Here is a 56,391-nt window from a genome sequence, read left to right as displayed (position 1 = left end):
GAAGTTGCCGGGGTGCGGGTCGGCGTGCAACAGGCCGGTGCGGGCCGGCCCGGAGAAGAGGAAACGCGACAGCAGCTGGCCGGCACGGTTGCGCTGCTCGGGGGTGCCGGCGGAGATCACCTCGGACAGGGGGACGCCGTCGATCCACTCCGTGACCAGGACCTGGTCGCACTGGTGGACCACCGCCGGGACCACGACATCGGGATCGTCGACGAACTCCTCCGCGTGGGCCTGCTGGGCCTGGGCCTCCAGCCCGTAGTCCAGTTCCTCCGAGACGCGGTCCCGCAGTTCGGTGATCAGCGGCTTGATGTCCATGCCGGGGATGAGAGGCCCCAGCAGTTTGGCGAAACGACTCAGTTGATTCAGGTCCGAGAGCAGGGCCTCGCCCGCGCCGGGGTACTGGACCTTGACCGCCACCTCCCGCCCGTCGTGCCACACCGCACGGTGCACCTGGCCGATCGAGGCGGCCGCGGCAGGCTTGTCGTCGAACGTGAGGAACAGGTCGGACCAGTCCTCGCCGAGCCGCTCCGCGAGCACGGAGTGCACCGTGCGGGTCGGCATGGGTGGCGCCGCCTCCTGGAGCTTGGTGAGTGCCGCGCGGTAGGGACCGGCGACCTCCTCGGGCAGGGCGGACTCGAAGACGGACAGGGCCTGCCCGAACTTCATCGCACCACCCTTCAACTCGCCCAGGACCTTGAACAACTGCTCCGCGGTGCGCTGTTGCAGCTCACGGCCGACGATCTCCGCGGACTCGCCCACGATTCTTTTGCCCAGGCCCCAGGTGGCCCGGCCCGCGATGCCGAGCGGGAGCGCGGCGAGCTTGGCGGTCCGGGTGACCGCCTTCCGGGGAAGATCAGACATGCGCCCTCCAGGTCCCAGAAAGCCGCGCCGCGTCTGCCGTACGGCGTAACTCCTTCGAATGCCGTTGCTCCGCCATTGTCGCGCGCGACTCCGTGTCCTCGGAGAAGGTGTGTTCCTCATTACCTTTCTCCGCTGCCCCGCACGGGCATGCGGGGTGCGCCCATATCGGTCGCGCATGCCACTGGAGGGCCGGCACGGACACCTCCCAGCGGGCGCCCGCGCTGGACGGGAGCGTGCCGTCGAGAAAGGCCAGCGCATGCGCCGCCGCCAGCCCCGCGACCGTGGTGGCCAGCGTCAGGTCGCAGGCGCGGACGGCGCGCCGCGTCCCGGAGTGCCACTGTGCGACCAGCCGGGGCCAGGCCGGGTCCCGGTCGGTGCGCGCCTGGTGAAGGCACCCCGCGCAGGCCGTCTCACCGGGCAGGACGAGCGGGCCCACCACGCCGGTCGCCTCCACCACTCCGGCGTGGAGATGCGGTGTGCCCGAGGCGATCAAGGACTCCGTCTCGGACGGAGCCGGAGCGTGCACGGACACGTCGTCCCTCGGGGTGAGGACCACCAGGGAGAAACCGGGCACGTCCGTCCCGGCCGGTGAGCGGGTGCTCCTGCGGGGTGGTCTGTCCGGTGCGGCCCGGCGCACCGCACGACGGGCGGACTCGTCCCGGCGCTCACCGACGGCCTCGGCGGGCAGCCCGCCCGGGGCGACGTCCTCCGGCTCCACCACGCCGCCGTCGCGCACGTCCACCTCACCGACCCCGGCGCCCGAGAGCAGCGAGGCCACCACGGCGCCCACCCGGCCCGCGCCCCGTACCTGCACGCGCAGCCGACGCCTGGCGGCCAGGTGCTCGATCGCCTCGCCCGGTTCCGAGGTCGTCAGCGACAGCGACGCGAGGTCCGGGCGCAGCCGGTCCATGACGTCCTTCTTCTCCCGCAGGGCGGCTCCCTCCGCCCCGCCCCCGCGCGCGTCGTCGAGCAGACCGGCCCGCGCCAGCCGCCGCACCAACTGATCCACGTGCCCGTCCGGCAGGTCCATCCGGCGCCCCTCCTCACGCAGGAGAGGAAGCCCGCGGGTGCCGTCCAGCAGGTCCAGGAAACTGCCCGTCGCCGTGTCCACCGGGCCGAGCGTCAGCGCGTGCGCCGGGGCCAGCCCGAACTGCACGGTGTTCAGATCACGCCAGCCGCGCCGCAGCGCGGGTTTCACCATCGGATGCATCGAAGGCCCCCGTCAGCCGGAATCTCCCCGTAAGCCGACGGAGCGGGGCCATGGGACGGCCAGGCTCCGCCGACGACTGCCAGCATGCCCGGCGGCGCCGGAGGACGCCGAAAGTTGTCCACAGGGAGCGGGATTCATCGTACAAATCCGTCGTACGAGGCAAAAGTGAGGCGCGGGATCGAAACCGAACCGTCCCGGAGCCGGGACTTCCCCCGTGCGCAGCGGGTAACGTCGGGGCGTGCCCGCCGACCCACCGCACCGCGCCGGAACGCCACAGCGCAGCACGACGAGCCAGCCGCCGAGCGGCTCATGGGCGAGCGCGATCGAGGTGCGCAGGAGCGCCCGTCGACGCCGCACGGTCTCCGCCTACCGCGAGGGCGATCGCACCGTCGTGCTCATCCCCGCCAGGATGTCCGAGGCCGAGGAGCAACGCTGGGTGAGCGTCATGCTCGACAAGCTCGCCGCCCAGGAGAGCCGCCGGCGCGCTCCCGGCGACGCCGAACTGGCCGAACGCGCCGAGCGGCTGTCGGCCCAGTACTTCGCGGGCCGGGCCCGGGCCGCCACGGTGCGCTGGGTCACCAACCAGAACACCCGCTGGGGCTCGTGCACCCCCGCCGAGGGCAGCATCCGCCTGTCGCACCGCCTCAAGGGCATGCCGGAGTACGTCGTCGACTACGTGCTCCTCCACGAGCTGGCGCATCTGCTGGTGCCCGGCCACGGCCCCGACTTCTGGCGGCTGCTGGAGGCGTACCCGCGCACCGAGCGGGCCCGCGGCTACCTGGAAGGGGTGGTCGCGGCCGCGCGGCTGCCCCACCCGCCCGGAACCCGCGAGGAGTGAGCCTTCGCGCGCGGGGGGCCCGGGGGTGTCCCGCGCGGGTTGTGTACCGGGTCTGTACCGACATCGTCCGATGTCCGGTTTTGCCGTTAGCCTGACGCGACGCATTCGCAATCGGGATGGGGGACGGTCGTTACGCATGTCCAGGGAATTCCAACGCGGCCACAAGGCCAGGATCAGTGACCTCACCGCGGGCACGGATCTGTATGTAGGCGTGCAGATCTCCGGTCCCGGCCTGACCTTCGACATCAGCTGCTTCGGCCTCGACGCCGACGAGCGGCTCTCGGACGACCGGTACTTCGTCTTCTTCAACCAGCCGAAGACCCCCGAGGAGTCGGTCCAGCTCCTGGGCGCCCAGGCGGGCGACACGGAGTCCTTCCGCGTCACTCTGGACCGGATCCCCCCGCAGATCCGGAAGCTGTCCTTCACCGCGACCCTCGACGGCGCCGGCCAGATGTCGCAGATCGCCCCCGGCTACCTGCGGATCGTCGCGGGCGGCCAGGAGGTGGCCCGCTACTCCTTCGACGGCTCGGAGTTCTCCACCGAGCGCGCGGTGATGCTGGGCGACTTCTACCTCAAGGACGTGTGGCGCTTCGCGGCCGTCGGACAGGGCTTCGACGGCGGGCTGGACGCGCTGCTGAAGAACTTCGGCGGTGAGGTCGCCGAGGAAGAGGCGCCCGCCGCCGCACCTCAGCCGCAGCCCGGTGCCGCTCCCGGCTTCGCCCCGCCCGCCCAGGCGTCCGCGCCGCCCGCGTTCGGCGCCCCGCCCGCTCCGGCCCCCGCCCCGCAGCCCGCGGCACAGGGCTTCGCCCCGCCGGCCGGTCCGTCCCCGGCCCAACCGGTGCACGCCGCACCGACGATCGTCGCGCCCATGACCCCGCCCGGCGGAGTGCAGGTCCCGCCGCCCTCCCCCGCCCCCGCGCCGTACGGCCCGCCCGGCCAGCAGCCGCCGTACGGCCAGTTCGGCGCGCCCACCGCCCCGCCGCCGCCCGGTTACGGCCAGCCCCAGGCGCCGCAGGCCCCCACGCCGCCGCCCGGCTACGGGCAGCCGACCCCGCCGCCCGGCTACGGACAGCAGCCGGCGTTCGGCCAGGTGCCGGGCCAGCAGACCTACGGCGTCCCGCAGGGCGCGCCCCAGGGCGGCGCCGGTGTCGCCGCGGCCCTCCAGCAGTTCAAGGAGACGCCGGCCGGGCAGCGCTGGACACAGCAGAACCGGAAGCTGGTCCGCGTCGACCTCGGCGTCGGCGGCCAGCCCGTGCTGGCCCGGCAGGGCAGCATGGTGCTCTACCAGGGCAAGGTCGACTTCAGCTACAAGGGCGCCGGTTTCGCCGGCCGGATCGTCGGCAACGCGACCGGTCAGGAGATGCAGCTGATGCGCTGCACCGGCCAGGGACAGGTGTTCCTCGCCGAGGACTCCACGATGCTGCACCCCATCGAGCTCCAGGGCGACGGCATCTGCGTCTCCGCGGAGAACGTCCTCGCCTTCGACGAGAGCCTCCAGTACGAGGTGCGCCGCATCGAGGGACACGGCATCCCCGGCGGTGCCCTCTTCACCATGCAGTTCACGGGCACCGGCACGATCGTCGTGAAGACACACGGCACGCCCGTCGTCCTGCCGGTCACGCCGACGACCTTCGCCGACTGCAACGCCGTCGTCGCCTGGTCGGCCGCGGCCCAGGTCGTCGTCTCGAGCCAGGTGCGCATGCGCCGCAACGCCTATCCGGGCGACACGGGAGAGAGCGTCAACCTCCAGTTCCGGGCCGCTCCCGGCAACTTCATCGTCGTCCAGCCGTACGAGGTCTGAGGGAGCCCGTCATGAACCAGCCGCTCGCGGGCTACGCCCCCGCACCCGTCACCGCCCGCATGGAGAACCACGGCAACCACATGCTGAAGGTGGCCCTCCAGACCGGAAACGACCTCCTCGCGCGCGTGGGCTCGATGGTCGCCTACGAGGGCTTCATCCAGTACGAGCCCAACCCGCCGGCCGTGCGCCAGATCGCGCGCGACTGGATGACCGGCGAGGGCGCGCCCCTGATGAAGTGCTCCGGCGACGGCCTGCTCTACCTCGCCGACTACGGCGCGAACGTCGTCGTGATCAACCTCAACGGCGACGGCATCTCCGTCAACGCCACCAACCTGCTCGCCTTCGACGCCCACCTCACCTGGGGAGTCGAGCGGGTCAAGGGGATGGCGAAGTTCGCCGGACAGGGTCTGTGGAACACCAAGATCTCCGGGCAGGGATGGGTCGCGCTGACCTCCCGCGGCAAGCCGATCGTCGTCGACTGCGGCGGCGGCGAGAACGAGACCTACGTCGACCCGGACGCGCTCGTCGCCTGGTCCCCGAACCTCAAGGTCAAGGGCAAGCGCAGCTTCAAGGCACAGTCGCTGATCGGCCGGGGCAGCGGCGAGGCCTACCAGATGGCCTTCTCCGGAGAGGGCATCGTCGTCGTCCAGCCCAGCGAGGACAGCACCGACCGCCTTCGGGTCCGGGGCTGAGGGGGAGCCAGAGTCACCATGCAGAGCCCGCTTTTCGCCTACAACGACCAGCAGACCCAGGAACGCTGGAGCCTGCAGAACAAGCAGATGCTCCGCGTCGCCCTGGAGGGCCAGGACGACATCCTCGCCCGCAAGGGCACGATGGTTGCCTACCAGGGTCTCGTCGAGTTCGACGCCGAGTTCCAGAGCAACAGCCAGTCACGCGCGCGTGCGCGGACCGGCGAGGGCCTGGACCTGATGCGCTGCCACGGGCAGGGCATCGTCTACCTCGCCAACCTCGCCCAGCACATCCACGTCGTGGAGGTCGACCACGAGGGACTGACCGTCGACAGCAGCTACGTCCTCGCCATGGACTCCGGGCTGCACCACGAGGTCATCGCCGTCGACAGCCTCTACGGCATCTCCGGCTCCGGGAAGTACCAGCTCAACATCACCGGCCGCGGACGGGTCGCTCTGATGACCTCGGGCGCGCCCCTGATGCTGCAGGTCACGCCCGACAAGTACGTCAACTGCGACGCCGACGCCATCGTCGCCTGGTCCACCGGGCTGCGGGTGCAGATGCAGGCGCAGACGCACTCCTCCGGGGTGTGGCGGCGTCGCGGCAACACCGGTGAGGGCTGGGAGCTGAGCTTCATGGGGACCGGCTTCGCGCTCGTCCAGCCGAGTGAACTGCTGCCGCCGCAGAACGCCCAGATCGGCTCCGGCCTCGCCGCGCAGTACGGCATGGGCCAGCAGGGGGTGCGGACGCAGAACCAGGGCAACGCCTGGAGCTGACCGTCCGGAAAGCAGACGTAAGGGGCGACCGCCTGGCCGGCCGCCCCTTACGCGTACCGCCTCACAGGCGCGCCCGGGCCGCCTCCAGCAGACGGACGACCGACTCGTCCGCCACCTCCGCGACCGCGTCGTAGGGGAACCAGCGCAGGTCGAGGGACTCGTCGCTGATGGCCTGGGTGGCGCCGGGCGGGGCCAGGGCCGCGTACTGGACGTCGAAGTGCCAGTGGCACGGGGCCGGGATCGGATGGCGGTCCAGCCGGACCGGACCGCCCGGCAGCAGTGTCAGACCCGGGATGCCGGACTCCTCGGTGGCCTCGCGCAGGGCGGCCGCCGTCAGGGAGGCGTCCTGCGGCTCGCAGTGGCCGCCCATCTGGAGCCACATCCGCAACTTCCTGTGCAGGGTCAGCAGCACCTGCCCCCGCTCGGGGTCGATCACCAGGGCGCTGGCCGTCAGATGCCCGGCCCCGCAGGCCTTCCACAGGGCGTCCGGGTGCGCCGCCAGGTGGTCGAGGTACTCCTGGCGCAACTCGTCCTGGTCCCCGTACGCCTTCAGTACGAGAACCGCGTCGTCGTGCAGGCTCACTCGGTGCTGTCGCCCTTGCCGTCGTCGGTGTCGTCGTCCTTCTTCAGGTCCGGCTTCCCACCGGAACCGGAACCCGCGCCCGAGCCGGAACCCGCGCCGCCGCTCGCCGCCTCGCCGAGCATCTTGTCCCACTCGGAGAAGTCCATCTGCTCGCGGTGCACGAAGCCGTCCGGGTCGTCCAGGTCGGCGGCCGTCGGCAACATGTCCGGGTGCGCCCAGAGCGCGTCACGGCCGTCCACACCGCGCGCGTCCGTCAGCGAGGCCCACAGCCGGGACGCGTCCCGCAGGCGCCGCGGGCGCAGCTCCAGTCCGATCAGCGTCGCGAAGGTCTGCTCCGCCGGACCGCCCGTGGCGCGACGGCGGCGCAGGGTCTCGCGCAGCGCGTCCGCGGACGACAGGCGCGGCTTGGCGGCCGCGTGGACCACCGCGTCGACCCAGCCCTCCACCAGCGCCAGAGCCGTCTCCAGACGGGCCAGGGCGGCCTTCTGCTCCGGGGTGTCCTCCGGCTGGAACATGCCCTGCTGAAGGGCGTCCTGCAGCTGCTCGGGATTCTGCGGATCGAACTGCCCGACCACGTCCTCCAGCTTCGCCGTGTCCACCTTGATCCCGCGCGCGTAGCCGTCGACAGCGCCGAACAGGTGCGAGCGCAGCCACGGCACGTGCGCGAACAGGCGCTGGTGGGCGGCCTCGCGCAGGGCCAGGTAGAGCCGCACCTCCTCCTTCGGCACGCCCAGGTCCTTGCCGAACGACTCGATGTTCAGCGGCAGCAGCGCGGCCTTGCCGGCCGGGCCGAGCGGCAGGCCGATGTCGGTCGAACCGACGACCTCGCCCGCGAGCACGCCCACGGCCTGCCCGATCTGCGAGCCGAACATGGCGCCGCCCATCGAGCGCATCATGCCGATCAGCGGGCCGGCCATGGCCTGCATCTCCTCCGGCAGGACATCGCCCATGGCCGCGCCGACCCGCTCGGCGACCGGGTCGACCAGCTCCTTCCACGCGGGCAGGGTCGCCTCGACCCACTCGGCGCGCGACCACGCCACGGCGGTGCCGGCGCCGGACGGCAGCGAGGTCGCGTCGTCCAGCCACAGGTCGGCCAGGCGGACGGCCTCCTGCACGGCGGTCCGCTCGGCGGGGCCGACGCTCGCGTCCTTGACGCCCTCGGAGGTGCCCTGGGAGACCGTCTGGCGGGCGATCTGCTTGGCCATGTCCCAGTTCACCGGGCCGCCCTCGTAGGAGAGCATCTGGCCCAGCTGCTGGAACGCCGCGCCCAGGTCGGTGGGGTTCAGCGAGCCGAACATGGCGGCGAGGGGATTGTCCGCGCCCGGGCCGCCGAAGCCACCGGCGCCGGGCAGCCCGCCGAAGCCGAACGGGTTGGCCGGTCCCTGACCACCGCCGTCCTGCGGGTCCTTCTTCTTGCCCTCGTCGCCGTCGTCCGGCTCCTCCGGCGGAAGGCCGAATCCGAATGGGGTGTCACTCACGGGATTCCTCGGCTGGTAAGGCCACCGGCTCTGGTCCGGCGGCGCGGCTGCCCTGCAACACCCCCCAGCGTAGACACCCGGGCCCGATCGGGCCTCGGTGCTTCGCCGACTCGCGGCCTGCGGCAGGATGGATGCCACCTGGTACGAACGCGTCACTCGCGCCCGTATGGAAAACAACCGCTGGAGACACCTGGTGAGTTCCCCAGATCCGCAGGTTCGCGCAGCGCGAAACCCGTCGACCCCGGGCGGGCCGCGCGGCCCCGTCGTCGCCGTGACCGGCGCCGCGACCGGGGTGGGCGCGCTGCTGACCGAGCGGCTCGCCGCGTCCGACGAGATCAAGCAGGTCGTCGCCATAGACGAGCGGCGGGGCGAGTGCGACGCGGCGCAGTGGCACATCCTCGACGTCCGCGACCCGGCGATCGCCGAGAAGCTGCGCGGCGCGGACGTTGTCGTCCATCTGGCGCTCGATCTCGACCTGGGGAGCGAAGCCGCCGCCCGAACGGCCTACAACGTGCGCGGGACCCAGACGGTGCTGACCGCCGCCGCGGCCGCCGGGGTGCACCGCGTGGTCCTGTGCACCTCCGCGATGGTCTACGGCGCGCTGCCGGACAACGAGCTGCCGCTGTCGGAGGACGCGGAACTGAAGGCCACGGCGGAGGCGACCGGCGTCGGGGACCTCCTGGAGATCGAGCGGCTCGCCCGCCGCGCCCCGCGCGCCCATCCGGGTCTCAACGTCACCGTGGTCCGGCCGGCGGTGCTGGTGGGTGGCACGGACACCGCGCTGACCAGGTACTTCGAGTCGCCCCGGCTGCTGGTCGTCGCCGGGTCGCGGCCGGTGTGGCAGTTCTGCCACGTCGAGGACCTGTGCGGTGCGCTGGAGTACGCCGTCCTGGAGAAGGTCGACGGGGAACTCGCCGTCGGGTGCGACGGATGGCTGGAGCAGGAGGAGGTCGAGGAGCTGAGCGGGATCCGGCGGATGGAGCTGCCGTCGGCGGTGGCGCTCGGCGCGGCGGCCCGGCTGCACCGGATCGGGCTCACGCCGTCCCCGGCGGGGGACCTGGCATACACGATGTACCCGTGGGTGGTGAGCGGGAGCCGGCTGCACGACGCCGGGTGGCGGCCCCGCTGGACCAACGAGGAGGTGCTGGCGGAGCTGCTGGAGGAGGTCTCCGGGCGGCACACCGTGGTCGGGCGGCGACTGGGCCGGAAGGACGCGACGGCCGCGGGGGCCGCGGGGGCGACCGTGGCCCTGCTCGGCGCCGCCGCCGTGGTGCGCCGGGCGCGCAAGGCGCGGCGGCGGTAGCGGCCGCGGTGGCCGGGGCCGCCCCCCGGGGGGACACCCTTGAAGGAGGCTCCGAGCCCTACGCGCGCGGGCCGGGTGATTCCGCTGTTCCCCCTGTCCGCGGGGTGCGGCACGATGGAACCATGGCACCCAGCAACGATCACCCCGGTGAGCAGGCCGCGCAGGATCCCGTCAAGCTGATCGCGATCCGGGACGGCGCGCTGTCCCTGGACGAGGTCTTCCGGGCCGTCGGGGACGACGCGGCCGGTGGGACGGCACTGTTCGTGGGAACCGTGCGCAACCACGACGGCGGCGGCGACGTGGACGGCCTCGGGTACTCCAGTCATCCCAGCGCCGAGGCGGAGATGCGGCGGATCGCGGAGAAGGTCGTCGCCGAGTACCCGGTGCGGGCGCTCGCCGCCGTGCACCGGGTGGGGGACCTCAGGGTCGGCGATCTCGCGGTCGTCGTCGCCGTGTCCTGTCCGCACCGCGGCGAGGCCTTCGAGGCCTGCCGCAAGCTGATCGACGACCTCAAGCACGAGGTGCCCATCTGGAAGCACCAGAGGTTCTCCGACGGCACCGAAGAGTGGGTCGGTGCGTAGCGCCGTCGTTGAGGGGTGGTGGTCGGGCGGCGGGAGGGCGGGTCGGAGCCTGCTGAACCGGCCACCCGTCCGGTTGCGTAACCCCACCCCTGCCGTGAGCGTTGTCAGTGCGGAAGGTTAATCTGCTGATCAGTCAGTTGCGGTCGCACGTGGGGTTGGGAGGTCGGCATGGGGGCGCTCACCTGGTTGCTGATTCCGCTGGTCGCCGCGATCGGTGCGGGGCTGTGGGGCAGTTGGGCCAACCGCACCCGTAAGGCCCGCGGGGACGGCCCCGAGCTGGACGGTTACGCCCGCTTCCGCGCGGCCATGGAGAGGTCCCACTCGGGCACCTGAGGTCCCTGACCCGGGCGGTGGCCCTGACGGTGCGCCGACAGAGGCGTCCCGTACTGTCGAGTCATGCCACGCCGCACCGCGACGATGCTCGCCTCCACCCTGATGCTGATCGCGCTCCTCTGCGCGGGAGTACTCATCCGCGTGCCGTACGCGGAGATGTCCCCGGGGCCGACGGTGAACACGCTCGGGGAGCACGGTGGCGAGCCGGTGCTCCAGATCGCCGGGCGCAAGACCTACCCGGCGGACGGTCACCTCAACATGACGACCGTGCGGGTGACCAGCGCCGACTACCGGATGAACCTCGTCGAAGCGGTCTACGGCTGGCTCGCGCACGACAACAAGGTCGTCCCGCACGACACGCTCTACCCGGACGGCAAGACAGAGGAGCAGTCCACCCAGGAGAACTCCGAGGAGTTCAGCCAGTCCCAGGAGAGCGCCAAGGTCGCCGCCCTGAAGGAGCTGGACGTCCCGGTGCAGTCCTGGGTGATCGTCTCCACCGTCGTGAAGGGCTCGCCCGCCGAGGGCCGGCTGCACGCCGGAGACGTGATCAAGAACGTGGACGGTACGGCGGTGAAGGCCCCCTCCGACGTCGCGAAGCTGGTGACGAAGCACAAGCCCGGCGAGGACGTCGTCTTCACCATCGTGCCGGCGAAGGACCAGGCCGCCGCCGAGAAAGCGCAGAAGACGGCGACCAGGACGCAGAAGGTCACGATCAGGACGGCGGCCTCCGACGACGGCGCGGAGAAGCGGGCCGTCGTCGGGATCTCCGCCGGCACCGACCACACGTTCCCGTTCACCATCGACATCAAGCTCGCCGACGTCGGCGGCCCGAGCGCCGGCCTGATGTTCGCGCTCGGCATCTACGACAAGCTCACCTCGGGCAGCCTGACCGGCGGGAAGTTCGTCGCCGGCACCGGCACCATCGACGATGACGGCAAGGTCGGCCCGATCGGCGGCATCCAGCTGAAGACCGTCGGCGCCCGCGACAAGGGCGCCCAGTACTTCCTGACGCCGGCCGACAACTGCGCGTCCGCCGCCAAGGACACCCCGAGCGGGCTGACGCTCGTCAAGGTCGACACCATCGAGGACGCCCTGGGCGCCCTGAAGGACATCCGCAGCGGCGACACCGCCGACCTGCCGAAGTGCACGGCCGGCAAGTCCTGAGGCGCCGCCGGGAGGCCGCCGGGCCGTGCGGCGACGCCGTGGGGGCTACTCCTCGAACGTCGCCGACAGGGCCTCCGCGAGCCCCGGCACCAGCTGCGAACCGGTGAGGACCTCCGTCGAGGAGTCCTTCTCGCGCAGCCGCAGGGCCGAGTCCCGGGTGCCGTCGCGCAGGACCGCCACCGTCATCCGCACCTCCTGACGGTCGGGGTGATCGGCCACCCACCGCGTCAGCTTCGCCCCGCTCAGCCCCTGCGGGACCTGGGCCTCGGCGGACGGGGGCAGCATCAGACGCTCCACGGTCAGCGCGCAGCCGGCCACCGCGTCGGGCCAGGCGATCGTCGCGAGGAACTCGTCGAGCGGCTTGTCCGTTGGCACTTCGTCCTGCTCGATCGGGGTGAGACCGGTGGTCTCGGGCGCGTCCTCCAGACCGAGCTGGGCGGCGAGCGCGGGTTCCTGGGTCCGCAGCCGTGCGGTGTCTACGAGGGCGAAGAGGCGGGCGGGCTGGTCCCAGCCGAGGCCGGAGGCGTACTCGTCGATCTCGAGTACGGCCCGGGTGAGCGGGCTCGCCGCCATGGGAGTGTTGGACATGGTCACAATCCTGCCTCGTTCCCGGCCGGAATCGGGAACCGAGTAAACGGTGAGTAAGTTGCATAGGTGTGGGCCCACGATCACGGGGGGCCACGGAGGGTCCACGAAGACGCGGGCCTGACGGATCAACAGCGAACTTCGGGGTGCGAACCTTGGCTTTCCAGATGCCGGACCGCGGCGGAGGCCCGACCGGGCCACGGATCAGAGTGGGCCGCCCGTCCCGGCGGGTCCGGACTCTGCTCATGACACTGGGCGTGCTTGCCGTCCTGGCCATGGCCTTCACCATGTTCGCCGGGTTCTGGACGGACTGGCTCTGGTACCGGTCGGTGGACTACTCCTCCGTATTCACGACCACCCTGTCGACCAAGATCGGACTCTTCTTCGTCTTCGGTCTGCTGATGGCCCTCGCGGTCGGGTTCAACATCTGGCTGGCCCACCGCCTGCGGCCGCCGCTGAGCGCCATGTCGATGGAGCAGCAGAGCCTCGACCGGTACCGCATGGGCATCGCGCCGTACAAGAAGTGGCTGCTGCTCGGCATCACCGCCCTCGTCGGACTGATCGCCGGCGCCTCGGCGTCGGGGCAGTGGCGGACCTGGCTGATGTGGATCAACGGCGTGTCCTTCGGACAGAAGGACCCGCAGTTCCACCTCGACGTGTCCTTCTACGCCTTCGACCTGCCCTGGTACCGGTTCCTGCTCGGCTTCGGCTTCGCCGCCACGATCCTCTCCCTGATCGCCGCCGCGCTCACCCACTACCTGTACGGCGGGCTGCGCGTCACCAGTCCCGGCGCGCGCGCCACGGCCGCGGCCACCGGACACCTGTCGGTGCTGCTGGGCATCTTCGTCGCCCTCAAGGCGGTCGCGTACTGGCTCGACCGGTACGGCCTGGCCGTGAAGTCCAGCGACTTCAAGGCCACCGACAACTGGACCGGCCTGCGCTACGTCGACGCCAACGCCTACCTGCCGGCCAAGACGATCCTGTTCTGCATCGCGGTCATCTGCGCCCTGCTGTTCTTCGCCACGCTGTGGCGGCGCACCTGGCAGCTGCCCGTCATCGGCTTCGGCCTGATGGTGCTCTCCGCGATCCTGATCGGCGGCCTCTACCCGGCCATCGTCCAGAAGTTCCAGGTCCAGCCCAACGAGCAGGCCAAGGAAGCGCCGTACGTCGAGAAGAACCTCAAGGCGACCCGCGAGGCCTACGGCATCGAGGGCACCCAGGTCACCGACTACTCGGGGACGAGCAAGACCGAGGACAAGACGACGCTGCGCGACGACGTGGCCGGCGCGGCGAGCATCCGCGTCCTGGACCCGAACATCGTGTCGCCGACCTTCCAGCAGCTCCAGCAGATCCGGAAGTACTACGCCTTCCCGACCAACCTGGACGTGGACCGCTACAGCGTGAACGGCCAGGACCAGGACACGGTCATCGGTCTGCGCGAGCTGAACCTCGCGGGCGTGGACAAGCAGAACTGGATCAACAACCACTTCCGCTACACCCACGGCTACGGCGTGGTCGCCGCCAAGGGCACCACCGCCGACGCCGACGGCCGCCCGGCCTTCACCGAGTCCAACCTGCCGTCGGAGGGCGTGCTCGGCAAGTACGAGCAGCGGATCTACTACGGCGAGAAGACGACCACGTACTCGATCGTCGGCGGTCCCCAGAAGGAGATCGACTACTCCGACGACCAGGGTGAGAAGACCACCAGCTACACCGGCAAGAGCGGGGTCAACCTCTCCAACCCGGTCAACCGGGCGGCGTACGCGGTGGCGTTCGGCGAGCCGCAGATCCTGTACTCCGGTGCGATCGGCGAGGGTTCGAGGGTCCTCTACAACCGCACGCCCAAGGAGCGCGTCGAGGCGGTCGCCCCGTGGCTGACCATCGACGGCGACGCCTACCCGGCGGTCGTGGGTGACCGGGTGCAGTGGATCGTCGACGCGTACACCACCACCAACGGCTACCCGTACGCCTCGCGGACCACCCTCGGCGACACGACGGCCGACTCGCTGACCGCCACCAACGACAACCGCGCGGTGGTGGCCCAGCAGAACCAGGTCAACTACATCCGCAACTCGGTGAAGGCGACCGTCGACGCGTACACCGGCGAGGTCAAGCTCTACCAGTGGGACACCAAGGACCCGGTCCTGAAGACCTGGATGAAGGCCTTCCCCGGCACGGTGGAGAAGAAGTCGGAGATCTCCACCGCGCTGATGGCCCATCTCCGCTACCCGCAGGACCTGTTCAAGGTCCAGCGCGAGCTGCTCACCCGCTACCACGTGAAGGACGCGACGACGTTCCTCAGCGGCAGCGAGGTATGGCAGGTGCCCAACGACCCGACCAACCAGTCGAACGACGCGGTGCCGCCGTACTACCTGAGCATGAAGATGCCCGACCAGAAGGCGCAGGCGTTCTCGCTGACGACGACGTTCACGCCCAACGGCCGGGACAACCTGAGCGCGTTCATGGCGGTCGACTCCGAGGCCGGCACCTCCGGCTACGGCAAGATCAGAGTCCTGAAACTGCCGACCAGCACGACCGTCGACGGACCCAAACAGGTGCAGAGCCAGTTCAACTCCGAACAGGACATCGCCGAGTCCATCAGGCTGCTGAAGGGCGGTGACTCGGAGGTCGAGTACGGCAACCTGCTGACGGTGCCGCTCGACGGGGGACTGCTGTACGTGGAGCCGGTCTACGTACGCGGTGGTGGACTCAAGTACCCGCTGCTGCGCAAGGTGTTGGTGTCCTACGGAGGCGTCACCGCCTTCGAGGACTCCCTCGACGAGGCCCTCAACAAGGTCTTCGGCACGGAGGGGGCGACACCGAAGCCGCCGGCGGACGACGGCGACACCACCACCCCGCCACCGGCGACCGGCAACGCGACGGTCCAGGAGGCGCTGCAGGACGCCCAGGAGGCCTTCACCGCGGGCCAGGAGGCTCTCAAGAAGCCCGACTGGGAGGCGTACGCCAAGGCGCAGGCGGATCTCGAGGCCGCGCTGAAGCGGGCCGAGGACGCGCAGGCCGCGGCGGACAAGAGCGGCGGCAGCCCGAGTCCGAGCAGCTCGCCGAGCGCGAGTGCCAAGCCCGGCACCAGCGCCAGTCCCACGCCGAGTCCGAGCAGCAGTCCCAGCGGCTGATCAAGAACCACCCCGCGTCGTGGTACGGTTGTGGAACACGACGCGGGGTGGAGCAGCTCGGTAGCTCGCTGGGCTCATAACCCAGAGGTCGCAGGTTCAAATCCTGTCCCCGCTACTCCAGGCGAAGGCCCGGATCCTGAAAAGGATCCGGGCCTTCGTGGTGTGCGAACGCATGTCCCCGTGAGAGGTATCGCCGTGCCGACGTGGGGAGTTGAGGCATCTGTGTTTGACTTGTCTCTCTGTGGGCATGTCGACAAAACGCTGAAGTGACCTCACGGACTGCGGTATACCAAGTGTGACCGGGTTGCAGGTGGTGCGACGATGGACGTTATGGGGGACAAGGCAACTCTGTTCAGGACAGGGCGATTTGTGCAGCCTTCCGGTGTGGAAGGGGCCCCGGACGAGACCTCGGAGGAGACTCCGGACATGGGTCGGGACGAGAGCCGGGACGAGACGGGGGATGCCGTCGAGGAGGCACGCCGACGGCTCGCCGCCGAGGCCGGCGACGTCGAGGCGATGAGCGTCCTCGGGGCCCTGCTGCTGCGCCGCGGCGACCTCGACGGCGCCGAACCCCATCTGCGTGCCGCCACCACGGCGGGCGACCGTGCCGCCGCCAACAACCTCGGCGTCCTCCTCCACCAGCGCGGCTACCCCGACGAGGCCGCCGGCTGGTGGCGGGTCGCCGCCGTCGCCGGCTCCGCGCCCGCGGCGCACGCGCTGGGCCGCCACCACCGTGAGCGCGGCGACGAACCCGCCGCCGAGTACTGGCTGCGCCAGGCCGCCGAACAAGGACACGTCCTGGGCGCCTACGCCCTCGCCGACCTGCTGGAGCACCGGGGCGACCAGCCGGGCGCCGAGCGCTGGATGCGGGCCGCCGCCGAACGCGGGCACCGGGAGGCGGCGTACCGGCTCGCGCGGGCGCTCGACCGCAGGGAGCCACAGCTCGCCGACGGGCGCTGGGACGCGGCGGACAACGGTGTCGCCGTGCCGGCGGAGGCCGAGCAGTGGTACCGGCAGGCCGCCGCGCGCGGACACCGGCGGGCCGCGCTGCACCTCGGGGCCATCCTGGAGCGGCGGGGCGAGCTGAAGGAGGCCGGGCGCTGGTATCTGACGTCCGCCAAGGACGGCGAGCCCCGGGCGGCCTGCGCCCTCGGCTTCCTGCTGCGCGACGCCGGCGACACCGAGAACGCCGCCATGTGGTGGCTGCGCGCGGCCCAGGCCGGCGACGGCAACGCGGCCAACGCGCTGGGCGCCCTGTACGCCGAGCGCAACCAGACCCAGACCGCCGAACGCTGGTACCGGGCCGCCATGGACGCCGGGGACGACAACGGCGCCTACAACCTCGCCCTGCTCTGTGCCGAGCAGGGCCGCACCGCGCAGGCCGAGCAGTGGTACCGGCACGCCGCGTACGCCGGGCACCGCGAGGCCGCCAACGCGCTGGCCGTCCTGCTGCTCCAGGGCGGGGACGCGGCCGGGGCCGAGCCGTGGTTCTCCAAGGCCGCGGAGGCGGGCAGCGTCGACGCCGCCTTCAACCTCGGGATCCTGTTCGCCGGCCGCGGCGAGGACGCGGTCGCGCTGCGCTGGTACGAGCGGGCGGCGGCGGCCGGGCACACCGAGGCGGCGCTCCAGGTCGGCATCGCCCGGCTGCGGGAGGGCGACGAACAGGCCGCCGAACGGCATCTGCGGTGCGCGGCGGGCGGGGGCAGCGCGGAGGCGGCGTACCGGCTGGCGTCCGTGCTCGACGCCCGTCGGCCGCCCCAGCCGGCGCACGAGCTGGGCGAGATCGTGCACGAGAAGACCGAGTGCGAGGAGTGGTACGAGCGGGCGGCGACCCAGGGGCACCGGCGTGCGCAGGTACGGGTCGGGATGCTGGCCGCCGCGCGGGGCGATGTGGTGCAGGCGGCGCGGTGGTACCGGAGGGCCGCGGAGGCCGGGTCGCGCAACGGCGCCTTCAACCTGGGGCTGCTGCTCGCGCGGGAGGGCAGCGAGCCCGAGGCGGCCGTGTGGTGGACGCGTGCGGCCGACGCCGGGCACGGGCGGGCGGCGTTGCGGCTCGCCCTCGTCTACGCGCGTCGGGGGGAGCTGGCGGAGGGGCAGCGGTGGGCGGATCGGGCGGTGTCGCTCGGGCCGGAGGAGGTGGCGGAACGGGCCGCGCGGCTGCGGGACGCCCTCCGGGAGGAACTGTCGGCGTGAGGTTCGTGGCCCCGTCCCGCCGTCCCGGCCGGCATGCCCTGACCTGCGACGGCAGGGTGTGGCGAATCGATTTGCTTCTTCCTGTTCGCGTGACGTAACGTTGCATTCAACGACGCGGGGTGGAGCAGCTCGGTAGCTCGCTGGGCTCATAACCCAGAGGTCGCAGGTTCAAATCCTGTCCCCGCTACTGAAGGCCGAGGGTCGGAATCCGAAAGGGTTCCGACCCTCGACTCATGTTCGGGCAGTGTCTGATGCGGGCGGTCCCCGATTCGGGCGGTGTCGGAACAACACGAAGCCCCGGCGTCCAGGACGGACGCCGGGGCTTCTGTGTCGCGTGGATCAGGCCGGCGCCGACGCCGACGCGCAGTTCGGGCAGACGCCGCGGTACGTCACCTCGACGCCCGAGACCGTGAAGCCGAAGCGCTCGGTGTCGGGGAGGTCGGCCAGCGGGTTGCCGCTCGGGTGGACGTCGCGGATGGCGCCGCACTGGGCGCAGACCAGGTGGTGGTGCGGCCGGTGCGCGTTCGGGTCGTACCGCTTGGCCCGCTTGTCGGTGGCGACCTCGAGCACCTCGCCGAGGGAGACCAGCTCACCGAGCGTGTTGTACACGGTCGCCCGGGAGATCTCGGGCAGCTTGGCCACAGCCCGCGCGTGGACCTCGTCGGCCGTCAGGTGGACGTGTTCGCCGTCGAGGACCTCGGCCACGACGCGCCGCTGCGCGGTCATTCGCCATCCGCGTCCGCGCAGCCGTTCCAGAAGGTCACTCATGGCACCAGCCTAACAGGAGGGAGAGGCGAGTCCCGAACAGGTGTGACTTTGGATGCTTGCTCGACTTGGACAATATCTATTGTAGGATCGAGACTGACTTTGGCCAAGCAACAGGAACGGTCGGTAATGACGCAGGAGGCGCGCGTGACGCAGGGGTCGCTCACGACGGAGGCCGGCGCGCCGGTGGCCGACAACCAGAACAGCGAGACCGCGGGCATCGGCGGCCCCGTCCTGGTCCAGGATCAGCTGCTTCTGGAGAAGCTGGCGCACTTCAACCGTGAGCGCATCCCGGAGCGCGTGGTGCACGCCCGCGGTGCCGGCGCCTACGGCACCTTCACTGTGACCGCCGACGTCACGCCGTACACCAGGGCGGCGTTCCTCTCCGAGGTCGGCAAGCGGACGGAGACGTTCCTGCGGTTCTCGACCGTGGCGGGCAACCTCGGGTCCGCGGACGCCGTGCGCGACCCGCGCGGGTTCGCGCTGAAGTTCTACACCGAGGAGGGCAACTACGACCTCGTCGGCAACAACACTCCGGTGTTCTTCGTCAAGGACGCCATCAAGTTCCCCGACTTCATCCACACCCAGAAGCGCGACCCGTACACGGGCTCGCAGGAGGCGGACAACGTCTGGGACTTCTGGGGCCTCAGCCCCGAGAGCACCCACCAGGTGACCTGGCTGTTCGGTGACCGCGGCATCCCGGCGAGCTACCGCCACATGGACGGCTTCGGCTCGCACACCTACCAGTGGAACAACGCCGCCGGCGAGGCCTTCTGGGTCAAGTACCACTTCAAGACCGACCAGGGCATCAAGAACCTCACCCAGGCCGAGGCCAACCTGCTCGCCGGCGAGGACCCCGACTCCCACCAGCGGGACCTGCGCGAGGCCATCGAGCGCGGCGAGTACCCGACCTGGACCGTGGGCGTGCAGATCATGCCGGTGGCCGACGCGGCGACGTACCGGTTCAACCCGTTCGACCTCACCAAGGTGTGGCCGCACGCCGACTACCCGGTGGTCGAGTTCGGCAAGCTGGAGCTCAACCGCAACCCGGAGAACGTCTTCGCCGAGGTCGAGCAGTCGATCTTCTCGCCGGCGCACTTCGTGCCCGGCATCGGCCCCTCGCCGGACAAGATGCTCCAGGGCCGCCTCTTCGCCTACGGCGACGCCCACCGCTACCGCGTCGGCATCAACGCCGACCACCTGCCGGTGAACCGCCCGCACGCCACCGCGGCGCGCACCCACGCGCGGGACGGTCTTCTGTACGACGGCCGCCACGGCGGGGCGAAGAACTACGAGCCGAACAGCTTCGGCGGACCGTTCCAGACCGACCGCCCGCTGTGGTCCGCGACCGCCGTGACCGGCGGCACGGGCAACCACCCGGCGCCGGTCCACGCCGAGGACGACGACTTCGTGCAGGCGGGCAACCTCTACCGGCTGATGTCGGAGGACGAGAAGGAACGCCTGATCGGCAACCTGGCGGGCTTCATCGCCAAGGTCTCCCGCGACGACATCGCGGAACGGGCGATCGGCAACTTCCGTCGGGCCGACGGAGACTACGGCAAGCGGCTGGAGGCCGCGGTCCAGGCCCTGCGCGGCTGATGCTCCAGCACTGGACCGCTTGTCGTGACCGGCCGGGCCGGACTCCCTCCGGGGAGTCCGGCCCGGGCGTGTTCACAGGGCCGGCGCGGGCTGCCGTGCGGGGGCCCAGCAGCGGATGAGGTCGCGGACGGAGACGACGCCGACGGCCTCCTCGTGGTCCAGGACGACGAGGTGCCGGAAGCCGCCGTGCGCCATGGCCGCGGCCGCCTCCTCCAGGGTCCAGGTGGGGGCGGCGAAGACGACGTCGTTGGTGGTGTGGTCGTGTGTGCGTTCGGTCTCCGGGTTCTCGCCCCGGGCCACGGAGTTGAGGATGTCCCGTTCGGTGAGGATGCCGATGCCACCGGCGTCCGGGTCGAGCACCAGGGCCGCGCCGACGCGGCGTGCGGACATCAGGGCGGCGGCCTGCCGGAGTGTGTGTGCGGGGCCGATGGTGAGCACCACCGTGCTCATGGCGTCGCGGACGAGCATGGGCTGAACACCTCCTACGAATCCGCTGGTGCGCGGATTCACAAATTCACAAGTGGGGGTGTCGTCAGGGTGGCAGGTAAAGCGGGGGTCAACAAGAGGGCGCGCGCGTCCAGTTGAGGGCGCGCGCGCTCATACGTGTCGGTCAGCTGCGCTCGTTGAGGTAGCCCAGCAGCTCGTCGTGGAGCAGCCCGTTCGACGCGGCGGCGTTGCCGCTGTGCGGGCCCGGACGGCCGTCCAGGCCGGTGAACGTGCCCCCGGCCTCCGTCACGACGATCGCCGTGGCCGCCATGTCCCAGAGGGAGAGCTCGGGTTCCGCACAGAGGTCGACCGAGCCCTCGGCGACCATCATGTACGGCCAGAAATCGCCGTACGCGCGCGTGCGCCAGACCTCGCGGGTGAGGTCCAGGAAGCCGTTCAGCCGCCCCTGCTCCTCCCAGCCGCTGAGCGAGGAGTACGCGAAGGAGGCGTCCGACAGCCGTGAGACGCGGGAGACGTGCAGGCGGCTCGCGGAGGTCAGGCTGCGGCCGGTGTAGGCGCCGTGGCCCTTGGCGGCCCACCAGCGGCGGCCCAGGGCGGGCGCGGACACGACACCGACGACGGGCTGGTAGCCGCCCTCGGCGGCCTCCATCAGCGAGATGAGGGTGGCCCAGACGGGGACGCCGCGCACGTAGTTCTTCGTGCCGTCGATCGGGTCGATCACCCAGCGGCGGGGACCGGTCCCCTCGACGCCGTACTCCTCGCCCAGGATCGCGTCGCGCGGGCGGGCGCGCTGGAGCTGGCCGCGGATCAGCTCCTCGGCGGCCTTGTCCGCCTCGCTCACCGGGGTCATGTCCGGTTTGGTCTCGACCTTGAGGTCGAGGGCCTTGAAGCGGGCCATGGTCGCGGCGTCGGCGGCGTCCGCGAGGACGTGCGCGAGGCGGAGGTCGTCGTGGTAGTCCGGCATGGGACGAACGGTATCCGCCGTGGTGGGGGTGGGGCCACACAGGGCCCGGCGGGGGCCTGGCGAGGGACCGGCGCAGCGGGGCGCGGGGCCGCGCGGCTCGCGGTGGGAGCGGCTCGCGGCGGGGGCGGTGCGCGGCGGCGGGGCGGTGCACGGGGGCCGCGGGCCCGTGTGCCGGTACGGGCCGCCTCCCGCGGACCCTTGACAGTGCCTACCGGCGCGTCAAACCTGGGCGCAGAACCGCTCGTCCCAGGGAGGCGATGATGCCTGCGCGGGAATCCCTGCTGGACGCCGCTTTCGCGGCACTCGCACGCCGGCCGTGGGCCGCCGTGCGGATGGTGGACGTCGCCTCGACGGCCGGGGTGTCCCGGCAGACCCTCTACAACGAGTTCGGGAGCAAGGAGGGGCTGGCCCGGGCGCTCGTCAGACGGGAGGCCGACGCGTATCTCGCCGGTGTCGAGCGGGCGTTGAGGGTGCCGGGGGACGGGCGGGAGCGGCTGGTCGCGGTCGCGGAGTGGACGGTCTCCGCGGCCCGGGGGAACGCGGTGGTGCGGGCCCTGCTCACCGGGTGCTGGAGCACGCGCCTGCCCTCGTTGGACCTGGCCGCGGTGGCGTCGTCCTGCGCCGTGCCCGCGCAGCGGCGGGCGGACGCGGCGCTGCCCTCGCCGGGAGATCTGGTGGCGGCCGTACGGGATCGGGCCGCGGCCGCGGTGGGCGGGGGGAGCGGAGGTGAGGCGGCGCCGGTCTGCGAGTTGGCGGTGCGGCTCGCGTTGTCCTGCGTGGCGGCCCCGCCGGGGGAGGGGGCCGGGGGCGGCGCGGTGGGGGAGCTGGTGCGGGGGGCCCTGCACCGGCAGGGTGCGGACCGAGAGGTGCTGTCGCCCCCGCCGGACAGATTCTAGTGGGACGAGCCCGACAGCTGGAGGCCGATCACGCCGATGATCACGAAGCTGATCGAGACGATCTTCAGGACGGATACCAGGTCGCCCAGGAAGATCATTCCGTAGATCGCGGTGCCGGCCGCGCCGATCCCGGTCCAGACCGCGTAGGCCGGGCCGACGTCGAGTTTCTTCAGGGAGAGGGTCAGCAGACCGAAGCTGCCCAGGGCGAACGCGGCGAAGGCGATCGTCGGCCACAGCCTGGTGAAACCGTGCGACAGCTTCAGGCAGACGGCGAAACCGGTCTCGAGCATTCCCGCGACGACGACCAGCAGCCACGCCATGTGCTGTCCTCCCGTGTAAGCGGCTCGGTGCGATTATGCACTTACCGAACCCCGGCACCCGCAAACGCGCGAAGGTCAGTCGCCCTCCGTGCGCTCCCTCGTCGACAGCAGGCGACGCAGCGAGTACAGCCGCGCCTGGTCCGCGTGCCCCTCGGCCACCCACGCGTCCAGCGCGCAGTCCGGCTCGTCGTGGCTGCACGCGCGCGGGCAGCCCTCCGTACCCGGCACCAGATCGGGGAAGGCGAGGATCACGCGCGACGGGTCGATGTGGGCCAGCCCGAAGGAACGGATGCCGGGGGTGTCGACGACCCAGTCGTCGGTGCCGTTCAGGGGCAGGGCGAGGGCCGAGGTGGTGGTGTGCCGGCCGCGGCCCGTGACCGCGTTGACATGGCCCGTCACCCGGCGCCGCTCCTCGGGGACCAGCGCGTTCACCAGGGTCGTCTTGCCGACGCCCGAGTGACCGACGAACGCCGTGACCCGCCCGGCCAGCTGCTCGCGCACCAGATCCGCCGCGTCGCCGCTCGCCAGTTGCTCGCGGTTGGTGACGACGTGGGGGATGTCGAGGTGGCCGTACAGCTCCAGCAGTTTGTCCGGGGACGCCAGGTCCGACTTCGTCATGACCAGCAGTGGGGTCAGGCCGCCGTCGAACGCCGCGACCAGGCAGCGGTCGATCAGCCGCGGGCGCGGCTCGGGGTCGGCCAGGGCGGTGACGATCGCGAGCTGGTCGGCGTTGGCGACCACCACGCGCTCGTACGGGTCGTCGTCGTCCGCGGTGCGGCGCAGCACCGAGGTGCGCTCCGCGATGCGGACGATGCGCGCGAGGGTGTCCTTCGTCCCCGACAGGTCACCGACCAGGGCGACCCGGTCACCGACGACCGCCGCCTTGCGGCCCAGTTCGCGGGCCTTCATCGCCATCACGATGCGGTCCTCGACGAGGCAGGTGAGCCGGCCCCGGTCCACGGTGAGGACCATGCCGTCGGCGGCGTCCTCGTGCTTGGGGCGGGTGTGCGTGCGCGGCCGGTTGCCCTTGCGGTTCGGGCGGCTGCGGATGTCGTCCTCGTCGGTGTGCTTGCCGTAGCGGCGCATGGCGAAAGTCCCTATACCCCGGACGCCCCGAGCATCCCGGTCCACAGGCCGGGGAAGTCCGGCAGCGTCTTCGCCGTCGTCGCGACGTTCTCGATCTGTACGCCCTCCACCGCCAGGCCGATGACCGCGCCGGCCGTGGCCATGCGGTGGTCGTCGTAGGTGTGGAAGATCCCGCCGTGCAGTCGGCGCGGACGGATGTGCAGGCCGTCGGCGGTCTCGGTGACGTCGCCGCCCAGCTCGTTGATCTCCTTGGTGAGTGCGGCCAGACGGTCCGTCTCGTGCAGCCGCAGGTGCGCCACGCCCCGCAGGGTGGAGGGGGAGTCGGCGAGGGCGGCCACCGCGGCGATGCCCGGGGTCAGCTCGCCGACGTCGCTCAGGTCGACGTCGATGCCGTGGACCGCGCCCGACCCGGTGAAGGCCAGGCCGTACTCGGTCAGTTCGCAGGAACCGCCCATCTCGGTGAAGATCTCCCGCAGCCGGTCCCCCGGTTGGGTGGTCCGGGCCGGCCAGTCCGGGACGACGACCCGGCCGCCGGTCACCAGCGCCGCCGCGAGGAACGGCTGCGCGTTGGACAGGTCCGGCTCGATGGTCAGATCCCGGCCGAGCAGCGCGCCCGGCGTGACCCGCCAGACGTTCGGCTCACCGCCCGACTCCGGGGTGTCCACCTGGGCGCCCACCGCGCGCAGCATGTCCACCGTCATCCGGATGTGCGGCAGGGAGGGCAGGGTGGCGCCGGTGTGCCGGACCTCGACGCCCTGGTTGAAGCGCGGCCCCGACAGCAGCAGGGCGCTCACGAACTGCGACGAGGAGGAGGCGTCGACCTCGACCGGGCCGCCGTCCAGAGCGCCCCCGCCGTGCACGGTGAGCGGCAGCGAGCCCCGGCCGTCGTCGTCGATGCGGGCGCCGAGCACGCGCAGGGCGTCGATCACGCTGGCCAGGGGGCGCTCGTACGAGCGCGGGTCGCCGTCGAAGCGGACCGGACCGTCGGCCAGCGTGGCGACCGGCGGCAGGAAGCGCATCACCGTGCCCGCGTTGCCGACGTCGACGGTGGCCGGGCCGCGGAGCCCCGCGGGGAGCACCCGCCAGGCCTCGCCGGTTCCGTCGGGCCCCACGCCCTCCTCGATGCCCACCCCCATCGCGCGCAGGGCGGCCGCCATGAGCAGGGTGTCGCGGGAGCGCAGGGGACGGCGCAGCCAGCCGGGCTCGGAAGCCAGGGCGGCCAGGACGAGAGCGCGGTTCGTGACCGACTTGGACCCCGGCACGTGGACCGTCGCGTCGACGGCCTCGCTCGCGTGCGGGGCGGGCCAGAGGGCGGTGTGGGCGGGGTTCGGGGCCATGGGCCCACTGTATAAGCAGGGCATGGTCCGGGCGGTCCGGCGTGGGGGCCGGCCGGGGAGGCGCGTGCCCGCGTCCGGGCGGCCCGCGCCTCCTCGCGCGCCCCCGAAGGCGCCCCTCACACCCCCAGCAGCCAGCGTCCGCCGCCCAGCAGCGCGCACAGGCTCACCGCGTGGAAGAGGAACAGCCACAGGCCCGCCGGCACGTGGGTGAGGCGGGACAGCTGGTCCGCGTCCGAGTCCCCGGCGCCGCCGCGGGACCGCTTCGCCTGGAGTTCGAAGGCCGGGCGCACGCCGCCCAGCAGCAGGAACCACACCACCGCGTACGCGAACGCCGCCTGCACCTGGGGGCCGGCCAGCCAGGACACCAGTAGGAACGTGCCGCCCGTGAGGAAGACCGTCAGCACCCCGTACGCGTTGCGGATCATCACCAGCATCACCACCAGCAGCGCCGTCGCCAGCCACAGCAGCAGCGTGATGCGGCCGGCGCCGAGCAGCGCGGCGCCGCCCAGGCCCAGCAGAGGGGGAGCGGTGTAACCGGCGGCCGCGGTCAGGATCATGCCGAGGCCGTGCGGCTTGCCCCGGCTGAGGGTCAGGCCGCTGGTGTCGGAGTGCAGCCGTATGCCGGTCAGTCGGCGGCCGGTGAGCAGCGCGACCAGACCGTGGCCGCCCTCGTGGGCGATGGTGATGGCGTTGCGGGAGAGGCGCCAGAGGGTGTGCGGCACGACCACCGCGAGCGCGGCGGCCATGGTGGCGATCACCACCCACAGGTCGGGGTCGGACTGGGTGCCGACGAGCCGGTCCCAGAGGTCGGGCAGCGCGGTGGCGGCGATGCTGTCCATGATTTCCGGTGACTCCCTCTCGTCCTGCGGAATCTGGCAGTGTGGCACGTATGTGCGGACGTTATGCGACGAGTCGCAGGCCCGAGGATCTCGTGGAAGTCTTTGACGTCGATAAGTGGGAGCCCGGGGAAACCCTCGGGCCCGACTACAACGTGGCCCCCACCAAGGAGGTCCACGTGGTCCTGGATCGTCCTCTGAAGGACGTGCCGGACCCGCGCCCGGTTCGTCAGCTGCGCAAGCTCAGGTGGGGCCTGGTCCCGTCCTGGTCGAAGACGCCCGAGGGCGCCGCCCGGATGATCAACGCGCGCGCGGAGACCGTCCACGAGAAGCCGTCGTTCCGCCGCGCCTTCGCCACCCGTCGCTGCGTGATCCCGGCCGACGGCTACTACGAGTGGGTCACCGGACGGCAGGAGCGCGACCTGGAGGTCGAGGGCCGCAGGAAGCGGCCCCGCAAGCAGCCCTACTTCGTGCTCCCGGCCGACGGCTCGGTCTTCGCGATGGCCGGGCTGTACGAGTTCTGGCGCGACCGCACGCTGCCGGACGACCATCCGCAGGCGTGGTGGGCGACCTGCTCGATCGTCACCACCGAGGCGGAGACGACCCCGCTCGCGGCGCCCCCCGCCGAGGGCCCGCGCACGCTGTACGACATCCACCCCCGGATGCCCCTGATGCTCACCCCCGACCGCTGGGACGCCTGGCTGGACCCGTCCCGGACGGGCGTCGAGGACCTGCGTTCCCTGCTCGAACCGCCGCCGCCCGGCCTGATGCGTGCCTACCCGGTGTCGACCGCCGTGAGCAACGTCCGCAACAACGGCCCGGAGCTGCTGAAAGAGCTGGAGGGCCCCGAGGAGGGCACACTCTTCTGACGTGACCGACGGGACGAATGCGGCAGACGTGACCAGCGAGAAGAACGAGACGCCCGGGATCGCCGGGATCACCAGGACTGCCGGGCCCCCCGGGACTCCAGGGACCATCCAGGCCGTCGACACCGACGCCGGGCCCGCCCGCATCACCTGGCACCGGGCGAAGCGGCCGAGGCTGGTCCTCGCCGTGAGCCACGGGGCCGGCGGCGGCATCGAGGCGCGCGACCTGCGCGCGCTCGCCGACGTCCTCCCCGGGCACGGCGTCAGCGTCGCCCTCGTCGAGCAGCCCTGGCGGGTCGCCGGGAAGAAGGTGGCACCCGCGCCGAAGACGCTCGACGTCGGCTGGCGCGGGATCTGGGCGGCCGTCACGGCCCCCGGCCTGCCGGTGATCTCCGGCGGGCGCAGTGCGGGCGCCCGCGTGGCCTGCCGTACCGCGACCGAACTCGGTGCCCACGCCGTGCTCGCGCTCGGCTTCCCGCTCCACCCGCCCGGCAGGCCGGAGAGGTCCCGGGCCGCCGAACTGCTGGGTGCCGGAGTGCCCACGCTCGTCGTCCAAGGGGGCAACGACCCCTTCGGCAGGCCCGGGGAGTTTCCCGGCGGGCCGTACGAACTCGTCGAGGTGCCCGGCGGTGATCACGGGTTCGCCGTGCCCAAAAGGGCCCCGGTCACCCAGGAGCAAGCCCTGGAGACGATCACCGCGGCAGTCGTCGGGTGGGCCGCGTCACTCGGGTGAACGGCGGGGAATGCCGCGGGGCGGACGACTGTTGAGCCGGACAGAAGTGCTGAACACGCAGCACCGATGTCGTAGGAGAGGAAGTCCGGCGCATGGGTTCGACCATCTGCCCCAGCCGCACCGACCTGGACTGGACGGTGCTGCACGCGGCCAGGACCGCTCCTATTCGAGCGGCGGGTGGGACGGGTAGTCGTCTATCCTCCGATTCGAGTGGGACCGGTTTCGGTTCTGCCCGCGATCTTGAGGAGGTGGGTCCGGTCACCGGTACCGACGCAGGGACCGACAACGGCCAGGCGGAGCTGCCCGAGGGCCAGGGCACGGACGTGGGGACGGGCGCGGAGTCCACCGCGGAGCGCAGCGCGCGCTTCGAGCGGGACGCGCTCGAGTTCCTCGACCAGATGTACTCGGCCGCTCTGCGCATGACGCGCAACCCGGCGGACGCCGAGGACCTGGTGCAGGAGACGTACGCCAAGGCGTACGCGTCCTTCCACCAGTTCCGCGAGGGCACCAATCTCAAGGCCTGGCTGTACCGGATCCTGACCAACACCTTCATCAACTCGTACCGCAAGAAGCAGCGCGAACCCCAGCGCAGCGCGGCCGAGGAGATCGAGGACTGGCAGCTGGCGCGCGCCGAGTCGCACATGTCCACAGGTCTGCGCTCCGCCGAGTCGCAGGCGCTGGACCACCTGCCCGATTCGGACGTGAAGGCTGCGCTCCAGGCGATCCCCGAGGAATTCCGCATCGCCGTCTATCTCGCGGACGTCGAGGGCTTTGCGTACAAGGAGATCGCGGACATCATGGGGACACCCATCGGTACGGTGATGTCCCGGCTGCACCGGGGTCGCCGTCAACTGCGCGGCATGCTCGAGGACTACGCCCGTGAGCGCGGGCTGGTCCCCGCCGGCGCCGGAGAGTCGAACGAAGCGAAAGGCTCGGGCTCATGAGCTGCGGAGAGCCGCACGAGACGGACTGCGGTGAGGTCCTCGACCATCTCTACGAGTTCCTCGACAGTGAGATGCCGGACGTCGACCGCGACAAGTTCAAGCAGCACTTCAGCGAGTGCTCGCCGTGCCTGGAGAAGTACGGGCTGGAAGAGGCCGTCAAGAAGCTGGTCAAGCGCTGCTGCGGCCATGACGACGTGCCGAGCGACCTGCGCTCGAAGGTGATGGGCCGGCTCGAGCTGATCCGCTCCGGTCAGACCGTGCCCGAGCACGACGTGTCGGTCACCCGCCAGGAGTCCTGAGGCCTCCCGAGACCGGGAGCCCCGAGGCCTTCCCGGGATCGAGAGTCCTGAGGCCTCTCAGGACCTGGCTCCGCCCGGTTCGTACGTCTCCCCGGGACCCGCCGACATCACCCGAATGTGCTAATCCGCGGGTGATGCGCCCGCGTCGCCACCCCCCGCCACCCTAGGCTCCGGAACCTGGACCAGCCGTGGCCGGGGGAGGGCGACATGGACGGCATTCCGGTAAGGGCGCGGGTGTACGTCGTCTGCGCCGCCCTGGGCGCGGTGTGCTGCCTGATCCCGTTGCCGACGGACCGCGCGTCCTGGTGGCCGGTCCTGCTGCTCGCCCCGCTGTACGCGGGCGGTGAGCGCGTCGCCCGCCGCCGGTTCGCCGGCACCCTCTACCCCGTCCTGCTGGCCGGGGCCTTTCTGCTGCCGGCGGCGGCCGCCGCGCTCGTGCCGCTGCCGGGCGCGCTGCTGTCCCCGGTGGAACAGCGCCCCGGCGCGCTGCGGCGCGTGTGGCGGGCCGCCCGGCTGGCGCTCGGTGTATGGGCCGCGTCCCGCACCCACGGGGCGCTGGGCGGCCGGGAGGCCGTCGAGGCGTCCGGCACCCCCGCCCTCCTCCTGCCGGCCGGGGCGGCCGTCCTGGTCCTGTGCCTGGTGCTCGCCGCCCTGGACGGCGGGATGCTCACCCTGGCCGAGGGGCTGCCGCCGCGGCGGGCCTGGCACGGGCTGTTCCCGCGCTCCCTGGCGCCCCTGGGCGTGCACGGACTCGCCGGCCTGATGATGGCCGTCCTGTGGCACAGCCCCTACGGGCCGGTCGCCGCGCTGCTCGTGCTGTTCCCGATGGGCGTGTCCTGGTGGGTGTTCGCGCAGTACCACCGGGAGCGCGCCGCCCATCAGGCGACGATCCGCGCGCTGGTGCAGGCCGTGGACATCAAGGACGGCTACACGCGCGGGCACAGCGAACGCGTCGGACAGGCCTCGACGATGATCGCCCGTGAACTGGGCATGAGCGAGGACCGGGTCGAGGTCATCCGCTTCGCCGGGATCCTGCACGACGTCGGCAAGCTGGGCGTGCCCACCCGCCTGCTCCGCAAGGACGGCCCCCTGACGCCGGAGGAACGGCGCGTGATCGAACTGCACCCCGAGTACGGGCACGAGATCACCCGGGGCATCTCCTTCCTCGGCGAGGCCCGTTCGGCGATCCTCCACCACCACGAACGGCTGGACGGCAGCGGCTACCCCTACGGGCTGGCCGGCGGTCAGATCCCGGAACCGGCGCGGGTGGTCGCGGTCGCCGACGCCTTCGACGCGATGACCTCGAACCGCTCCTACAGCCGGGCCCGCCCCGTGCGGGTGGCGCTGGAGGAACTCCAGCGGTGCGCGGGGACCCACTTCGACCCCCGCATGGTCACCGCGCTGACCCGCGTGATCACCCGCGACGGCTGGCACCCGGTCGTCACCGCCGACGAGCCCCGCCTGCCGGCGCCCGCCCCTGCCCCGTCACCGTCCGCGTCATCGTCCGCGTCACCGGCCCCGCTCGCCGAGCGGCCGGAGGCCCGGCGGTGAGGGGCACGGGGTGCCCGTGGGCGGCCGGGGAACCGCCGGGGGCGGTCCGGTGCCCGCCGACCGGGCCCGGAGCGGCACTGCCCCCGCTTCCGGCGACGGGCGGCCCCGAGACTCTTCCCGAAGCCGCTCCGGCACGATACGGAGCCCGGCGGTGAGCGGCCGCCGCACGGCACACGCCTGCCGGCCCCTGCGCGTGCTGCACGCCTTCGCCGGACTTCTCGTCGGGGTGTCCCTCCTGACCGTCCTCCGTTCGGGCCTGGCGGAGCGGTCGGTCGCGCTCGCGTTCGGCGTGCTCGTGGCCGTCGGCGAGGTGACCCGGTGGAGCGGGCCCGGGCCGCGCGGGGCCGCGCCGCTCGGCGCGGCCGCCGCCCTGTCGTACGCGCTGCTCGGTGAGCATGCCGGGCATGCCACGCGGCACGGGACCGCCCAGGTCGTCTCCGTCGTGGCGGCCGCCTCGCTGCTCGGCAGCGTGCCGCATCTCGCGCGGGGACAGGGACGCGTCCTGGACCACCTCGTCCGGCGCGTGCTGGCCGTCGGGTTCGCCGCCGTCTGCTTCCAGCCCCTGTACAACCGCGGGGTGTTCGACCGCTGGAGCGGCCCCGCCTACGCGCTGCTGCTGCTCGCCCTGCTCGTCCTCACCACCCTGTGCGAAGCCGTCGTCGCCGCCGCGCTCGCGCACTCCCGCACCGGCTGGCCGTTCCCGCCGCTGCTCCGTGACGAGTTGCGGTCCGTGCCGGGGATCGGGTCGGCGGTGTGCGCGACCGGCGCGGTGATGGCGCTGGCGGTGGCCGTCGTCGGCCTGTGGGCGCTGCCGGTGTTCTCGGTGCCGCTGCTGCTCACCCAGCTGTCCCTGCGCCGGTACGCCGCCGTCCGCGCCACCTACCGGCAGACCATCGCCTCGCTGGCCCGCGCCACCGAGATCGCCGGGTACACCCCGGTCGGGCACGCCCGCCGGGTCGCACGGCTCGCTCAGGCCGTCGGCCGGGACCTGGGCCTGACGGAACCGGAGCTGACCGTGCTGGAGTACGCGGCCCTGATGCACGACATCGGTCAGCTCAGCCTCGTCGACCCGGTCCCGGCCGGGGCCACGGCCGGTCTGCCGCCGGCCGAGCAGCGGCGCATCGCGCTGCTGGGTGGGGCCGTCGTCCGCCGGACCGGGGCGGGCGCGCAGGTCGCGACGGTGGTGGAACGCCAGGCGGACCCCTACCCTGAGCAGCCGACGGCCGCCCGGATCGTGCGGGTGGTCAACGCCTACGAGGAGAAGGTGCGCGACGCCGGCCCCGGCGGGCCGCTGACCGCGCTGGAGGAACTGCGGCTGGGCGCCGGCGGGGAGTACGCCCCCGACGTGGTGGAAGCCCTGGCCAGGGTCCTGTCGCGGGGCTGTCTGACCCTGACCGCGGGTGGGTAACCCATGGGTAATGAGCGGCCCTCCAGCCATACGTGGTTGGATGCGAGGGAGAGAGCGTCCGGGGGCACTGGCCAGCCCACAGAACGGAACTGGCAGGCGGGAATCGTGAGGATCTTCGGCAAGGGACGGCACCGGCCCTCCGCCTCCTGGCGGCAGGCCACCGACCGCGCGTTCACGCTGATCGGGGACGGCCGGTACGAGGACGCGGGCGCGCTGCTGACCCGTGCCGCCGACCTCGAACCCTGGCTGTCGGAGTCCTGGTTCAACCTCGCCCTGCTGCACAAGTTCCGGCACGACTGGGAGCAGGCCCGCACCGCGGGGCTCCGCGCCGTCGCCCTGCTCGACCGGGAGACCGGCGCCCCCGACTGGTGGAACGTCGGCATCGCCGCCACCGCCCTCCAGGACTGGCCGCTGGCCCGGCGCTCCTGGCAGGCCTACGGACTGCACGTCCCGGGCGGTGCCACCGCCGCCGGCGAACCGCTCGGCATGGACCTGGGCAGCGCCGCCGTACGGCTGTCGCCCGAGGGGGAGGCCGAGGTGGTGTGGGGACGGCGGCTGGACCCCGCGCGCACCGAGGTGCTGTCGATCCCGCTGCCGTCCTCGGGGCGGCGCTGGGGCGAGGTCGTGCTGCACGACGGGGTGCCGCACGGCGAGCGCACCACCTCCGTCGGGCACTCCTATCCCGTCTTCGACGAGATCGAGCTGTGGGCACCCTCGCCCGTCCCCACCTGGGTGGTCCTGCTGGAGGCGGCCACGGAGGCGGACCGCGACGCGCTGGAGCAGCTCGCCGCCGACGCGGGCTTCGCCGCCGAGGACTGGTCGTCCTCCGTGCGGCTGCTGTGCCGGATGTGCTCCGAGTCGCGGATGCCGTCCGACGAGGGCGACGGCGAGCATCTCGACCCGCACGATCACAGCGAGCCGGGACACCCCGGGCCGCTCGGTCACCGCACCGACGGACAGCTGTGGGTGCCCGAGCGGGAGTGCGGGGTGGCCGCGCCGGCCTCGCTGGTGAGGGGGCTGCTGGACGGCTGGGTCGCGGACAGTCCGGACTCCCGTGACTGGCGGGACCTCGAAGAGGTCTGCTGAGACCCGGAGCGGGATCCCTTTAGGCTGTACTCGTAGGTTTCTCCAGGTTGCAGGAAGGCATACGTCGGTCATGGCGCAGCAGGACACCGATCACCAGCACGCGGGAGTGCTCCCCGTGGACGACGAGGGCTTCGTCATCGACACCGAGGAGACGGAGGAGCGCGAGCGTGCCTGGCGGGACGCCGGGACCTCGCGGCCCATCACCGTCGTCGGGAATCCGGTGCTGCACAAGGAGTGCAAGGACGTCACCGAGTTCGGCGAGGAGCTCCAGCAGCTCGTCGCGGACATGTTCGCCTCGCAGCACACCGCCGAGGGCGTGGGCCTGGCCGCCAACCAGATCGGCGTCGACCTCAAGGTGTTCGTCTACGACTGCCCCGACGACGAGGGCGTCCGGCACACCGGCGTGGTCTGCAACCCCCGACTGGTCGAACTGCCCGCGGACCGGCGCCGACTGGACGACAGCAACGAGGGCTGCCTGTCGGTGCCCACCGCGTACGCGCCGCTGGCCCGGCCCGACTACGCCGAAGTGACCGGCCAGGACGAGAAGGGCAACCCGGTCAAGGTACGCGGCACGGGCTACTTCGCCCGGTGTTTGCAGCACGAGACGGATCACCTGTACGGGTACCTCTACATCGACCGTCTCTCCAAGCGCGAACGCAAGGACGCGCTGCGGCAGATGGCCGAGAACGAGCCGCGCTACCCCGTGGTCGCCAACGACTGAGTCGCCCCGCCCCGCCCGACGCCCGACCGTGATCATTACCGGCCGGGCGTCGTTCGTGTGTCCGGCGCACGGCCGGCCGCCCTCGCCGTCCACTGATCCACAACCGGTCACGCAAGGGGGATTCTCGGCGTGTCGGGGTAGTGAATGAAGCAAATCCGTTCCCAGGACGGTCAGTTGTAGTGCTGAATGGGAAGTGCGGGGATACGCAACGGCGCACGCCCGGCACGGAGGGAGGGGTGTGTGCCAACCGGCGGCTGAGAGGGGTTGTTCGTGCCGGCTTTCCCATACAGCACCACATACCGGACCGTGGGGACCGTGACCGCGGTTCCCCCGTCGCTCTCCCTTCCGGTCGTCGAGGCGGTGTTTCCCCGGCAACGGCATCCTTATTGGCCCCAGTTGCAGGAGAACACGCGATCGTGGCTGCTGGAAAGGCGACTCATGTCCCCCGACAAGGTCGCGGAATATGCCGACGGCTTGTGCTACACCGACCTGATGGCGGGCTACTACCTCGGCGCGCCCGACGAGGTCGTGCAGGCCATCGCCGACTACAGCGCGTGGTTCTTCGTCTGGGACGACCGGCACGACCGTGACGTCGTGCACGGCCGGGCCGCCGCCTGGCGGGAGTTGCGGCTCCGCCTGCACGAGGCCCTCGACTCCCCGAAGGAGCACCTGCGCCACGAGGATCCGCTGGTAGCCGGACTCGCGGACAGTGTGGGCCGGCTGTACTCCTTCCTCCCCGACACGTGGAACGCGCGGTTCGCCCGGCACTTCCACGCGGTGATCGAGGCGTACGACCGCGAATTCCACAACCGGGTGGCGGGGCGCGTTCCGGGCGTGGAGGAGTATCTGGCCCTGCGCCGGCTCACCTTCGCGCACTGGATCTGGACGGACCTGCTGGAACCGAGCGCGGGCCGCGAACTCCCGGACCCGGTGCGGAAACACCCGGCCTATCGGCGTGCGGCTCTGCTGAGTCAGGAATTCGCCGCCTGGTACAACGACCTCTGCTCCCTCCCGAAGGAAATAGCGGGCGACGAGGTGCACAATCTCGGAATCAGTCTCGTCACCCATGAAGGACTGACACTCGAAGAAGCGGTCGAGGAAATCAGGCGGCGCGTCGAGGAATGTATATCCGAATTCCTCGTCGTCGAGAAGGACGTGCTGATGCTGGCCGACCGGCTGACCGACGGGACGGTCCCCGGAAAAGAACTCGGTGTCGCCGTGCGCGCCTGCCTCGCGAACATGCGGAACTGGTTCAGTTCCGTCTACTGGTTCCACCACGAGTCCGGCCGCTACATGGTCGACAGCTGGGACGACCGGTCCACGCCCCCGTACGTCAACAACGAAGCGGCAGGTGAGAAATGACCGTCGAGTCCGTGAAACCCGTGACGTCCGACGCATCGGAACTGCGCGAGCCGCCCCTGGCCGGTGGCGGGATTCCGCTTCTCGGCCACGGCTGGAGACTCGCCCGCGACCCGCTGGCCTTCATGGCGCAGCTGCGCGACCACGGCGACGTCGTCCGCATCAGGCTCGGGCCCAAGACGGTGTACGCCGTCACGACGCCGGCCCTCACCGGGGCGCTGGCCCTGAGCCCCGACTACATCATCGCCGGACCCCTGTGGGAGTCCCTGGAGGGCCTGCTCGGCAAGGAGGGCGTGGCCACGGCCAACGGTCCGCTCCACCGCCGCCAGCGGCGCACCGTCCAGCCCGCGTTCCGTCTCGACGCGATCCCCGCCTACGGGCCGATCATGGAGGAGGAGACGCGCGCGCTCGTCGAGCGCTGGAAGGGCGGCGAGACGATCGACTGCACCTCGGAGTCGTTTCGGATCGCGGTGCGGGTCGCGGCCCGCTGCCTGTTGCGCGGGCAGTTCATGGACGAACGCGCCGAGCGGCTGTGCATCGCGCTCGCCAGCGTCTTCCAAGGTATGTACCACCGGATGGTGGTGCCCCTCGGGCCGCTCTACCGGCTGCCGCTTCCGGCCAACCGCGAATTCAACCGGGCGCTGGCCGATTTGCATCTCCTGGTCGACGAGATCGTCACCGAACGCCGGGCATCCGGTCAAAAGCCGGACGATTTGCTGACGGCATTGCTGGAGGCGAAGGACGACAATGGCGACCCGATCGGGGAACAGGAGATCCACGACCAGGTGGTCGCGATACTCACCCCCGGCAGCGAAACCATCGCTTCCACGATCATGTCCCTGCTGCTGGTGCTGGCTGATCACCCGGAGCAGTCGGACAAAGTGTGTGCCGAGGTTCGAGAGGTGACCGGAGGACGGCCCGTCGCATTCGACGACGTGCGCAAGCTCACGCACACCAACAACGTCGTCATCGAGGCCATGCGTTTGCATCCGGCCGTATGGATATTGACGCGGCGGGCGGTCACCGACACCGAACTCGGCGGCTATCGCATTCCGGTCGGGGCCGACATCGTGTACAGCCCGTACGCGATCCAGCGCGACCCGCGGTCCTACGAGCGGCACCTGGAGTTCGACCCCGACCGCTGGCGCCCCGAGCGCTCGAAGGACATCCCGAAGTACGCGATGCGGCCGTTCAGCGTGGGCAACCGCAAGTGCCCGAGCGACCACTTCTCGATGGCGCTGCTCACGCTGGTCACGGCGGTCCTCGCGGACGGGTTCCGCTTCGAGCAGGCCCCCGGCTCGGTGGACGCGACCCGGGTGGGCATCACGCTGCGTCCCCAACGGCTGCTGCTGAAGCCCGTCCCGCGGTGAGACCGTGCGCGCGCCGGCGTGCGTTCAGGCGGCCTCGGGGCCGCGGAACGTACGCCGGTAGGCGTTCGGGGTGGTGCCCAGCGCCCGCACGAACTGGTGCCGCAGCGCGCCCGCCGTGCCGAAGCCGGTGCGCCAGGCGATCGCGTCCACCGTCTCGTCGGACGCCTCCAGCAGGTGCTGGGCGAGCAGCACCCGCTGGCGCAGGATCCAGCGGTAGGGCGTGGTGCCGGTCTCCTGCTGGAAGCGGCGGGCGAAGGTGCGCGGCGACATGTGGGCGCGGGCGGCGAGCTGCTCGACGGTGACCTCCCGGTCGAGGTGCTGCTCCATCCACGCGAGCACCTCGCCCACGGTGTCGCAGGACGAACGTGGCAGCGGCCGTTGGACGTACTGGGCCTGGCCGCCGTCCCGGTGCGGCGGTACGACCATCCGCCGGGCGATCCCGTTGGCGACCTCGGGCCCCTGCTCCTTGCGCACCAGATGCAGGCAGGCGTCGATGCCGGCGGCCGTGCCGGCCGAGGTGATCACCGGGTCCTCGTCCACGTAGAGCACGTCGGGCTCGACGCTCGTGCGCGGGTACTCGCGGGCGAGCTGCTCCGCGTGCCGCCAGTGCACCGCGCAGCGCCGCCCGTCCAGCAGTCCCGCCGCGGCGAGCACGAACGCCCCGGAGCACACGCTCAGCACCCGGGTCCCGCGGTCCACGGCCCGGCGCAGCGCGTCGAGCAGCTCGGGCGGGAACTCCCGCGCCGTGTAAGCGTCGCCGGCCGGTACGGCGATCAGGTCGGCGCTCTCCAGCCGTTCGATCCCGTGCTCCGTGTTCACGGTGAACCCCGCGTGGGTGGACAGGGTGGATCCCTCGGCCGAGGCGACGGCGAAGTCGTAGACCGGCAGCCCCTCGTCGCTGCGGTCGATGCCGAACACCTCGCAGACGACACCCAGTTCGAAGGGGTGCACGCCGTCGAGGAGGACCGCGGTCACGTTCTTCAACATGCGGCCAGTGTGCACCGAGGTGGCAGGAATTCAAAGGTGTACGGCAGTCCTGCCACTGTCAGGGGTGTCGCACGCGCACGATGCTTACCCCCATGAACGCACTCACCGACATCCTCACGGTCCTGGCCCTCTTCCTCCTCCTCACGGGTCCGGCGCTCGCGGGCCTGGCCCACGAACGCCGGATCGACCGCCGACTGCGCGGGCCGCGGACTCAGAAGTCCTCGTCCAGGTCCACGGTGCCCTCCACCGCCACCTGGTACGCCGACGGACGGCGCTCGAAGAAGTTGGTCAGCTCCTGAACACCCTGCAACTCCATGAAGGAGAACGGGTTCTCCGAGCCGTACACCGGGGCGAAACCGAGGCGGCTGAGCCGCTGGTCGGCGACGCACTCGAGGTACTGGCGCATCGAGTCGGTGTTCATGCCCGGCAGTCCGTCCCCGCACAGGTCGCGGGCGAACTGCAGCTCGGCCTCGACGGCCTCCCGCAGCATGTCGGTGACCTGCTCCTGGAGCCGGTCGTCGAACAGCTCCGGCTCCTCCTTGCGGACGGTGTCGACGACCTCGAACGCGAAGGACATGTGCATGGTCTCGTCACGGAAGACCCAGTTGGTGCCGGTGGCGAGGCCGTGCAGCAGACCCCGGCTGCGGAACCAGTAGACGTAGGCGAAGGCGCCGTAGAAGAACAGGCCCTCGATGCAGGCGGCGAAGCAGATCAGGTTGAGCAGGAAGCGGCGGCGGTCGGACGCCGACTCCAGCCGGTCCAGCTTCTCCACCGAGTCCATCCAGCGGAAGCAGAACTCGGCCTTCTCCCGGATGGACGGGATGTTCTCGACCGCGTCGAAGGCGGCGGCGCGGTCCTCCGGATCGGGGAGGTAGGTGTCCAGCAGGGTCAGGTAGAACTGGACGTGCACGGCCTCCTCGAACAGCTGCCGGCTCAGGTAGAGCCGCGCCTCGGGGGAGTTGATGTGCTTGTACAGCGTCAGCACCAGGTTGTTCGCCACGATCGAGTCGCCCGTCGCGAAGAACGCGACCAGCCGCCCGATCAGGTGCTGCTCGGCGGGCGTCAGCTTCGCCAGGTCGGTGACGTCCGAGTGGAGGTCGACCTCCTCGACGGTCCAGGTGTTCTTGATGGCGTCCCGGTAGCGCTCGTAGAAGTCGGGGTAGCGCATCGGGCGCAGGGTCAGCTCGAAGCCCGGGTCGAGCAGGTTCTTGTTCTCCGGCATTACTGGCAGGCCTCACAGGACTCGGGGTTTTCGAGGGAGCAGGCGACGGCCTCTTCGGGGGCCGGCTGCTGCACGGGGATCGGGGCCTGCGCCTGTGCCGCGCGGGCGATGCGGGTCGCCGGGCGGGAGCGCAGGTAGTACGTCGTCTTCAGGCCCGACTTCCAGGCGTACGCGTACATCGAGGAGAGCTTGCCGATCGTCGGCGTCTCCAGGAACAGGTTCAGGGACTGCGCCTGGTCCAGGTACGGGGTGCGGGCGGCGGCCATGTCGATCAGGCCGCGCTGCGGGATCTCCCACGCCGTGCGGTACAGCGCCCGTACGTCCTCGGGGATCCAGGTGAAGGACTGCACCGAGCCGTTCGCCTCGCGCAGGGCCTCGCGGGTGCGGGCGTCCCAGACGCCCAGCTCCTTGAGTTCCCGCACCAGGTAGGAGTTGACCTGGAGGAACTCGCCGGACAGCGTCTCGCGCTTGAACAGGTTGGAGACCTGCGGCTCGATGCACTCGTAGACACCGGCGATGGACGCGATGGTGGCGGTCGGCGCGATGGCCAGGAGCAGCGAGTTGCGCATGCCGGTCGCCGCGACGCGCTCGCGCAGCGCCGCCCAGCGCTCCGGCCAGGCGAACTCGACACCGTAGTGGTCGGGGTGCAGCACGCCCCGGGCGGTACGGGTCTTCTCCCAGGCGGGCAGCGGGCCGTTGCGCTCGGCGAGGTCGGCGGAGGCCTCGTACGCGGCGAGCATGATCCGCTCGGCGATCCGGGTGGAGAGCGCCCTGGCCGCGGGCGAGTCGAAGGGCAGCCGCAGCTTGAAGAAGACGTCCTGGAGGCCCATCGCGCCCAGCCCGACCGGGCGCCAGCGGGCGTTGGAGCGGCCCGCCTGCTCGGTGGGGTAGAAGTTGATGTCGACGACCCGGTCGAGGAAGGTGACGGCGGTGCGGACGGTCTCGTCCAGCCGCTCCCAGTCGATGACCTCGGCGGCCCCGGGGGCCGTGTCGACGAACGCGCCGAGGTTCACCGAACCCAGGTTGCAGACCGCCGTCTCGCCGTCGTCGGTGACCTCCAGGATCTCCGTGCACAGGTTCGAGGAGTGGACCACGTGGCCCGGTTCGGCGGTCTGGTTGGCGGTGCGGTTGGCCGCGTCCTTGAAGGTCATCCAGCCGTTGCCGGTCTGGGCGAGGGTGCGCATCATGCGTCCGTACAGGTCGCGGGCCGCGATGGTCTTCCTCGCGAGGCCCGCGGCCTCGGCCGCGCGGTAGGCCGCGTCGAACTCGTCGCCCCACAGGTCGACCAGCTCGGGTACGTCGGCCGGGGAGAACAGCGACCACTGCCCGTCGGCGTCGACCCGCCGCATGAACTCGTCCGGCACCCAGTGCGCCAGGTTGAGGTTGTGCGTACGGCGCGCGTCCTCACCGGTGTTGTCGCGCAGTTCCAGGAACTCCTCGATGTCGGAGTGCCAGGTCTCCAGGTAGACCGCGGCCGCGCCCTTGCGCCGGCCGCCCTGGTTCACGGCGGCGACCGAGGCGTCCAGGGTCTTCAGGAACGGCACGATGCCGTTGGAGTGCCCGTTGGTGCCGCGGATGAGCGACCCGCGCGAGCGGATGCGGCTGTACGACAGCCCGATGCCGCCGGCGTGCTTGGAGAGGCGGGCGACCTGGTGGTAGCGGTCGTAGATGGAGTCCAGCTCGTCCAGGGGGGAGTCGAGGAGGTAGCAGGACGACATCTGCGGGTGCCGGGTGCCGGAGTTGAACAGGGTGGGGGAGGAGGGGAGGTAGTCCAGGCGGCTCATCAGCCCGTAGAGCGCGGCGACCTCGTCGACGGACCTCGCCGTGTCGTCTTCGGCCAGGCCGCTCGCCACCCGCAGCAGGAAGTGCTGGGGGGTCTCGACGACCTTGCGGGTCAGCGGGTGGCGCAGCAGGTAGCGGCTGTGCAGGGTGCGCAGGCCGAAGTAGCCGAAGCGGTCGTCGGCGTCCGTGTCGACCAGCGCGTCGAGCCGGGCGGCGTGCAGCCGCACGAACTCGGCGGTGCGGTCGGCGATCAGGCCCTCGCGGTGGCCGACGGCGACGGACGTGGTGAAGGAGGTGACGCCCTGGGAGGCGGCCTCGGCGCGGATGCCGATCGTCAGCAGCCGGGCGGCCAGCCGGGAGTAGGCGGGGTCCTCGGAGATCAGACCGGCGGCCGCCTCCGTGGCCAGTTCGCGCAGCTCCGCCTCGTCCGCCCGCGCGGACCGGCCCCGCAGCGCGGCGGCGGCGACCCGGCCGGGGTCGGTGTCGGGGAGGTCGGCGGTCAGCTCGGTCAGGGTCCGCAGCAGTGCGGCTCCGGGACCGTCGGTCTCCGGGGCTGCTGAAGCCGGTTCGGCTGGCGCGATGGTCACGTGGGGCTCTCCCTCGCTCGGCGGGGGCCTTGCGCAGGGCAGGGGGCGGCACACGAGCGCGGGGCGCGTCGCGTCCACCGGCCCATTCCGCGAGGCCCGGACGTCAGGGCACCCGAGCCGGACGGACCGGGTGCGCTGCCGGCAGGTGCTCGGACTGACCATGCGTGCGCATATGGGTATGCGCGCACGCACGTACACCGTTGCGGGACAGTTCCGGATTCGCACCGGATTCCCCTGCGGCGACAGCGAGCATGAGCATACATCTTGTGCCGGGCTGCCACGTGACCCCCAGATGTTGTGTCGGGCTGGCTTCGCAGCGTCAACTCCGAGGGGACAGGGCCCCGTCCTCGCGGCACGAGCGCGTACGACAGCGGGCCGCCGGGGCGACGTGCCCCGGGCGGCCCGCTGCGGGATGTGGAGGGAGTGGTGGGCGGGGACGCCCCGCGCTAGTGCCCCGCTCCCGCCCCCGCCGTCGCCGGCGGCAGCTCCACCTGGACGCCCGGGTCGCCGGCGTCCGCCGTGTAGTCCGACGGGGACGTCTCGTCGACGCCCTCCGGGGCCTTGAGCGCCTTCAGGACGAAGGTCAGCACCACCGTCACCACCACGTTCAGCACGAACGCCGTCAGGCCGATGTAGCCGATCTCGCCGATGCCGGGGATCTCCTTCGACGAGCCGCCGAAGTGCGCCTGCGTCGGAGAGGCGACGCCGTACGCCGCGAACGTGCCGTAGACCATGCCGACGGCCCAGCCGGCCAGCAGGGCCCAGCGGTGGAACCAGCGGGTGAACAGGCCGCCCACCAGGGCCGGGAAGGTCTGGAGGATCCAGATGCCGCCCAGCAGCTGGAAGTTGATGGCGACCGTCTTGTCCATGGTGAGGACGAAGACCAGCGCGCCCACCTTCACCAGCAGCGAGACCAGTTTGGAGACACGGGTCTCCTCCTTGGGCGTGGCGTCCGGCTTGATGAAGTCCTTGTAGATGTTGCGGGTGAAGAGGTTCGCGGCCGCGATGGACATGATGGCGGCCGGCACCAGCGCGCCGATGCCGATCGCCGCGAAGGCCACACCGGCGAACCACGCCGGGAACATGTCCTCGAAGAGCTGCGGGATCGCCAACTGGCCGTTGGTGACCTTCACTCCGGCGGCGATCGCCATGAAGCCCAGCAGGGCGAGCAGGCCGAGCATCAGGGAGTACAGCGGCAGGATCGTGGTGTTGCGGCGGATCACCTCACGGCTGCGCGAGGACAGCGTCGCGGTGATCGAGTGCGGGTACATGAACAGCGCCAGCGCGGACCCCAGCGCCAGCGTGGCGTACGTCCACTGGCCCGCCTCGGCCGGGGCGAGCGCACCGCGTGGCTTGCCGGTCGCCGGGTTGGTCTGCGCGAAGGCGTCGCCCGCCTTGGCGAAGATGTCGTCGAACCCGCCGAGCTTGATGGGGATGTAGATGATCGCCACCGCGATGACGATGTAGATCAGCGTGTCCTTCACGAACGCGATCAGCGCGGGCGCCCGCAGCCCCGACGAGTAGGTGTACGCCGCGAGCACGCCGAAGGCGATCAGCAGCGGCAGGTCCTTGACGAACCAGTTGGTGTTCTCGCCGCCGCCGACGCCCATCACGTCCAGCACGGCCTGGATGCCGACGAGCTGGAGCGCGATGTACGGCATGGTGGCCAGGATGCCGGTGACGGCCACGGCCAGGGACAGCCCCTTGGAGCCGAACCGGCCGCGCACGAAGTCCGAGGTCGTCACGTACCCGTGCCGGTGCGACACCGACCACAGGCGCGGCAGGAACGTGAAGATCAGCGGGTAGACGAGGATCGTGTACGGCACCGCGAAGAAGCCCGCCGCGCCGGCCGCGTAGATCGCCGCCGGGACCGCCACGAACGTGTAGGCCGTGTACAGGTCGCCGCCGAGCAGGAACCAGGTGACCCAGGTGCCGAACGACCGGCCGCCCAGGCCCCATTCGTCGAGGCTGTGCTCGTCGTCGGCCCTGCGCCAGCGCGCGGCCAGGAAGCCCATGACCGTGACGGCCAGGAAGAAGAAGATGAAGACGGCGAGTGCGACGCCGTTCACGCCGTCCTTCACTTCGCCGCACCCCCGCCCCGGTTCGCGCGGCCGCGCTGGTCGAGCTGCCACAGCTTGTAGGCGATCACCGTGAGCGCGGTGGAGAGCAGCACCCACAGCATCTGGTACCAGTAGAAGAAGGGGATGCCGATGAACGCGGGGTCGGTCTTCGCGTACGAACCGACCCACAGCATCGCCACGAAGGGCGCGAACAGGCACAGGCCGATGACGACGCGCAACGGCGTCACCACCGGCCCTGTGGTCACTTCTGGGGCTTCTGACATCGGGTGGCTCCGTCCCCTAGCAGATCACGTGCAACGCGCACGAAATGTAGGTGACGGATAAAGGGAAGCGGAAGACCTCGTCCGGATATCGGTCCCGTCGCTCCGACGGATGACCGGCAGGCCCCAGGGCCTTTCGTCGGGATCAGGCTGGATCAGGGCGCGGTGCCAGGGCCCGCGAGCCCGGCATGATCCCGACGAGAGGCCCTAGTCCACAGGCCGCTTGAGCCGTGCGACGAACTTGTACCGGTCCCCCCGGTACACCGACCGCACCCACTCCACCGGCCGGCCCTCCTTGTCCACGGAGTGGCGGGACAGCATCAGCATCGGCAGGCCGACGTCCGTGCCGAGCAGGCCCGCCTCGCGCGGGGTGGCCAGCGAGGTCTCGATGGTCTCCTCGGCCTCGGCCAGGTGGACGTCGTAGACCTCGGCGAGCGCGGTGTAGAGGGACGTGTACTTCACCAGCGACCTGCGCAGGGCCGGGAAGCGCTTGGCCGACAGGTGGGTGGTCTCGATGGCCATCGGCTCGCCGTTGGCCATGCGCAGCCGTTCGATGCGCAGTACGCGGCCGCCCGCGGTGATGTCGAGCAGCTCGGCGAGGCGGTCGTCGGCCGTGATGTAGCCGATCTCCAGCAGCTGCGAGGTGGGTTCGAGGCCCTGGGCGCGCATGTCCTCGGTGTACGAGGTGAGTTGGAGCGCCTGGGAGACCTTCGGCTTGGCGACGAAGGTGCCCTTGCCCTGGATGCGCTCCAGCCGGCCCTCGACGACCAGTTCCTGGAGCGCCTGGCGCACGGTGGTGCGCGAGGTGTCGAACTCGGCCGCCAGCGTGCGCTCGGGCGGCACCGGGGTGCCGGGCGACTGCGTCTCGGTCATGTCGAGGAGGTGCTTCTTCAGGCGGTAGTACTTGGGCACGCGCGCGGTACGGACGGTCGCCCCACCCTCGTTCTCCGCACTGCTGACGTCGGTGCTCATGGCCTGCCTTCCCGGCTCCGGGTGCCGAACCGGCCGACGCTGACGTCGGCCGCGGCTCACATCGTGGCACGGGTTCGTGGGCGGGGTGTCCAGTGCGGTGCCCCCGCGCGCTCCGTGATCTCCTCTGTATACCTCCGAGACCTTCCTTGGTCTAGTCCAGCACGCCCTCACGCCCCGCTGGTTCGCTCCGCCGGAGGGGGCCGATCGGCCGCCCCCGAATTGAAAAGTCCCTGCATATCGCGGTCCCGTAACGGACGACTCGACCCCGGTCGAACACCCTTGACAGCCCTATTGGTCTGAGCCAAGCTCCCGGTACTGGTCTACACCATTGGTCCAGGTCCTGGCCCCACGGACGGTACGCGTTGACGCTCGACCGCGGCGGGGAGGCAGGGGGGTTTGTGGCATCCCTGAGGAGGGTTGGCGTGAAGCGCAAGCTGATAGCCGCGATCGGTATCGCGGGCATGATGGTCTCCATCGCGGCGTGCGGGGACGACAAGGACAGCGGGGGCTCGGACAAGGGCGCCGACGCCAAGGAGCTGACGGTCTGGCTGACCGTCGACGCGCAGAACAACTGGCCCGACCTGGTGAAGGCCGCGGACGCGGCGGTGCAGAAGAAGCACCCCGGCGTCAAGATCACCCACGAGTACTACGGCTGGCCCGACAAGAACGCCAAGCTCGACGCGGTGCTCGCCACCGACAAGGCCCCCGACGTGGTCGAGATGGGCAACACCGAGATGCTCGGCTACATGGTCAAGGGCGCCTTCGCCCCCCTGGACGCCGCCGCGTTCGACAACTCCTCCGCCTGGCTGGACGGCCTCAAGGCCTCGGTGACGTACGAGGACAAGACCTACGGTGTGCCGTACTACGCGGGCGGCCGCGTCGGCAACTGGCGCAAGGACCTCTTCGCCGCCGCCGGCGTCAAGGCGGCCCCGAAGACCTACGCGGAGCTGACCGCCGCCCTGGACAAGGTCCAGAAGAAGGAGGGCGACAAGTTCAGCGCCTGGTACCAGCCCACCCGCGACTGGTACGCGGCCATGTCCTTCGTCTACGACGCCGGCGGCTCCATCGCGAAGGAGGAGGGCGGCCAGTGGAAGGGCAACCTCTCCTCGCCCGAGTCCGTCAAGGGCCTCACCGAGTTCAAGAACGTCGTCGACACGTACATGCACGGCGACAAGACCAAGGACGAGTCCGACCGCTACATCGTCTACGGCCAGGGCAAGTCCGGCATGATCTTCGGCGCCGCCTGGGAGGGCGGGACCGCCGAGGCCCCCGAGAACGACAAGAGCGGCAAGCTCAAGGGCAACCTCGAGAACTTCGTGATGCCCGGCCCGTCCGGCAAGAACCTCCCCGTCTTCCTGGGCGGTTCCGACCTCGCCGTCCCGGTCAAGTCGGACGCGCAGGAACTCGCCGCCGAGTGGATCAACGCGTTCACCGGTCCCGCCGGCCAGAAGGGCCTGATGGCCAAGGGCAACCTGCCCAACAACAAGACCGACCTCGCGACCCTGAAGAACGACCCCAAGACGGTCGTCCCGGCCACCGCGGCCGAGTCCAACTGGTTCGTCCCGATGGCGCCCGGCTGGGGCCAGGTCGAGAAGGCCCAGGTCCTCCAGACCATGCTGCAGAGCATCGGCACCGGCAAGAAGACCGTCGAGGAGGCCGCCAAGGAGGCGGACGCCGCGATCGACAAGGTCATCAACACCAAGTGACGACGGACGGGGCTCCGCCGCGGCGGGGCCCCGCCGTCCGTACGACCCGCGGGGCGTCCACCCCGCACGCCTGACGGGGCCCGGCCCCGTGGCCCCGCGGGGGCTTTGCCGCCGTCCGGCTCACGGGCCCCGCAGCCCGTCCGGCCCGCGGGGCCCTGCCCCGCCTTCGACCTGCGAGGGCTCCGCCGCCGTCCGGCCCGCGGGGCCCCGCCTCCCGTCCGACCCGCGGGGCCCCGGCCGCCGTACACCTGCGGGGGTTCGCCGCCGTACACCCACGGGGCCCGGCCTCCGTACGACCTGAGGGACCGCTGAGGAGCGCGCGATGAGTGCCGCAGACACGACCACCCCCGCCAAGGTGCCGCCACCGCGGCCCGCACCGCCGCCGCCGTCCGCGCCACGACGGCCCCGCGCCAAGGGGACCTCCGCCGGCGCCGGCACCCCCTGGCTGCTGCTCGCCCCCTGCCTGCTGGTCCTCCTGCTGGTGATGGGCTATCCGCTCGTCCGCCTGGTCACCCTCTCCTTCCAGAAGTTCGGGCAGTCCCAGCTGTGGGGTTTCCAGCCGGCCGAGTCGGTCGGGTTCGACAACTTCACCAAGGTGCTGGGAGACGGCGAGTTCTGGGCGGTCGTCGTGCGCACGATCGTCTTCGCGGCCGGCTGCGTCGTCTTCACGATGGTCGTCGGCATGCTGATCGCGCTGCTGCTCCAGCGGGTGTCCGGCTGGGTGAAGACGCTCATCAACATCGCACTGGTGGCCAGCTGGGGCATGCCGATCATCGTGGCCACCACGGTCTTCAAGTGGCTGTTCGACGCGGACTACGGCATCCTCAACGCGGTCCTGAGCAGGCTGCCCGGCGTCGACCTGATCGGCCACAACTGGTTCGCGAGCGGGCCGCAGGGCCTGGCCGTGATCATGCTGCTGGTGATCTGGGGAGCCGTCCCGTTCGTCGTGATCACCCTCAGCGCCGGTCTCACCCAGGTCCCCAAGGAGCTGGAGGAGGCCGCCCGCCTCGACGGCGCCGGCGCCTGGGGCGTCTTCCGGTACGTCACCCTGCCCATCCTCAAGCCGATCATCGTGATGCTCACGACCCTGTCGGTCATCTGGGACATGGGCGTCTTCCCACAGGTCTTCGTGATGCGCAACGGCCATCCCGAGGCCGAGTTCCAGCTGCTGACGACGTACTCCTACGACCGCGCCTTCGTCGTCAACGACTACGGCCAGGGCTCGGCGATCGCCCTGATCACCGTGCTCCTGCTGCTCGGCGTGGTCGCCGTGTACATGCGCCAGATGCTGAAGATCGGAGAGGTCGAATGAGCGCCATCGCCACGGCGAAGAGCGGCTCCGCCGAAGGCTCCGGCGGCCCGGGCCGCCGCCGGTCCAAGCTCGGCTGGAACCTCGTCGGCCTCCTGGTCTTCGTCGTCGCCGGCTTCCCCGTCTACTGGATGCTCAACACCGCGTTCAAGCCGGCGAAGGACGCCATCGACCCGGACCCGAGCCTGCTGCCCACCTCGCTGACCCTCTCCAACTTCGGCCGGGCGATGGACATCGCCGACTTCTGGGGTCCGGTCGCCCGCAGCCTCGTCGTCTCGCTCGCGGTCGTCGCGATCGGCGTCGTCGTCGGCATGCTGGCCGCCCTCGCCATCTCCCGGTTCGCCTTCCGCGGCCGCAAGATCGTGATCGTCGGCATCCTCGCGGTCCAGATGGTCCCGCTGGTCGCCATGATCATCCCGGTCTTCCTGCTCCTGAACGACCTGGGCCAGTACGACCGGCTGACCGGCCTGATCATCACCTACCTGACCTTCATCCTGCCCTTCACCGTGTGGACCCTGCGCGGCTTCATCGTCAACATCCCGAAGGAGCTGGAGGAGGCCGCGATGGTCGACGGCTGCTCCCGCACCGGCGCCTTCGTCCGCGTCGTCTTCCCGCTGCTCGCCCCCGGCATGGTCGCCACCTCGGTCTACGGCTTCATCCAGGCGTGGAACGAGTACCTCTACGCCCTGATGCTGCTCAGCCAGAAGAACCAGACCGCCACCGTCTGGCTGAGCAACTTCTCCACCAAGCACGGCACCGAGTACGCCCCGATGATGGCCGGCGCCACCATGATGGCCGTGCCGATCGTCGTGCTGTTCCTCCTCGTCCAGCGCAAGATGGCCGCGGGTCTCACCGCGGGCGCCGTGAAGGGATAACGCCCCCGATGACGACATTCGCCAGCGGCACCGACACGCTGACGCGCGACGCCCTGACGGTCCTCCAGCCCGGCTTCGCGGGCACCAGCGCCCCCGACTGGCTGCTGCGCCGGCTCGGCGAGGGCCTGGCCGCGGTCGGCCTGTTCGGCCGCAACATCGCCTCTCCCGAACAACTCGCCGCGCTGACCTCACAGTTGCGCGCCGAACGCGACGACGTGCTCGTCGCGATCGACGAGGAGGGCGGCGACGTCACCCGCCTCGAGGTGCGGACCGGCTCCAGCTTCCCCGGCAACCACGCCCTGGGCGCGGTGGACGACGTGGACCTGACCGGGCAGGTCGCCTTCGAGCTGGGCCGCCGCCTCGCGGCCTGCGGGGTCGACCTCAACTGGGCCCCCTCGGCCGACGTGAACTCCAACCCGGACAACCCGGTGATCGGCGTACGGTCCTTCGGCGCCGACCCCGGCCTGGTCGCCCGGCACACCGCGGCCTACGTCACCGGCCTGCAGGCGGCCGGCGTCGCCGCCTGCACCAAGCACTTCCCCGGCCACGGGGACACGGCCGTCGACTCGCACCTCGCCCTGCCCCGCATCGACGTGGACCCGGCCGTGCTGGCCGAGCGCGAACTGGCCCCGTTCCGCGCCGCCATCGCGGCCGGCAGCCGGGCCGTGATGAGCGCGCACATCCTGGTCCCGGCCCTGGACCCGGACCACCCGGCGACCCTGTCCCGCCGCATCCTGACGGACCTGCTGCGCGGCGAACTCGGCTATGACGGCCTGATCGTCACCGACGGCATGGAGATGCGGGCGATCGCCGGCACCTACGGCATCGAGCGCGGCAGCGTCCTGGCCGTCGCGGCCGGCGCCGACGCCATCTGCGTGGGCGGCGGCCTCGCCGACGACGAGACGGTACGACGCCTGCGCGACGCCCTCGTCGCCGCGGTCCGCACGGGCGACCTCCCGGAGGAACGCCTCGCCGACGCGGCGGAACGGGTCCGCGCCCTGGCCCGCTGGACCGCCTCCGCCGCGGCCTCCCCGTCCGCCGACCGGGCCGCCGCGCACACCGACATCGGTCTCGTCGCCGCCCGCCGCGCCCTGCGCCGCACCGCCGCCGGCCCCTTCACCCCGCTCACCGACGCCCCGTACGTGGCCGCCCTCACCCCGGTCGCCAACATCGCCGTCGGCGACGAGACGCCCTGGGGCGTGGCCGCGGAGCTCTCCCGGCTCCTGCCCGGCACCGAGACGGGCGGCTTCGCCGGCGAGGACGCGGGACACGCGGCACTGATCGCGGCCGGGGAGCGGCGGATCGTGGCCGTGGTCCGCGACGAGCACCGCCACCCCTGGATGACGGCGGCCCTGGACACCCTCCTCGCCGCCCGCCCCGACACGATCGTCGTCGAGATGGGCGTCCCCCAGTCCCCGGCCCGCGGCGCCCTCCACCTCGCCACCCACGGCGCGGCCCGGGTCTGCGGGCGGGCGGCGGCGGAGGTCATCGCGGGCAGGTGACGGCCCCTGCGACAGAACGGGCGCCGGATCCCTTTCGGGGGATCCGGCGCCCGTGGCGTCGTGCGGGGCGCTGCGGGGACCGGGCTTCAGATTCCCTGCCATCCGGGCTTGTGGGCGTAGGTGTGGCGGAAGTAGTCCGCGAGCTTCAGCTTGGACGCGGCACCCTCGTCGACGACGACGGTCGCGTGCGGGTGCAGCTGGAGCGCCGAGGCGGGACAGACGGCCGCCACCGGCCCCTCGACGGTCGCGGCGACGGCGTCCGCCTTGCCCTCGCCCGTGGCGAGCAGCACCAGGTGCCGTGCCTCCAGGATGGTCCCGATGCCCTGCGTGATGACGTGGTGCGGGACCTGTTCGACGTCCCCGTCGAAGAACCGCGCGTTGTCGACCCGGGTCTGCTCGGTGAGCGTCTTGATCCGCGTCCGGGAGGCCAGCGAGGAACAGGGCTCGTTGAACCCGATGTGCCCGTCGGTCCCGATCCCGAGCAGCTGGAGGTCGACCCCGCCGGCCGCGGCCAGCCCCCGGTCGTAGGCCTCGCACGCGGCCTGTACGTCCTCGGCGGTGCCGTCCGGTCCCAGGAAGGCCTCCATGCCGATGCCGAGCGGCTCCAGCACCTCCCGGCGCAGCACCGAGCGGTAGGACTCGGGGTGTTCGGCGGGCAGGCCGACATATTCGTCGAGCTGGGCGATGCGCGCCCGCGAGGTGTCGACGGCGCCGGACCGCACCCGGGCCGTCAATGCCTGGTAGACGGGCAGCGGGGTGGAACCGGTGGCCACTCCCAGCAGGGCGTCGGGCTTGCGCCGCAGCAGCTGTGCGATGGCCTCGGCGACGAGTTCGCCGCCCGACCTGGCGTCCGCAACGATGACAACTTCCACGCTGGCCTGCCGTTCTGGAGAGGGGCTCGACGGGGGCCCGGAAGGGCCTATGTGGTTTAGACCAATCTAACAGAATCGGGTATCTCCGCCCAGGCGGCAGCGGAGCCGGAGGCGGCGGGAGGGGCGGCGCGGGGACGGTGGGAGGGGCCGGGAGGGCGGTGGAGTTCGGTCGCGCCCCGGACGGTCCGGAAACCGCCCCGTCATCCGGCTCCGCAGGGGGGCCCGCACAGGCTAGGCTGCGTCATGGATGCTAGGGCGTCCGAATATCCGCCCCGGCTGACGAACGCGCAGGCTCCCGCACATGGACAGTCGAAGTGGTCTAGTCCACAATGGTGGGGTCGCACAGCAGACCTCCGCCTTCCCCGCACAGGAAGGCGGACCGAGGACCCGGAGCTCTCTGCCCTGACTGCCCCGGATCCTCACCCTCGGCCGACGGGACCGCACACCCCGCGGCCGGTATTGCTCCGGGCTGCGGTGCCGGGAGGGCTGAGGGTCCCTCTCAGGCGCCGCGGCCCGCGGGTGTCTCCGGGCGCGCGTGCCGCCGGCTTTTTTAGGCCCCGCACATACCCCCAGGTACGCTCGCAGACGTGCCCTCCATGAACGAACTCGTACGCCAGCACACCGCACTCGGCGACTCCGACCTCGAGTGGCTGCACCTGCTGGTCTCGGAGTGGCAGCTGCTCTCCGACCTGTCCTTCGCCGACCTGGTCCTGTGGGTCCCCACGCGCGACGGCACCCGCTACGTCTCCGTCGCCCAGATGCGCCCCAACACCGGACCCACCTCCTACCAGGACGACATGGTCGGCCACCTCGTTCCGCGCGGCCGCCGCCCCCTGCTGGACGCCGCCCTCGACGAGGGCCGGATCGTGCGCGAGGGCGACCCGGAGTGGCGCGAGGAGGTCCCCGTCCGGGTCGAGTCCATCCCCGTGCGGCGCGAGGGCAGGGTGCTCGGCGTGATCGCCCGCAACACCAACCTGCTCACCGTGCGCACCCCGAGCCGCCTGGAGCTGACCTACCTCCAGAGCGCCTCCGACCTGGCGCAGATGATCGCGGCCGGTTCCTTCCCGTTCCCCGACCAGCAGATGGACATGGACGCGGCCCCGCGCGTCGGCGACGGCCTGATCCGCCTCGACGCCGACGGGGTCGTCCAGTACGCCTCCCCGAACGCCCTCTCCGCCTACCACCGGATGGGCCTCGCCTCCGACCTGGTCGGCCACAACCTCGGCCTGACCACCGCGGAACTCGCCCCCACCCGGGGCCCGGTGGACGAGGCGCTCGCCAAGGTCGCCAGCGGCTGGGCGCCGCGCGAGTTCGAGGTCGAGGCGCACGACGGCGTCATCCAGTTCCGGGCCATCCCGCTCAAGCCCAAGGGCACCCGCATCGGTTCGCTCGTCCTGCTCCGGGACGTCACCGAACTGCGCCGCCGCGAGCGTGAGTTGATCACCAAGGACGCGACCATCCGGGAGATCCACCACCGGGTGAAGAACAACCTCCAGACCGTGGCCGCCCTGCTCCGGCTCCAGGCCCGCCGGATCGAGTCCGAGCGGGGCAGGGAGGCCCTGGAGGAGGCGGTCCGGCGCGTCGGCTCGATCGCCATCGTCCACGAGACGCTGTCTCAGAACCTGGACGAGCGCGTGGAGTTCGACGAGATCGCCGACCGCGTCCTGGCGATGGTCGCGGAGATCTCGCCGGGCAAGGTGACCGGCCGGCGCACCGGACGCTTCGGCATCCTCGACGCGGAGGTCGCCACCCCGCTGTCCATGGTGCTCACCGAGATCCTCCAGAACGCGCTGGAGCACGGCTTCCGCGAGGGCGACACCGGCACGGTCGAGGTCTCGGCGGTCCGCGGCGGCACCACGAAGGAGGGCCGCCTGCTGGTCACGGTCCAGGACGACGGTGTCGGCCTTCCCGAAGGATTCGACCCGCACACCTCGGGCAACCTCGGCCTCCAGATCGTACGGACGCTGGTGGAGGGGGAGTTGGGGGGATCCTTCGACATGGTTCCGGCGCCGGAGCGCGGTACGCAGGTGATCCTGGACATTCCGGTGCGGGCGCAGAAGTGACTCCCGGCCGGGCACAGCAAGAAGCCCCGGACCATTCAGGGGTCCGGGGCTCGAATGCTCGTTGCCAGCGGGTGCTGCGCATCGGGGGTACTGCGCGCTGCGGCTCGGGGGCGGGAGATGCGTACACGCTGTACGCGCCGCCAAGCTCAGGCTTGCGGGGCGGGTGTCGTCAGGCGGAGGCCTGACGGGCCCGGTTGCGGGCGGCGCGGCGCTTCATCGCGCGACGCTCGTCCTCGCTGAGGCCACCCCAGACGCCGGAGTCCTGACCGGACTCGAGCGCCCACTGCAGACACTGATCCATAACGGGGCAGCGACGGCAGACGGCCTTGGCTTCCTCGATCTGCAGCAGCGCAGGACCGGTGTTGCCGATGGGGAAGAAGAGCTCGGGGTCTTCCTCGCGGCAAACGGCGTTGTGACGCCAGTCCATGGCTGCTACCTCTCCTTGGTATTACATGCACGTTGCTTGTGAATGTGAACGCTTTCACGAATCCCTCAACAAGTGAAGGGCCATCAGCCAGGTTCCCTGGCGCGGTCCTGTGGATTGAAGAGGGGTTCCGGTGATCAGTGGAGGCCGGTCCTGCGGGCCGTCCCGATCGCCACGTAGAGACTCGCAAACCTCAGCGGCGGATACAACCCCTTCCGGAAAGTTTTTTTTGATTCCTCGGTGTCGACTAGGTCACAGCCGTACTTCCATGGGGTGGACCCTGGTCTAAACGTTCGAGTGAAAGGACTTCAGCCCTTTCTGCTCACACAATCACACGCAGTGCACGGCGTACGCCTGTGAACGTCACGCTGGTACGCAGCCCCAGGTGGTCACCGTCCATCTGGAGGGGTAGCGGGACCTTCGAATGCAAGGTGAACTGGTCCAGATCGTGCAAGGGCACGGCATGCTTGCCATGGGGTCCCCGCTCGGGGGACGAAGTGAGCAACTGGGTCCCATACCGGACAACCGAAGCCGTGGACAGACGGCTGAGACCGAGTACGTCGAGCCCGGTATCGAACGAGGCTTTAGGTGAGGCGTACACCGGGCGATTGCCCAGATAGGTCCACGGAGCCGTGTTGCACACGATGGACAGCACCAAATCGGTCACCGGGTCCGCGCCCGGCCGCTCCAGCGTGATCGAACCGTGCCGGCGCTGCGGCTCGCCGAGGAGCTGGCGCACGGCCTGGCGGACGTAGAGCGCGTGGGTGGATCTCCGGCCGCGCTCACGCTGCTGTTCGACCCGGCCGACGACCCCGGCGTCGAAACCGAGACCGGCGTTGAAGGTGAACCAGCGCGCCGGCACCGCCTCGTCCTCCGTGCCCGGCGTACCGGAGGCGAGTCCCAGTCCGACCGTGCGCTCCCTGCCCTCGCGCAGGGCGTCCAGCAGGGCGCCGGTCGCCTCGACGGGATCGTTGGGCAGGCCGAGGGCGCGGGCGAAGACATTGGTGGAGCCGCCGGGGACCACGGCGATGCCGGGCAGGTTCTCGGGGTCGGGGCCGGCGTGCAGCAGCCCGTTGACCACCTCGTTGATGGTGCCGTCGCCACCGAGGGCGACGACCATGTCTATGTCGTCGCTCTGCGCGGCCTGCCGCCCCAGGTCCCGTGCGTGCCCGCGGTACTCGGTGGTGACCGCCTCCAGCTTCATCTCGCTGGCGAGCGCGTGGATGAGGACGTCGCGCGTCCGTGCACTGGTGGTGGTTGCCGCCGGATTGACCACGAGAAGTGCACGCATGGAGGGCAGCGTACCTACTGGGTGGTACCGAGGCACAAGGCCGAACGGGGATCGGCCCGCGCCCACGGCGTGAGCCGTGACACGAGGGGATGCGCGGGGCCGGAGGGGGACAGGGGCGGGCCGGGGAACGGCGGCTACCCTTCTGGGGTGAGCAGCGAGCAGAACCCCGCCACCCCGAAAGTCCCGAAGGGCACGGAGAACGCCGGGAACGCGGAAGGCACGGAACCCGCGGGCCCCCGCCCGCGCCGTCTGACGTACGCCGCCGCGCTCGTCGCCCTGGAAGGGCTGGCGCTGGTCGTCGGCGGGCTCTGGATCCTCGTCCTCGGCATCACCGGTGACCCCGACGACCGGCAGCAGGCCGTCACCGGCGGGGTGACGCTGGTGGTCCTCGCCCTGCTGCCCCTGCTCGCCGCCCGCGGGCTGCTGGGCTGCCGGAGCTGGAGCCGCGGGCCGGCCGTCATCACCCAGATCATGGCGCTGCCCGTCGCCTACAACCTGCTCCAGGCCGACAGCATGGCGATCCCGGCGGGCATCGCGCTGGCCGCCGCCGCCGTCGCCGCGCTGGTCCTGATCGTCAACGGCGAGACGACCCGGGCCCTCGGCATCCGGGGGCCCGGCAACGCCGGCGGCGGAGAGAAGAAGTAGCGGCCGCGACGGACGCCTGCCGCGGCAGGGTCACTCCTCGACGAGCAGCTTCTCCCGCAGCTGGGCCAGCGTGCGCGCCAGCAGGCGGGAGACGTGCATCTGGGAGATGCCGACCTCCTGCGCGATCTGCGACTGCGTCATGTTGCCGAAGAAACGCAGCAGCAGGATCCGCTTCTCGCGCGGCGGCAGATCCTCCAGGAGCGGCTTGAGGGACTCGCGGTACTCGACGCCCTCCAGCGCCTCGTCCTCGGCGCCGAGGGTGTCGGCGACCGCCGGGGACTCGTCGTCGGTGTCGGGGACGTCGAGCGACAGGGTGGAGTAGGCGTTGGCCGACTCCAGGCCCTCCAGGACCTCCTCCTCCGAGATCGCCAGCTTCTCGGCCAGCTCGTGCACGGTCGGCGAGCGGCCGTGCAGCTGGGACAGCTCCGCCGTGGCCGTCGTCAGCGACAGCCGCAGCTCCTGCAGCCGGCGCGGCACCCGCACCGCCCAGCCCTTGTCACGGAAGTGCCGCTTGATCTCGCCGACGACCGTCGGCGTCGCGTACGTCGAGAACTCCACGCCGCGGTCCGGGTCGAAGCGGTCGACCGACTTGATCAGGCCGATGGTGGCGACCTGGGTCAGGTCGTCCAGCGGCTCCCCGCGGTTGCGGAAGCGGCGCGCGAGGTGCTCGACGAGCGGCAGGTGCATGCGGACCAGCTGGTTGCGCAGCTCCGCGTACTCCGGGCTGCCCTCCTTCAGTCCGCGCAGCTCGACGAACTTCGCCCGTGCCCCGCTGCGGTCCTGGGGCTCGCGTGCCGGGGGCACCGGCTGCTGGGGCGCGAGCCGGTGCGGCGCGGGCTGCTGAGGCTCGTGCCGCGTGCCCGGCACGCCGCCGTGTTCGTGGTCTCGCTCGTGCTCGCTCATCGTCCCGCCCGTCGCCCTCTGTCGAGCCTCTTCCTCGGCCCGGCCTGGGGTGCCCCCGATCCGCCTCTCCCGAGGCGGCTCCTGCTCGGCACTTTCCGGGAAGCCGGTCCCCGCGGAGGCCGGCTCGTCCTCCGGATGCGGCCGGGCCTGCTCGGGAATGCCGTCGATGCCGTCCGCCATGCGTCGGGAACCGCCCGCCGGGACCGCCGTCCCGGCGCTCTCGGCCGGCAGCTCCCATGTGCCGCGCTCTTCGTCCCGCACCGGCCCGTCCCCGTTCGTCACGCCGGCCCGGGTCCCGCGCCGCGCTGTTTGTAGAGGCTGATCGAAACGGTTTTGTCCTCGTCCACGGCGGAGGACACCTTGCCCGCGAGGGCGGACAGCACGGTCCACGCGAACGTGTCGCGCGCGGGGGCGTGCCCGTCGGTGGTCGGCGCCGAGACGGTGACCTCCAGCGAGTCGTCGATCAGGCGGAAGACACAACTGAGCACCGAACCGGGCACGGCCTGCTGGAGCAGGATCGCGCAGGCCTCGTCCACCGCGATGCGCAGGTCCTCGATCTCGTCCAGGGTGAAGTCCAAACGGGCCGCGAGGCCGGCCGTGGCCGTCCGCAGCACCGACAGGTAGGCACCCGCAGCCGGCAGCCGGACTTCCACGAAGTCCTGGGTCGCGGGCTCGCCTGCGATCTGGGACACCCTCACCTCCAAGGTGGTACAAGCTTTCCGGGGGCCGAGGGTCGCCCCCCGGGATAACGCGTGGGTGGTGCAGCGGTGACGCTACCGCGCCCTCGTCCGTC

General features: G+C 71.4%; 51 protein-coding genes, 2 tRNA genes and 1 riboswitch (1 of these 54 running past the window's edge). Of the genes, 30 read left to right on the top strand and 23 right to left on the bottom strand.

All coding sequences use genetic code 11. The annotated features are described in order from the left end of the window. Nucleotides 1–861 carry the 5' portion of an AarF/ABC1/UbiB kinase family protein gene (locus AB0N31_RS06420; RefSeq protein ID WP_366057211.1) on the bottom strand. It extends 510 nt beyond the left edge of the window, so 861 of the gene's 1,371 nt are visible here — the first part of the coding sequence; its start codon is at nt 859–861; its stop codon lies beyond the left edge, outside the window. Continuing rightward, nucleotides 854–2,071 carry a TOMM precursor leader peptide-binding protein gene (locus tag AB0N31_RS06415; RefSeq protein WP_366057210.1) on the bottom strand — a complete coding sequence of 406 codons (1,218 nt, stop codon included), beginning with the start codon at nt 2,069–2,071 and terminating at the stop codon, nt 854–856. The genes AB0N31_RS06420 and AB0N31_RS06415 overlap by 8 nt, the downstream gene beginning before the upstream one ends. A gap of 238 nt (nt 2,072–2,309) precedes the next feature. Here AB0N31_RS06415 and AB0N31_RS06410 point away from each other — a divergent pair, with 238 nt between their 5' ends. The 4 genes from AB0N31_RS06410 to AB0N31_RS06395 all read left to right on the top strand — a co-directional run bounded on the left by AB0N31_RS06410 (nt 2,310) and on the right by AB0N31_RS06395 (nt 6,176). Beyond that, entirely contained in the window at nt 2,310–2,909 is a 600-nt protein-coding gene (locus AB0N31_RS06410) for a M48 family metallopeptidase (RefSeq protein WP_366057209.1), read from the top strand. 136 nt (nt 2,910–3,045) lie between these two features. Continuing rightward, nucleotides 3,046–4,710 (top strand): TerD family protein, encoded by a 1,665-nt coding sequence (locus tag AB0N31_RS06405; protein ID WP_366057208.1) that lies wholly within the window; start codon nt 3,046–3,048, stop codon nt 4,708–4,710. 11 nt (nt 4,711–4,721) lie between these two features. Then, entirely contained in the window at nt 4,722–5,402 is a 681-nt protein-coding gene (locus AB0N31_RS06400; protein WP_363092857.1) for an AIM24 family protein, read from the top strand. 18 nt (nt 5,403–5,420) lie between these two features. Further along, nucleotides 5,421–6,176: an AIM24 family protein gene (locus tag AB0N31_RS06395; protein WP_366057207.1), complete on the top strand. Its 756-nt coding sequence runs from the start codon at nt 5,421–5,423 to the stop codon at nt 6,174–6,176. Between the two features lie 61 nt (nt 6,177–6,237). Here AB0N31_RS06395 and AB0N31_RS06390 read toward each other — a convergent pair whose 3' ends face one another. Further along, nucleotides 6,238–6,759: an NUDIX hydrolase gene (locus AB0N31_RS06390; protein ID WP_366057206.1), complete on the bottom strand. Its 522-nt coding sequence runs from the start codon at nt 6,757–6,759 to the stop codon at nt 6,238–6,240. Beyond that, entirely contained in the window at nt 6,756–8,237 is a 1,482-nt protein-coding gene (locus tag AB0N31_RS06385) for a zinc-dependent metalloprotease (protein WP_366057205.1), read from the bottom strand. The genes AB0N31_RS06390 and AB0N31_RS06385 overlap by 4 nt, the downstream gene beginning before the upstream one ends. A 193-nt stretch (nt 8,238–8,430) precedes the next feature. Between AB0N31_RS06385 and AB0N31_RS06380 the strand changes: the two genes are divergently transcribed. The 4 genes from AB0N31_RS06380 (at nt 8,431) to AB0N31_RS06365 (ending at nt 11,618) form a co-directional block, all read left to right on the top strand. After that, entirely contained in the window at nt 8,431–9,540 is a 1,110-nt protein-coding gene (locus AB0N31_RS06380) for an SDR family oxidoreductase (protein ID WP_366057204.1), read from the top strand. Between the two features lie 122 nt (nt 9,541–9,662). Further along, entirely contained in the window at nt 9,663–10,121 is a 459-nt protein-coding gene (locus AB0N31_RS06375; protein WP_366057203.1) for a molybdenum cofactor biosynthesis protein MoaE, read from the top strand. Nucleotides 10,122–10,289: 168 nt separating this feature from the next. Continuing rightward, the gene (locus AB0N31_RS06370) at nt 10,290–10,454 is read left to right on the top strand and encodes a hypothetical protein (protein ID WP_366057202.1); all 165 of its coding nucleotides are present in this window, start codon (nt 10,290–10,292) and stop codon (nt 10,452–10,454) included. 63 nt (nt 10,455–10,517) lie between these two features. Continuing rightward, on the top strand, nt 10,518–11,618 hold the full coding sequence (locus AB0N31_RS06365) for a PDZ domain-containing protein (RefSeq protein WP_366057201.1): 1,101 nt from the start codon (nt 10,518–10,520) through the stop codon (nt 11,616–11,618). A 45-nt stretch (nt 11,619–11,663) separates the two neighbouring features. Here AB0N31_RS06365 and AB0N31_RS06360 read toward each other — a convergent pair whose 3' ends face one another. Further along, entirely contained in the window at nt 11,664–12,206 is a 543-nt protein-coding gene (locus tag AB0N31_RS06360; RefSeq protein ID WP_366057199.1) for a PPA1309 family protein, read from the bottom strand. Between the two features lie 164 nt (nt 12,207–12,370). Here AB0N31_RS06360 and AB0N31_RS06355 point away from each other — a divergent pair, with 164 nt between their 5' ends. From AB0N31_RS06355 to AB0N31_RS06340, 4 genes are all read left to right on the top strand, one after another. Then, a complete protein-coding gene (locus AB0N31_RS06355; RefSeq protein WP_366057233.1) occupies nt 12,371–15,337 on the top strand; it encodes a UPF0182 family protein in 2,967 nt (988 codons plus the stop codon). A gap of 41 nt (nt 15,338–15,378) precedes the next feature. Next, a tRNA-Met gene (locus AB0N31_RS06350) sits at nt 15,379–15,452 on the top strand. 206 nt (nt 15,453–15,658) lie between these two features. Beyond that, nucleotides 15,659–17,530 (top strand): tetratricopeptide repeat protein, encoded by a 1,872-nt coding sequence (locus AB0N31_RS06345; protein ID WP_366057198.1) that lies wholly within the window; start codon nt 15,659–15,661, stop codon nt 17,528–17,530. Nucleotides 17,531–17,643: 113 nt separating this feature from the next. After that, nucleotides 17,644–17,717: transfer RNA gene (locus AB0N31_RS06340), tRNA-Met, on the top strand. Between the two features lie 152 nt (nt 17,718–17,869). Here AB0N31_RS06340 and AB0N31_RS06335 read toward each other — a convergent pair. Continuing rightward, nucleotides 17,870–18,298 (bottom strand): Fur family transcriptional regulator, encoded by a 429-nt coding sequence (locus AB0N31_RS06335; protein WP_366057196.1) that lies wholly within the window; start codon nt 18,296–18,298, stop codon nt 17,870–17,872. 144 nt (nt 18,299–18,442) lie between these two features. Between AB0N31_RS06335 and AB0N31_RS06330 the strand changes: the two genes are divergently transcribed. After that, on the top strand, nt 18,443–19,894 hold the full coding sequence (locus AB0N31_RS06330; protein ID WP_366057195.1) for a catalase: 1,452 nt from the start codon (nt 18,443–18,445) through the stop codon (nt 19,892–19,894). A gap of 72 nt (nt 19,895–19,966) precedes the next feature. Here the strand turns inward: AB0N31_RS06330 and AB0N31_RS06325 are convergent, their stop codons facing one another. Together AB0N31_RS06325 and hisN are read right to left on the bottom strand one after the other, a co-directional pair. Further along, nucleotides 19,967–20,362: a CBS domain-containing protein gene (locus tag AB0N31_RS06325; protein WP_366057194.1), complete on the bottom strand. Its 396-nt coding sequence runs from the start codon at nt 20,360–20,362 to the stop codon at nt 19,967–19,969. A 142-nt stretch (nt 20,363–20,504) separates the two neighbouring features. After that, nucleotides 20,505–21,305 (bottom strand): histidinol-phosphatase, encoded by an 801-nt coding sequence (gene hisN, locus AB0N31_RS06320; RefSeq protein ID WP_366057193.1) that lies wholly within the window; start codon nt 21,303–21,305, stop codon nt 20,505–20,507. A 257-nt stretch (nt 21,306–21,562) separates the two neighbouring features. Here hisN and AB0N31_RS06315 point away from each other — a divergent pair, with 257 nt between their 5' ends. Further along, complete coding sequence (locus tag AB0N31_RS06315; protein WP_366057192.1) at nt 21,563–22,201, top strand: TetR/AcrR family transcriptional regulator; 639 nt, start codon at nt 21,563–21,565, stop codon at nt 22,199–22,201. Here the strand turns inward: AB0N31_RS06315 and AB0N31_RS06310 are convergent. The 4 genes from AB0N31_RS06310 to AB0N31_RS06295 all read right to left on the bottom strand — a co-directional run bounded on the left by AB0N31_RS06310 (nt 22,198) and on the right by AB0N31_RS06295 (nt 25,783). Continuing rightward, a complete protein-coding gene (locus AB0N31_RS06310; RefSeq protein ID WP_366057191.1) occupies nt 22,198–22,521 on the bottom strand; it encodes a multidrug efflux SMR transporter in 324 nt (107 codons plus the stop codon). The genes AB0N31_RS06315 and AB0N31_RS06310 overlap by 4 nt on opposite strands. Before the next feature lie 75 nt (nt 22,522–22,596). Then, the gene (gene rsgA / locus AB0N31_RS06305; protein ID WP_366057190.1) at nt 22,597–23,607 is read right to left on the bottom strand and encodes a ribosome small subunit-dependent GTPase A; all 1,011 of its coding nucleotides are present in this window, start codon (nt 23,605–23,607) and stop codon (nt 22,597–22,599) included. An 11-nt stretch (nt 23,608–23,618) separates the two neighbouring features. Continuing rightward, nucleotides 23,619–24,944 carry a 3-phosphoshikimate 1-carboxyvinyltransferase gene (aroA, locus tag AB0N31_RS06300; RefSeq protein ID WP_366057189.1) on the bottom strand — a complete coding sequence of 442 codons (1,326 nt, stop codon included), beginning with the start codon at nt 24,942–24,944 and terminating at the stop codon, nt 23,619–23,621. A gap of 116 nt (nt 24,945–25,060) precedes the next feature. After that, nucleotides 25,061–25,783, bottom strand: coding sequence for a M50 family metallopeptidase (locus AB0N31_RS06295; protein ID WP_366057188.1), 723 nt, complete (start codon nt 25,781–25,783; stop codon nt 25,061–25,063). Between the two features lie 50 nt (nt 25,784–25,833). Here AB0N31_RS06295 and AB0N31_RS06290 point away from each other — a divergent pair, with 50 nt between their 5' ends. The 10 genes from AB0N31_RS06290 (at nt 25,834) to AB0N31_RS06245 (ending at nt 36,117) form a co-directional block, all read left to right on the top strand. Further along, nucleotides 25,834–26,649, top strand: a complete 816-nt coding sequence (locus AB0N31_RS06290; RefSeq protein WP_366057187.1) for an SOS response-associated peptidase — start codon at nt 25,834–25,836, stop codon at nt 26,647–26,649. Nucleotides 26,650–26,716: 67 nt separating this feature from the next. Continuing rightward, complete coding sequence (locus AB0N31_RS06285; protein WP_366057232.1) at nt 26,717–27,379, top strand: alpha/beta family hydrolase; 663 nt, start codon at nt 26,717–26,719, stop codon at nt 27,377–27,379. A gap of 248 nt (nt 27,380–27,627) precedes the next feature. Continuing rightward, a complete protein-coding gene (gene sigR, locus AB0N31_RS06280; protein WP_363091038.1) occupies nt 27,628–28,323 on the top strand; it encodes an RNA polymerase sigma factor SigR in 696 nt (231 codons plus the stop codon). Next, nucleotides 28,320–28,622 carry a mycothiol system anti-sigma-R factor gene (rsrA, locus tag AB0N31_RS06275; RefSeq protein ID WP_366057186.1) on the top strand — a complete coding sequence of 101 codons (303 nt, stop codon included), beginning with the start codon at nt 28,320–28,322 and terminating at the stop codon, nt 28,620–28,622. Before sigR ends, rsrA begins: the two co-directional genes overlap by 4 nt. Nucleotides 28,623–28,829: 207 nt before the next feature. Further along, a complete protein-coding gene (locus AB0N31_RS06270; protein WP_366057185.1) occupies nt 28,830–30,173 on the top strand; it encodes an HD-GYP domain-containing protein in 1,344 nt (447 codons plus the stop codon). 193 nt (nt 30,174–30,366) lie between these two features. Further along, entirely contained in the window at nt 30,367–31,581 is a 1,215-nt protein-coding gene (locus AB0N31_RS06265; RefSeq protein ID WP_366057231.1) for an HD domain-containing protein, read from the top strand. Nucleotides 31,582–31,686: 105 nt separating this feature from the next. Further along, complete coding sequence (locus AB0N31_RS06260; protein WP_366057184.1) at nt 31,687–32,667, top strand: hypothetical protein; 981 nt, start codon at nt 31,687–31,689, stop codon at nt 32,665–32,667. A gap of 70 nt (nt 32,668–32,737) precedes the next feature. Further along, the gene (def, locus tag AB0N31_RS06255; protein ID WP_366057183.1) at nt 32,738–33,388 is read left to right on the top strand and encodes a peptide deformylase; all 651 of its coding nucleotides are present in this window, start codon (nt 32,738–32,740) and stop codon (nt 33,386–33,388) included. A gap of 306 nt (nt 33,389–33,694) precedes the next feature. Continuing rightward, on the top strand, nt 33,695–34,750 hold the full coding sequence (gene cyc1, locus AB0N31_RS06250; RefSeq protein WP_366057182.1) for an epi-isozizaene synthase: 1,056 nt from the start codon (nt 33,695–33,697) through the stop codon (nt 34,748–34,750). Continuing rightward, on the top strand, nt 34,747–36,117 hold the full coding sequence (locus tag AB0N31_RS06245; RefSeq protein WP_366057181.1) for a cytochrome P450: 1,371 nt from the start codon (nt 34,747–34,749) through the stop codon (nt 36,115–36,117). The genes cyc1 and AB0N31_RS06245 overlap by 4 nt, the downstream gene beginning before the upstream one ends. Nucleotides 36,118–36,141: 24 nt before the next feature. Here AB0N31_RS06245 and AB0N31_RS06240 read toward each other — a convergent pair whose 3' ends face one another. The 6 genes from AB0N31_RS06240 to AB0N31_RS06215 form a co-directional block, all read right to left on the bottom strand. After that, complete coding sequence (locus AB0N31_RS06240) at nt 36,142–37,104, bottom strand: helix-turn-helix domain-containing protein (RefSeq protein WP_366057180.1); 963 nt, start codon at nt 37,102–37,104, stop codon at nt 36,142–36,144. Between the two features lie 211 nt (nt 37,105–37,315). After that, complete coding sequence (locus AB0N31_RS06235; protein ID WP_363091029.1) at nt 37,316–38,326, bottom strand: ribonucleotide-diphosphate reductase subunit beta; 1,011 nt, start codon at nt 38,324–38,326, stop codon at nt 37,316–37,318. After that, nucleotides 38,326–40,695, bottom strand: coding sequence for a ribonucleoside-diphosphate reductase subunit alpha (locus AB0N31_RS06230; protein ID WP_366057179.1), 2,370 nt, complete (start codon nt 40,693–40,695; stop codon nt 38,326–38,328). The genes AB0N31_RS06235 and AB0N31_RS06230 overlap by 1 nt, the downstream gene beginning before the upstream one ends. Before the next feature lie 122 nt (nt 40,696–40,817). Further along, nucleotides 40,818–40,961: riboswitch (cobalamin riboswitch) on the bottom strand. Nucleotides 40,962–41,141: 180 nt separating this feature from the next. Beyond that, the gene (gene mctP, locus AB0N31_RS06225; protein WP_366057178.1) at nt 41,142–42,776 is read right to left on the bottom strand and encodes a monocarboxylate uptake permease MctP; all 1,635 of its coding nucleotides are present in this window, start codon (nt 42,774–42,776) and stop codon (nt 41,142–41,144) included. Further along, nucleotides 42,773–43,039 (bottom strand): DUF3311 domain-containing protein, encoded by a 267-nt coding sequence (locus tag AB0N31_RS06220; RefSeq protein ID WP_366057177.1) that lies wholly within the window; start codon nt 43,037–43,039, stop codon nt 42,773–42,775. Before AB0N31_RS06220 ends, mctP begins: the two co-directional genes overlap by 4 nt. Before the next feature lie 204 nt (nt 43,040–43,243). Then, nucleotides 43,244–44,008 (bottom strand): GntR family transcriptional regulator, encoded by a 765-nt coding sequence (locus AB0N31_RS06215; RefSeq protein ID WP_366057176.1) that lies wholly within the window; start codon nt 44,006–44,008, stop codon nt 43,244–43,246. Between the two features lie 422 nt (nt 44,009–44,430). On the opposite strand from AB0N31_RS06215, the gene AB0N31_RS06210 reads away from it, so the two are divergent. The 4 genes from AB0N31_RS06210 (at nt 44,431) to AB0N31_RS06195 (ending at nt 49,400) form a co-directional block, all read left to right on the top strand. Then, the gene (locus tag AB0N31_RS06210; RefSeq protein WP_366057175.1) at nt 44,431–45,714 is read left to right on the top strand and encodes an extracellular solute-binding protein; all 1,284 of its coding nucleotides are present in this window, start codon (nt 44,431–44,433) and stop codon (nt 45,712–45,714) included. A gap of 322 nt (nt 45,715–46,036) precedes the next feature. Further along, complete coding sequence (locus AB0N31_RS06205) at nt 46,037–47,026, top strand: sugar ABC transporter permease (RefSeq protein ID WP_366057174.1); 990 nt, start codon at nt 46,037–46,039, stop codon at nt 47,024–47,026. Continuing rightward, on the top strand, nt 47,023–47,898 hold the full coding sequence (locus AB0N31_RS06200; RefSeq protein WP_366057173.1) for a carbohydrate ABC transporter permease: 876 nt from the start codon (nt 47,023–47,025) through the stop codon (nt 47,896–47,898). The genes AB0N31_RS06205 and AB0N31_RS06200 overlap by 4 nt, the downstream gene beginning before the upstream one ends. 8 nt (nt 47,899–47,906) lie before the next feature. Then, a complete protein-coding gene (locus AB0N31_RS06195; protein ID WP_366057172.1) occupies nt 47,907–49,400 on the top strand; it encodes a glycoside hydrolase family 3 protein in 1,494 nt (497 codons plus the stop codon). Nucleotides 49,401–49,486: 86 nt separating this feature from the next. Here AB0N31_RS06195 and nagB read toward each other — a convergent pair whose 3' ends face one another. Continuing rightward, the gene (nagB, locus tag AB0N31_RS06190) at nt 49,487–50,272 is read right to left on the bottom strand and encodes a glucosamine-6-phosphate deaminase (protein ID WP_366057171.1); all 786 of its coding nucleotides are present in this window, start codon (nt 50,270–50,272) and stop codon (nt 49,487–49,489) included. A 596-nt stretch (nt 50,273–50,868) separates the two neighbouring features. Here nagB and AB0N31_RS06185 point away from each other — a divergent pair. Continuing rightward, entirely contained in the window at nt 50,869–52,335 is a 1,467-nt protein-coding gene (locus tag AB0N31_RS06185) for a PAS domain-containing sensor histidine kinase (RefSeq protein WP_366057230.1), read from the top strand. 169 nt (nt 52,336–52,504) lie between these two features. Here the strand turns inward: AB0N31_RS06185 and AB0N31_RS06180 are convergent, their stop codons facing one another. Together AB0N31_RS06180 and AB0N31_RS06175 are read right to left on the bottom strand one after the other, a co-directional pair. After that, nucleotides 52,505–52,762, bottom strand: coding sequence for a WhiB family transcriptional regulator (locus tag AB0N31_RS06180; protein WP_006142322.1), 258 nt, complete (start codon nt 52,760–52,762; stop codon nt 52,505–52,507). A gap of 319 nt (nt 52,763–53,081) precedes the next feature. Beyond that, on the bottom strand, nt 53,082–54,050 hold the full coding sequence (locus AB0N31_RS06175) for a diacylglycerol kinase family protein (protein WP_366057170.1): 969 nt from the start codon (nt 54,048–54,050) through the stop codon (nt 53,082–53,084). Between the two features lie 249 nt (nt 54,051–54,299). On the opposite strand from AB0N31_RS06175, the gene AB0N31_RS06170 reads away from it, so the two are divergent. Continuing rightward, a complete protein-coding gene (locus tag AB0N31_RS06170; protein ID WP_366057229.1) occupies nt 54,300–54,695 on the top strand; it encodes a hypothetical protein in 396 nt (131 codons plus the stop codon). A gap of 30 nt (nt 54,696–54,725) precedes the next feature. On the opposite strand, the gene AB0N31_RS06165 is transcribed toward AB0N31_RS06170, so the two are convergent. Together AB0N31_RS06165 and AB0N31_RS06160 are read right to left on the bottom strand one after the other, a co-directional pair. Beyond that, nucleotides 54,726–55,880, bottom strand: coding sequence for a SigB/SigF/SigG family RNA polymerase sigma factor (locus AB0N31_RS06165; protein ID WP_366057169.1), 1,155 nt, complete (start codon nt 55,878–55,880; stop codon nt 54,726–54,728). Continuing rightward, a complete protein-coding gene (locus tag AB0N31_RS06160) occupies nt 55,877–56,290 on the bottom strand; it encodes an anti-sigma regulatory factor (RefSeq protein WP_366057168.1) in 414 nt (137 codons plus the stop codon). Before AB0N31_RS06160 ends, AB0N31_RS06165 begins: the two co-directional genes overlap by 4 nt. Nucleotides 56,291–56,391 lie beyond the last annotated feature (101 nt).

Origin of the sequence: Streptomyces sp. NPDC051051 (assembly GCF_040682975.1) — a bacterium.
Classification (GTDB): Bacteria; Actinomycetota; Actinomycetes; order Streptomycetales; family Streptomycetaceae; genus Streptomyces.
This window is presented reverse-complemented; position numbering and strand designations above follow the sequence as displayed.

Bases quoted from the DNA above. Each gene is read 5' to 3' on its own strand.
- AB0N31_RS06415 (WP_366057210.1), bottom strand. From the start codon at position 2,071: ATGCATCCGATGGTGAAACCCGCGCTGCGGCGCGGCTGGCGTGATCTG.
- AB0N31_RS06405 (WP_366057208.1), top strand. From the start codon at position 3,046: ATGTCCAGGGAATTCCAACGCGGCCACAAGGCCAGGATCAGTGACCTC.
- AB0N31_RS06400 (WP_363092857.1), top strand. From the start codon at position 4,722: ATGAACCAGCCGCTCGCGGGCTACGCCCCCGCACCCGTCACCGCCCGC.
- AB0N31_RS06395 (WP_366057207.1), top strand. From the start codon at position 5,421: ATGCAGAGCCCGCTTTTCGCCTACAACGACCAGCAGACCCAGGAACGC.
- AB0N31_RS06375 (WP_366057203.1), top strand. From the start codon at position 9,663: ATGGCACCCAGCAACGATCACCCCGGTGAGCAGGCCGCGCAGGATCCC.
- AB0N31_RS06370 (WP_366057202.1), top strand. From the start codon at position 10,290: ATGGGGGCGCTCACCTGGTTGCTGATTCCGCTGGTCGCCGCGATCGGT.
- AB0N31_RS06365 (WP_366057201.1), top strand. From the start codon at position 10,518: ATGCCACGCCGCACCGCGACGATGCTCGCCTCCACCCTGATGCTGATC.
- AB0N31_RS06360 (WP_366057199.1), bottom strand. From the start codon at position 12,206: ATGTCCAACACTCCCATGGCGGCGAGCCCGCTCACCCGGGCCGTACTC.
- AB0N31_RS06355 (WP_366057233.1), top strand. From the start codon at position 12,371: ATGCCGGACCGCGGCGGAGGCCCGACCGGGCCACGGATCAGAGTGGGC.
- AB0N31_RS06345 (WP_366057198.1), top strand. From the start codon at position 15,659: ATGGACGTTATGGGGGACAAGGCAACTCTGTTCAGGACAGGGCGATTT.
- AB0N31_RS06335 (WP_366057196.1), bottom strand. From the start codon at position 18,298: ATGAGTGACCTTCTGGAACGGCTGCGCGGACGCGGATGGCGAATGACC.
- AB0N31_RS06325 (WP_366057194.1), bottom strand. From the start codon at position 20,362: ATGCTCGTCCGCGACGCCATGAGCACGGTGGTGCTCACCATCGGCCCC.
- hisN (WP_366057193.1), bottom strand. From the start codon at position 21,305: ATGCCGGACTACCACGACGACCTCCGCCTCGCGCACGTCCTCGCGGAC.
- AB0N31_RS06315 (WP_366057192.1), top strand. From the start codon at position 21,563: ATGATGCCTGCGCGGGAATCCCTGCTGGACGCCGCTTTCGCGGCACTC.
- AB0N31_RS06310 (WP_366057191.1), bottom strand. From the start codon at position 22,521: ATGGCGTGGCTGCTGGTCGTCGTCGCGGGAATGCTCGAGACCGGTTTC.
- rsgA (WP_366057190.1), bottom strand. From the start codon at position 23,607: ATGCGCCGCTACGGCAAGCACACCGACGAGGACGACATCCGCAGCCGC.
- aroA (WP_366057189.1), bottom strand. From the start codon at position 24,944: ATGGCCCCGAACCCCGCCCACACCGCCCTCTGGCCCGCCCCGCACGCG.
- AB0N31_RS06295 (WP_366057188.1), bottom strand. From the start codon at position 25,783: ATGGACAGCATCGCCGCCACCGCGCTGCCCGACCTCTGGGACCGGCTC.
- AB0N31_RS06290 (WP_366057187.1), top strand. From the start codon at position 25,834: ATGTGCGGACGTTATGCGACGAGTCGCAGGCCCGAGGATCTCGTGGAA.
- rsrA (WP_366057186.1), top strand. From the start codon at position 28,320: ATGAGCTGCGGAGAGCCGCACGAGACGGACTGCGGTGAGGTCCTCGAC.
- AB0N31_RS06270 (WP_366057185.1), top strand. From the start codon at position 28,830: ATGGACGGCATTCCGGTAAGGGCGCGGGTGTACGTCGTCTGCGCCGCC.
- def (WP_366057183.1), top strand. From the start codon at position 32,738: ATGGCGCAGCAGGACACCGATCACCAGCACGCGGGAGTGCTCCCCGTG.
- AB0N31_RS06245 (WP_366057181.1), top strand. From the start codon at position 34,747: ATGACCGTCGAGTCCGTGAAACCCGTGACGTCCGACGCATCGGAACTG.
- AB0N31_RS06240 (WP_366057180.1), bottom strand. From the start codon at position 37,104: ATGTTGAAGAACGTGACCGCGGTCCTCCTCGACGGCGTGCACCCCTTC.
- AB0N31_RS06235 (WP_363091029.1), bottom strand. From the start codon at position 38,326: ATGCCGGAGAACAAGAACCTGCTCGACCCGGGCTTCGAGCTGACCCTG.
- AB0N31_RS06220 (WP_366057177.1), bottom strand. From the start codon at position 43,039: ATGTCAGAAGCCCCAGAAGTGACCACAGGGCCGGTGGTGACGCCGTTG.
- AB0N31_RS06215 (WP_366057176.1), bottom strand. From the start codon at position 44,008: ATGAGCACCGACGTCAGCAGTGCGGAGAACGAGGGTGGGGCGACCGTC.
- AB0N31_RS06205 (WP_366057174.1), top strand. From the start codon at position 46,037: ATGAGTGCCGCAGACACGACCACCCCCGCCAAGGTGCCGCCACCGCGG.
- AB0N31_RS06200 (WP_366057173.1), top strand. From the start codon at position 47,023: ATGAGCGCCATCGCCACGGCGAAGAGCGGCTCCGCCGAAGGCTCCGGC.
- AB0N31_RS06195 (WP_366057172.1), top strand. From the start codon at position 47,907: ATGACGACATTCGCCAGCGGCACCGACACGCTGACGCGCGACGCCCTG.
- AB0N31_RS06185 (WP_366057230.1), top strand. From the start codon at position 50,869: ATGAACGAACTCGTACGCCAGCACACCGCACTCGGCGACTCCGACCTC.
- AB0N31_RS06180 (WP_006142322.1), bottom strand. From the start codon at position 52,762: ATGGACTGGCGTCACAACGCCGTTTGCCGCGAGGAAGACCCCGAGCTC.
- AB0N31_RS06175 (WP_366057170.1), bottom strand. From the start codon at position 54,050: ATGCGTGCACTTCTCGTGGTCAATCCGGCGGCAACCACCACCAGTGCA.